The sequence below is a fragment of the Rhodanobacter sp. B05 genome, assembly GCF_002001085.1.
Lineage (GTDB): Bacteria > Pseudomonadota > Gammaproteobacteria > Xanthomonadales > Rhodanobacteraceae > Rhodanobacter.
In genome coordinates this window covers 56,717-114,387 of the sequence record NZ_MUNU01000015.1, presented here as the reverse complement: position 1 = coordinate 114,387, position 57,671 = coordinate 56,717, and the positions used below count along the sequence as shown (strand labels likewise).

Annotated in this window: 44 protein-coding genes and 2 pseudogenes (1 of these 46 cut by a window edge); 25 read left to right on the top strand and 21 right to left on the bottom strand. The window is 64.5% G+C overall.

Annotation, left to right across the window (positions count from 1 at the left end; translation table 11 throughout):
• Window positions 1-184: 184 nt before the first annotated feature.
• Both B0E47_RS09280 and B0E47_RS09275 read right to left on the bottom strand, forming a co-directional pair.
• The gene (locus B0E47_RS09280) at window positions 185-1,558 is read right to left on the bottom strand and encodes an ATP-binding protein (protein ID WP_077513977.1); all 1,374 of its coding nucleotides are present in this window, start codon (window positions 1,556-1,558) and stop codon (window positions 185-187) included.
• The gene (locus tag B0E47_RS09275; RefSeq protein ID WP_077513976.1) at window positions 1,555-2,214 is read right to left on the bottom strand and encodes a response regulator transcription factor; all 660 of its coding nucleotides are present in this window, start codon (window positions 2,212-2,214) and stop codon (window positions 1,555-1,557) included. Before B0E47_RS09275 ends, B0E47_RS09280 begins: the two co-directional genes overlap by 4 nt.
• 387 nt (window positions 2,215-2,601) lie before the next feature.
• Here B0E47_RS09275 and B0E47_RS09270 point away from each other — a divergent pair, with 387 nt between their 5' ends.
• From B0E47_RS09270 to B0E47_RS09255, 4 genes are all read left to right on the top strand, one after another.
• Window positions 2,602-4,443, top strand: coding sequence for a hypothetical protein (locus B0E47_RS09270; RefSeq protein WP_139351408.1), 1,842 nt, complete (start codon window positions 2,602-2,604; stop codon window positions 4,441-4,443).
• Between the two features lie 36 nt (window positions 4,444-4,479).
• Entirely contained in the window at window positions 4,480-4,875 is a 396-nt protein-coding gene (locus B0E47_RS09265; protein ID WP_077513974.1) for a hypothetical protein, read from the top strand.
• 357 nt (window positions 4,876-5,232) lie between these two features.
• On the top strand, window positions 5,233-8,268 hold the full coding sequence (locus tag B0E47_RS09260; protein WP_077513973.1) for a TonB-dependent receptor plug domain-containing protein: 3,036 nt from the start codon (window positions 5,233-5,235) through the stop codon (window positions 8,266-8,268).
• A 386-nt stretch (window positions 8,269-8,654) separates the two neighbouring features.
• Window positions 8,655-10,055 (top strand): MFS transporter, encoded by a 1,401-nt coding sequence (locus B0E47_RS09255; protein WP_217318911.1) that lies wholly within the window; start codon window positions 8,655-8,657, stop codon window positions 10,053-10,055.
• Between the two features lie 216 nt (window positions 10,056-10,271).
• Here the strand turns inward: B0E47_RS09255 and B0E47_RS17020 are convergent, their stop codons facing one another.
• A complete protein-coding gene (locus tag B0E47_RS17020) occupies window positions 10,272-10,547 on the bottom strand; it encodes a hypothetical protein (protein WP_168171039.1) in 276 nt (91 codons plus the stop codon).
• On the opposite strand from B0E47_RS17020, the gene B0E47_RS09250 reads away from it, so the two are divergent.
• The 11 genes from B0E47_RS09250 to B0E47_RS09200 all read left to right on the top strand — a co-directional run bounded on the left by B0E47_RS09250 (window position 10,516) and on the right by B0E47_RS09200 (window position 27,985).
• Window positions 10,516-12,618, top strand: a complete 2,103-nt coding sequence (locus B0E47_RS09250; protein ID WP_168171038.1) for a TonB-dependent receptor — start codon at window positions 10,516-10,518, stop codon at window positions 12,616-12,618. The genes B0E47_RS17020 and B0E47_RS09250 overlap by 32 nt on opposite strands.
• Window positions 12,619-12,623: 5 nt before the next feature.
• Complete coding sequence (locus tag B0E47_RS09245) at window positions 12,624-13,808, top strand: substrate-binding domain-containing protein (protein ID WP_077514233.1); 1,185 nt, start codon at window positions 12,624-12,626, stop codon at window positions 13,806-13,808.
• Complete coding sequence (locus B0E47_RS09240) at window positions 13,805-14,890, top strand: hypothetical protein (protein WP_139351407.1); 1,086 nt, start codon at window positions 13,805-13,807, stop codon at window positions 14,888-14,890. Before B0E47_RS09245 ends, B0E47_RS09240 begins: the two co-directional genes overlap by 4 nt.
• Window positions 14,887-16,395, top strand: coding sequence for a hypothetical protein (locus B0E47_RS09235; protein ID WP_077513924.1), 1,509 nt, complete (start codon window positions 14,887-14,889; stop codon window positions 16,393-16,395). The genes B0E47_RS09240 and B0E47_RS09235 overlap by 4 nt, the downstream gene beginning before the upstream one ends.
• 66 nt (window positions 16,396-16,461) lie before the next feature.
• Window positions 16,462-18,474 (top strand): substrate-binding domain-containing protein, encoded by a 2,013-nt coding sequence (locus B0E47_RS09230; RefSeq protein ID WP_077513923.1) that lies wholly within the window; start codon window positions 16,462-16,464, stop codon window positions 18,472-18,474.
• 440 nt (window positions 18,475-18,914) lie between these two features.
• The gene (locus B0E47_RS09225) at window positions 18,915-19,505 is read left to right on the top strand and encodes a cytochrome b (protein ID WP_077513921.1); all 591 of its coding nucleotides are present in this window, start codon (window positions 18,915-18,917) and stop codon (window positions 19,503-19,505) included.
• 474 nt (window positions 19,506-19,979) lie between these two features.
• Window positions 19,980-20,672 carry a hypothetical protein gene (locus B0E47_RS16830; protein ID WP_139351406.1) on the top strand — a complete coding sequence of 231 codons (693 nt, stop codon included), beginning with the start codon at window positions 19,980-19,982 and terminating at the stop codon, window positions 20,670-20,672.
• 678 nt (window positions 20,673-21,350) lie between these two features.
• Window positions 21,351-22,769 carry a TolC family protein gene (locus B0E47_RS09215; protein WP_139351431.1) on the top strand — a complete coding sequence of 473 codons (1,419 nt, stop codon included), beginning with the start codon at window positions 21,351-21,353 and terminating at the stop codon, window positions 22,767-22,769.
• Complete coding sequence (locus B0E47_RS09210) at window positions 22,766-23,827, top strand: efflux RND transporter periplasmic adaptor subunit (protein ID WP_077513916.1); 1,062 nt, start codon at window positions 22,766-22,768, stop codon at window positions 23,825-23,827. Before B0E47_RS09215 ends, B0E47_RS09210 begins: the two co-directional genes overlap by 4 nt.
• Entirely contained in the window at window positions 23,824-26,916 is a 3,093-nt protein-coding gene (locus B0E47_RS09205) for an efflux RND transporter permease subunit (RefSeq protein ID WP_077513914.1), read from the top strand. The genes B0E47_RS09210 and B0E47_RS09205 overlap by 4 nt, the downstream gene beginning before the upstream one ends.
• 31 nt (window positions 26,917-26,947) lie before the next feature.
• Entirely contained in the window at window positions 26,948-27,985 is a 1,038-nt protein-coding gene (locus B0E47_RS09200; RefSeq protein ID WP_077513912.1) for a YVTN family beta-propeller domain-containing protein, read from the top strand.
• Between the two features lie 106 nt (window positions 27,986-28,091).
• Here B0E47_RS09200 and B0E47_RS09195 read toward each other — a convergent pair whose 3' ends face one another.
• The 3 genes from B0E47_RS09195 to B0E47_RS09185 form a co-directional block, all read right to left on the bottom strand.
• Window positions 28,092-29,045, bottom strand: coding sequence for a glycosyltransferase family 9 protein (locus tag B0E47_RS09195; protein ID WP_254422876.1), 954 nt, complete (start codon window positions 29,043-29,045; stop codon window positions 28,092-28,094).
• A 284-nt stretch (window positions 29,046-29,329) separates the two neighbouring features.
• The gene (locus tag B0E47_RS09190) at window positions 29,330-30,418 is read right to left on the bottom strand and encodes a glycosyltransferase family 9 protein (RefSeq protein ID WP_077513909.1); all 1,089 of its coding nucleotides are present in this window, start codon (window positions 30,416-30,418) and stop codon (window positions 29,330-29,332) included.
• A 49-nt stretch (window positions 30,419-30,467) separates the two neighbouring features.
• On the bottom strand, window positions 30,468-31,109 hold the full coding sequence (locus tag B0E47_RS09185) for a phosphatase PAP2 family protein (protein ID WP_077513907.1): 642 nt from the start codon (window positions 31,107-31,109) through the stop codon (window positions 30,468-30,470).
• A 229-nt stretch (window positions 31,110-31,338) separates the two neighbouring features.
• Here B0E47_RS09185 and B0E47_RS09180 point away from each other — a divergent pair, with 229 nt between their 5' ends.
• From B0E47_RS09180 to B0E47_RS09170, 3 genes are all read left to right on the top strand, one after another.
• Window positions 31,339-34,266, top strand: coding sequence for a TonB-dependent receptor (locus B0E47_RS09180; RefSeq protein WP_077513905.1), 2,928 nt, complete (start codon window positions 31,339-31,341; stop codon window positions 34,264-34,266).
• A gap of 162 nt (window positions 34,267-34,428) precedes the next feature.
• The gene (locus tag B0E47_RS09175; RefSeq protein ID WP_254422875.1) at window positions 34,429-37,047 is read left to right on the top strand and encodes a glycoside hydrolase family 3 N-terminal domain-containing protein; all 2,619 of its coding nucleotides are present in this window, start codon (window positions 34,429-34,431) and stop codon (window positions 37,045-37,047) included.
• Between the two features lie 54 nt (window positions 37,048-37,101).
• Window positions 37,102-38,688 (top strand): glycoside hydrolase family 30 beta sandwich domain-containing protein, encoded by a 1,587-nt coding sequence (locus tag B0E47_RS09170; protein WP_077513903.1) that lies wholly within the window; start codon window positions 37,102-37,104, stop codon window positions 38,686-38,688.
• A gap of 53 nt (window positions 38,689-38,741) precedes the next feature.
• Here B0E47_RS09170 and B0E47_RS09165 read toward each other — a convergent pair whose 3' ends face one another.
• A complete protein-coding gene (locus B0E47_RS09165; RefSeq protein WP_077513901.1) occupies window positions 38,742-40,136 on the bottom strand; it encodes an ATP-binding protein in 1,395 nt (464 codons plus the stop codon).
• Window positions 40,133-40,798: a response regulator gene (locus tag B0E47_RS09160; RefSeq protein ID WP_077513899.1), complete on the bottom strand. Its 666-nt coding sequence runs from the start codon at window positions 40,796-40,798 to the stop codon at window positions 40,133-40,135. Before B0E47_RS09160 ends, B0E47_RS09165 begins: the two co-directional genes overlap by 4 nt.
• 274 nt (window positions 40,799-41,072) lie before the next feature.
• Between B0E47_RS09160 and B0E47_RS09155 the strand changes: the two genes are divergently transcribed.
• Together B0E47_RS09155 and B0E47_RS09150 are read left to right on the top strand one after the other, a co-directional pair.
• Complete coding sequence (locus tag B0E47_RS09155; protein ID WP_077513897.1) at window positions 41,073-41,873, top strand: MipA/OmpV family protein; 801 nt, start codon at window positions 41,073-41,075, stop codon at window positions 41,871-41,873.
• Between the two features lie 190 nt (window positions 41,874-42,063).
• Window positions 42,064-42,621 (top strand): cytochrome b, encoded by a 558-nt coding sequence (locus B0E47_RS09150; protein ID WP_168171037.1) that lies wholly within the window; start codon window positions 42,064-42,066, stop codon window positions 42,619-42,621.
• Window positions 42,622-42,702: 81 nt separating this feature from the next.
• Here B0E47_RS09150 and B0E47_RS17235 read toward each other — a convergent pair.
• Together B0E47_RS17235 and B0E47_RS16820 are read right to left on the bottom strand one after the other, a co-directional pair.
• A pseudogene (locus B0E47_RS17235) lies at window positions 42,703-42,904 on the bottom strand (Rieske 2Fe-2S domain-containing protein); the annotation flags it as partial.
• 19 nt (window positions 42,905-42,923) lie between these two features.
• Window positions 42,924-43,091, bottom strand: a pseudogene (locus B0E47_RS16820) (GNAT family N-acetyltransferase); the annotation flags it as partial.
• A 176-nt stretch (window positions 43,092-43,267) separates the two neighbouring features.
• On the opposite strand from B0E47_RS16820, the gene B0E47_RS09140 reads away from it, so the two are divergent.
• Window positions 43,268-43,882: a hypothetical protein gene (locus B0E47_RS09140; protein WP_077513892.1), complete on the top strand. Its 615-nt coding sequence runs from the start codon at window positions 43,268-43,270 to the stop codon at window positions 43,880-43,882.
• A 310-nt stretch (window positions 43,883-44,192) separates the two neighbouring features.
• Here the strand turns inward: B0E47_RS09140 and B0E47_RS09135 are convergent, their stop codons facing one another.
• The 10 genes from B0E47_RS09135 to B0E47_RS09090 all read right to left on the bottom strand — a co-directional run bounded on the left by B0E47_RS09135 (window position 44,193) and on the right by B0E47_RS09090 (window position 53,247).
• Window positions 44,193-44,486, bottom strand: a complete 294-nt coding sequence (locus tag B0E47_RS09135; protein WP_139351405.1) for a hypothetical protein — start codon at window positions 44,484-44,486, stop codon at window positions 44,193-44,195.
• Window positions 44,487-44,708: 222 nt separating this feature from the next.
• Complete coding sequence (locus B0E47_RS09130) at window positions 44,709-45,023, bottom strand: non-heme iron oxygenase ferredoxin subunit (RefSeq protein ID WP_077513889.1); 315 nt, start codon at window positions 45,021-45,023, stop codon at window positions 44,709-44,711.
• A 160-nt stretch (window positions 45,024-45,183) separates the two neighbouring features.
• Window positions 45,184-45,732, bottom strand: a complete 549-nt coding sequence (locus B0E47_RS09125) for a GNAT family N-acetyltransferase (RefSeq protein ID WP_077513888.1) — start codon at window positions 45,730-45,732, stop codon at window positions 45,184-45,186.
• A gap of 70 nt (window positions 45,733-45,802) precedes the next feature.
• On the bottom strand, window positions 45,803-46,732 hold the full coding sequence (panE, locus tag B0E47_RS09120) for a 2-dehydropantoate 2-reductase (protein WP_077513886.1): 930 nt from the start codon (window positions 46,730-46,732) through the stop codon (window positions 45,803-45,805).
• Window position 46,733: 1 nt separating this feature from the next.
• Window positions 46,734-47,648: an acyltransferase gene (locus B0E47_RS09115; protein ID WP_077513885.1), complete on the bottom strand. Its 915-nt coding sequence runs from the start codon at window positions 47,646-47,648 to the stop codon at window positions 46,734-46,736.
• Window positions 47,649-47,726: 78 nt separating this feature from the next.
• A complete protein-coding gene (locus B0E47_RS09110; protein WP_077513883.1) occupies window positions 47,727-48,971 on the bottom strand; it encodes a cysteine desulfurase in 1,245 nt (414 codons plus the stop codon).
• Window positions 48,972-49,104: 133 nt separating this feature from the next.
• Window positions 49,105-50,412, bottom strand: coding sequence for a Fe-S cluster assembly protein SufD (sufD, locus tag B0E47_RS09105; protein ID WP_077513882.1), 1,308 nt, complete (start codon window positions 50,410-50,412; stop codon window positions 49,105-49,107).
• Window positions 50,409-51,173: a Fe-S cluster assembly ATPase SufC gene (gene sufC, locus B0E47_RS09100; RefSeq protein ID WP_077513880.1), complete on the bottom strand. Its 765-nt coding sequence runs from the start codon at window positions 51,171-51,173 to the stop codon at window positions 50,409-50,411. The genes sufD and sufC overlap by 4 nt, the downstream gene beginning before the upstream one ends.
• A gap of 143 nt (window positions 51,174-51,316) precedes the next feature.
• Window positions 51,317-52,783 carry a Fe-S cluster assembly protein SufB gene (sufB, locus tag B0E47_RS09095; RefSeq protein WP_174566973.1) on the bottom strand — a complete coding sequence of 489 codons (1,467 nt, stop codon included), beginning with the start codon at window positions 52,781-52,783 and terminating at the stop codon, window positions 51,317-51,319.
• Between the two features lie 5 nt (window positions 52,784-52,788).
• Window positions 52,789-53,247 (bottom strand): SUF system Fe-S cluster assembly regulator, encoded by a 459-nt coding sequence (locus tag B0E47_RS09090; RefSeq protein WP_077513876.1) that lies wholly within the window; start codon window positions 53,245-53,247, stop codon window positions 52,789-52,791.
• Between the two features lie 226 nt (window positions 53,248-53,473).
• Here B0E47_RS09090 and B0E47_RS09085 point away from each other — a divergent pair, with 226 nt between their 5' ends.
• The 4 genes from B0E47_RS09085 (at window position 53,474) to murU (ending at window position 56,993) form a co-directional block, all read left to right on the top strand.
• Window positions 53,474-53,812, top strand: a complete 339-nt coding sequence (locus tag B0E47_RS09085) for a P-II family nitrogen regulator (protein WP_077514231.1) — start codon at window positions 53,474-53,476, stop codon at window positions 53,810-53,812.
• A gap of 61 nt (window positions 53,813-53,873) precedes the next feature.
• Window positions 53,874-55,172, top strand: coding sequence for an ammonium transporter (locus tag B0E47_RS09080; protein WP_305775352.1), 1,299 nt, complete (start codon window positions 53,874-53,876; stop codon window positions 55,170-55,172).
• 58 nt (window positions 55,173-55,230) lie between these two features.
• Window positions 55,231-56,274, top strand: a complete 1,044-nt coding sequence (locus B0E47_RS09075; RefSeq protein ID WP_077513872.1) for a phosphotransferase — start codon at window positions 55,231-55,233, stop codon at window positions 56,272-56,274.
• Window positions 56,271-56,993: an N-acetylmuramate alpha-1-phosphate uridylyltransferase MurU gene (gene murU, locus B0E47_RS09070; RefSeq protein ID WP_077513870.1), complete on the top strand. Its 723-nt coding sequence runs from the start codon at window positions 56,271-56,273 to the stop codon at window positions 56,991-56,993. The genes B0E47_RS09075 and murU overlap by 4 nt, the downstream gene beginning before the upstream one ends.
• A 54-nt stretch (window positions 56,994-57,047) precedes the next feature.
• Here murU and secF read toward each other — a convergent pair whose 3' ends face one another.
• A protein-coding gene (secF, locus tag B0E47_RS09065) for a protein translocase subunit SecF (protein WP_077513869.1) crosses the window boundary here: on the bottom strand, window positions 57,048-57,671 show its 3' portion. Its footprint extends 339 nt past the window's final position; 624 of the gene's 963 nt are visible here — the last part of the coding sequence; its start codon lies beyond the right edge, outside the window — the gene reads right to left on this strand; the stop codon is at window positions 57,048-57,050.

Genomic DNA, 57,671 nt, shown 5'->3' with positions numbered 1-57,671 from the left:
CGTCGCACGCGTCGTTACAGAGGCGGCGTCGCCAACGCGCCGCGCATAGTCGCCGTCAGGGTTCGGACGAATGGAAAACCCCCTGCCGCCGGCGCAACGGGCGAATCCCCCACGCGCAAGCAAACTTTTCCTGCCCCGCACCTCGCCAGGACGTATCGTCATTACCCGTGGACGCCTCGACGGATCAGTGCTGCGCAGGCGAATCGCTGACGGGGATCTCGAAGGTAACGCACAGGCCACGCCCGTTCGCGCCGGATTCCGCGTAGATGCGACCGTTATGCAGCTGGATGACACTGCGGCAGATGGCAAGTCCCAGCCCGCTGCCACGATCCTCGGTGGAGGACTGGTTGAAGCGGACGAAGCGCTCGAACGCCCGACCGCACTGTTCAGGGGTGAGTCCCGGCCCCTCATCCTCGACGCTGACCCGCCAGCAATGCGGCACAAACTCCGAATGCAGGGTGATCAGGCCCCCCGGCGGAGAGGCCCGCAACGCATTCGTGAGAATGTTGAGAACCACCTGCCGCAACCAGCGCTCCTCAAAGGCCACCCTGCCCTGGCCACGATGCGTGCATTGCAGACGACGCCCCTGGTGTTCGGTCAGCGCGCACACATCCTGCTCGAAGTTCTGCAGGAACGGATGCGGATCCTGCACGACCAGCTCCATACGGATGCCCTGTGCCTCGGCCCGCGACAAGAACAGCAATTCGTCCACCATCTGGTTGACGCGGGCCAGTTCCTCCAGCTGCACCAGCACCGCGTCCTCCTGCGGCTGGCTCAAGGTGCCATCGACAAGCAGTTTCTCGGCATGCAGCCGGACCAGCGACAACGGCGTCTTGAGCTCGTGCGATACCTCGGCGCTGAATTGACGCACCTGATTGAACGATGACTCGAGCCGATCGAACATCTGGTTGAGCAATCGGGCGAGGCCAGAGATCTCATCGTCCACCCCTGTCACGCTGATGCGCTCGGCGAGGTTGTCCGAACGGATGCGATTGGCCGTCTCGCCGATCAACCGCACCGGGCGCAGCATCAGACGGGAAAGGCCCAGCCCGATCGCAATGCTGGCCAGGATCATGCCCAGCAGCAGCGCCAGACTGACCTCGGTATAGGCCACCATGGCGCGCCGCACCTGGCCCATCGGCGTACCGATGCTGACGTCGAACGGCGACATCACGAACTCCGCGATGCGCAGTTCACCGATGCCCGCCATCGTGCCATTGAATACCCGCAGACCCTTCACGTCAGGCAACGGATTACCCGCAAGGTTCTTCGACCGGAACAGGTTGCCGTGGCCGTGCGAGTCGATGCTGATGTAGAACAGCACCGATGCATATTCGGTGGTCTGTCGGATACGTTCGTTGATGACGTCAGGGTTCAGCGACGCGTAGTCCGTACCGAGGCGCGCCTTGATCTGCTCGAACTCCGTGGCATTGAGCAGGTCAAGATCATGGATCACGTAATTCTGCAGCAACTGGTAGCCGGCAACGAACAGGCAGGCGAGCGTCAGCGTCGCACTCAGCGCATACCAGAACGTGATGCGCGTGCCGATCGACTTCATACCAGCTGGTAGCCGATACCTCGCAGGGTCTTGAACAGCGGCTCGCCTGGATCGGCCTCGAGCTTGGTACGCAGGCGACTCATATAGACGTCCAGCAGGTTGGTGTCGGCCAGCCCTGGCCAGATGCGCTCGGAAATATACGAACGCGTCAGGGTGCGTCCGGCGTTCTGCATGAAGATTTCCAGCAACGCGAATTCGCGGCTGGTCAGATCCACCGTCTGCTCCTTGAGCTTGACCGTGTGCCCGAGCAGGTCGAGTCGCACGCAGCGATGGGTGATCACTGTCTGCTTGACCGTCGACTGCCGGCGCAGCAGCGAGCGGACATGGGCGAGCAGTTCATCAAAACTGAAGGGCTTGGGCAGGTAGTCGTCGGCGCCAAGGTCCAGACCCTTGATGCGATCCTCCACCGTGTCGCGCGCACTGAGGATCAGCACAGCCTCGTTGAAGCCTGATCGACGCCACTCCGACAGCAGGTGCAAACCGTCGCCGTCGGGCAGGCTGAGGTCAAGAATGATCACGTCGTAATTCGTTTCCGCCAGTGCATCGCGCGCGTCTTCGCAGGTGCCAACCAGGCACACCGTGTAAGCACATTCGCTGAGCCCCTGCTTGAGAAACTGTCCGAGACGCTGTTGATCTTCAACGACGAGAATCTTCATGGCGCACCTGCCTGCCGACATTGCGCGGCGAGTGTAGGCCAGCATCGCGCCGAGTCGGTGACGCGATGCACAAATCATGGTGCCGGACAGGCCGGCGCCTCCAGGCAACGGCTTGAGTGGTCTTCCGTCAGCCACGCTTGTGTCGAAACGGATACCCGGAAGGCAAGTTCACGGCGCAGAAGTTCGCAGGCATGCCTGCCTGAAAGAATCTTAAGAATGGCTACAGGTATCCGTCAGGTCATTGCCCTAGGGTGCATGTCGGGCGGCGCAGGCGACCGCCGAACTGGACCGGGGACCGACGCTTTCGTCTTCATGGCCAAACCCGCTGGTTCGCCCCGTCGCATCCCCACTCCCATTTATCCGTGCCAATCGTCGAGGACAGAATCCATGGTTCGTTACGCAACGCTCTTGGCCACCGCCTTGATCGCATCACCGCTGCTGGCACAGACACCCGGGCAGAGTTATGCCCAGCATCTGGTGGATGAGACCCTGGCGACGCATCCGGACATCGCGATCATGGCGATGCACGTGACACCACCGAAACAGGCCGACAACGTCATCATCGCCTCCAACATCGGACGCATCGGCAAGAAGGCCGATTCCGACGACATGGGCGTCGTCAATACCGGCAAGCCGGTGCTGGAAGTGAACAAGGAAGGCGACCACTTCGAGGTCGAGCTGCCGCTGCAGGACGTTACCAGCGACACGGTGGGTGCGCTGAGCATTGTCTTTCCGTACAACGCCGGCGACGACAAGGCAGCACTGGCGAAACGCGCAGAGGTCGTGCGTGATGCGCTGCGGCGGAAGATATCCAACGTCGGCAACCTGACCCAGCCCTACCAGTTCGATCCGACCATCCCGACGCATACCTATGCGCAGCAGTTGGTCGATCAGACCATGGCCGCGCATCCGAAGCTGCTGATTCTGATGCTGCACATCGTGCCACCGGGCAAGTCGACCAACGTGGTCGTGGGCACGAGCATCGGGCGCTTCGGCAAGCCGGCCGACGACGATGACATGCGTGCGATCAATACCGGCATTCCCAACCTCGAGGTCAACGGTCGTCGCTTTGAGGTCGAGACGCGCCTGCTCGACGCCAGCGGGAAGACCCTCGGTGCGGTAGGCATCGTGTTTCCGTACAAACCCGGCGATGACAAGGAAGCGCTGAAGCGCGAGGGATTTGCGATCCGCGACGAGTTGCGCGCGAAGATCCCCACGTTGGCCAAGCTGATGGAGCCGGTAGCCCCGGTGGCTGTCACGGATCCCCACCCGACGGCCACGCTGATCGGGCGCAGCACCGATTGGCACCCCGGCTATTCCGGCGACTTCGACCACTTCGGTGTCGACGTCAAGGGCAACCGGCTGTTTCTGGCCGCAGAGGATCACGGCTCGGTGGAGCTGTTCAACCTCAAGACCGGCCAGCATGAGCGCACGCTCGACGGAATCGGCACCCAGACCCCGCATGCCTTTGTCTACCTGCCCAGGCACAACCGCCTGATCATCACTGACAGCGGCAAGAGCATGTCCAAGATCCTGGACGCCACCACCTTGAAGGTCGTGGGCCACATCAACCTGGCGCCCGGTGCCGACTCGGCTGAATACGATCCTTCGACCGGCCACCTATACATCGTCACCGGTGGCAAGGATGTCGGCATGAAGGACTGCTTCCTGAACGAGGTGGACCCGCTCACCGGTCACGTGTATGCGAAACTGAAATTCGACTCCGATCACGTCGAGGCCGTCAGGGCCGAGCAGCACGGTGATCGGCTGTTCGTGAACGTGGCCGACCAGAACTACGTAGCCGTGGTCGACAAGAAAACGCTCAAGGTGGTTGCGCGCTGGCCACTCAGCGGCGCCCGGACCAATCTGAGCATGGCACTGGACGAGGCCGACCACCGCCTGTTCGTCGGCACCCGTAACCCCAGCAAACTGTTCGTGCTCAATACCAACACCGGCGCCACCATGGCGATGCTGGACGCGCCGGCGACTTCGGACGGGCTGTTCTGGGACAGTGCTCGCAAACGTGTCTACGTACCCGGCGGCGACGGCCATCTCGGCGTGTTCCAGCAGGTCACCCCTGACCTCTATGCTGCGCGGCCGTGGATTGGCAGCGCCATCGGCGCCAAGTCGGGCATCGTCGTGCCACAGCTGAATCGCCTGTATCTCGCCGCTTCGCCCGGCGAACACGGCAAAGGCGGCGAAATCCTCTGGTTCGCGCTGGGCAAGTAGGAGCGAATGATGCGCCCGGATCGAAAGCGAAACGTGATGCCGTCGCGCAATCGACTGGCTGCACCGCCCGCGATGCTCTGCCTCGCCCTGCTGCCGATGCCGGGTCACGCCACGAGTTTCTGCCATCTCGGCTCCACAGCGACACTGCCGGGCAAGGCGCCGGCATGGGACTACCCGACCTGCGATGCCGCGCGGTCGCGCCAGTCCATCGGTCGACGGCACGATGGCGGCGACGTGTTCGACGCGACCACGCTCACGCTGGTTGCCACGACTGCCGGCCCCGAAGGGGCGAACAAGGTGATCCAGGTTCCTCAGCTCGATCGCCGATTCAGCGTGAACGGCGATAGCACAGGCACCGAGAGTGAATACCGCGATGGCGCCGTTCTACCCGAGCTTCCATTCGACCGGACGTTCACCATGTTGACCCACTAGAAAAACTGAAGTCGTTGATTTGCGCGCATTTGCAAATCTTGTCGCGTTGATGTGGATGGACAAGTCCGGGAGGGATTCCCAATGGCGTTTCCCTTGCAAACCCGAGCATGAATTTTCGCTTATTTGATTTTCAGCGTCAGTAGAGCTTCACCACCCAAGTTCGTCATACCTTCAAGTGCCTGGGGAGTGGCGTCCAGCGGGGAAGGCGGACCGAACGCAAATCTGCATCGAGGTAGTGGTATCACGACGATCGATTCATGCAAGCGTGAGCCGCCAATCCCGGATGCCTCCAATCAATCGATGAATCCACGCCGCCGGACGTAGAGAATACGCAGGCAGCTTCCCGGGGAGGGAATCATGGCTCAGCAAAAGTTGCCCGCACTATCCTGCATCGCTGTCGCGCTGACCGCCTGCCTGGCTGCACCATCAGCATTTTCCACCACGGCGAACACCAGCAGCGGTACCCCGTCAGCGCAAGACTCCTCCGGACCGAATCATGAGAGCCCGGACAAGCAAGCTGCCGCTTCCACCGCCAAGCCGCCGTCGACCAAGACCACGCAACTCCAGCGAGTCGTTGTCACCGGAACCCTGGTAACGACCAACCCCGATGATGCAGCCGTTCCTGTCACTACCCTCGATGCGGACGACCTGAATCAGACCGGCGTCTCCAGCGACATGCTCAGCACACTGAGCAAATCCATTCCCGCTTTCGCCGGCCGCAGCAATGCCGGCGCCAGCAATGCGCAGAACCATAACCAGTTCACCGCCGGCGGCTCCCAGATCGAGCTGCGCAATCTGCCGACGCTGGTACTGGTGGACGGCCAGCGCATGGCGCTGGACGGTGTCGCCGGCCTGAGTGGCAGCAAGAACTTCGTCGACATCAGCCAGATTCCGGCCGTCGCGCTGGAGCGCGTCGATGTGCTCACCGACGGCGCCTCCTCGCTCTATGGCGCCGATGCCGTCGGCGGTGTGGTGAATTTTGTTCTCAAGCACGACTACCACGGCGTGACGATCGGCACTCATTACGGAGTAGCCGACGGCGGTTACCACGATCGTTCCGCATTTGTGACGGTGGGTGGAGACGTTGGCCCGGTGAATGTCACCGCCACCGTGAGCGACTCCAAGACCAGCCCGCTCTTTCAGAGCGCTCGCGCGTTCACCAGCCCGCAATACGGTGTCACCCCGGGCACCGGCTTGCCCGGCGTCGTCGGCGCGGGCAGCTATGTGCTGGGGCCAGGGCTGCTCTCGCCCCCCGTTCCGACCGGTACCGCCGCCACTGCCGGCAGCTACGCGGATCTTTCTCCCGGTGTCTACAACGCCACCAGTGCCCCGCAGCTGTCCAACCGATTCGACTATTCGAAGTACGCCATGCTGCTGCAGCAGCAGGAGCACAAGAGCTTTGTCGCGACGATCACCTCGCAACCATTTTTCGATGGTCGGGTGACCGCCTTCGGCGACATCGTGCTATCGCAGAACAAGGTTCAGTCGACCGCGTGGCAGGCGGGGGGTCAGCCCTTCTCTTTCGCCTCGCTCAACGTTCCGGCCGGCTCGCCCTACAACCCGCTGACCACCAACGCGGCGGGCGTGACATTTGCCGACATGTCCCGACCCAAGGGAGTGTTCGATACCACCGACGCGAGTCGCTTCTCCGCCGGACTCAAGGGCAAGCTTTCCGATTCGTGGACCTGGCAGACAACCGTCGATTACAGCGACAGCAGACTGGAAGAGCGCGATACGAATTTGCTGTTCAAGCCCAATCTGGCGTCTGCCGTCGCCGGTGGTTATGACGCCAATGGCAACGCTGTTGCTGGAGGTACCTACAGCAAGGTGTTCGGCGGCTACTCGATCAACAATGCGATGGTGCTGCAGCCGGCACTCGACCCGTTCGCCATCACGGGCAACTCGGCGGCCGCGCTGGCCAACGTCTTCGGTACCGAGGTGTTGAACGGTGACAGCAAGCTGTATTCCTGGGACGCACATGTCGCCGGCGATGCCTTCGCTCTGCCCGCGGGCCATGTGAGCGTCGCGGTCGGCGTGGGCTTTCGACGTGAATCCGTATCCGGCTACGCCGATCCGAACGGCCGCGTCACCGATCCGGTCACCGGTTCCACCGCGGGTAATGCCCAGAATTGGGCCAATGGCCTGTACACCGATCCATTCGGTCACGGCCGGAACGTCAGCGCCGCATACGCTGAAGCACTGATTCCGATCGCATCGAGCAGCATGAACGTGCCGGGCCTGCACCAGCTCGACCTCACCCTGGCAGGTCGATTCGAACACTACAGCGATGCCGGCAACGGCACCTCGCCGAAGGTCGGTTTCCGCTGGGAACCCTTCGACAACCAGTTCGTGGTGCATGCCACCTACACCAAATCGTTCGCCGCACCCCCGCTTTATCAGGCCTACGGACCGTTCGACACTCGCCCGGTCACCGACAACCTCATCGGTATCGTGTTCGGCAAGCCGTATGCCGTGGGCAATACGTTCAATGGCGAAGACGGCGTCAATCCTTCGCTCAAGCCTTCCACGGCGAAGTCGAGTTCGATCGGCTTTGCCTTCCATCCGAACTTCATCAGCGGCCTCACACTGACCGCGGATTACTCTTCGATCACCGTCAGCGGTTTCCCGGGTGGCGCGGACTTCACCCGCATCCTGCAATCGGTCAACGACTCGGGTTCGGCGTCCCCGTATTTCGACAGCGTGAGCACGGGCAACTTCACCAATCTCGGCGGCACCAGCCCCTTTGGAACCCCTGGATCGCTGAAGGCATTCCTGACAAACCCGGTCACCGGTCAGCCCGATCCAGGCAAATACTCCCAGCTCTACGTCATTGACCGATTCCGCAACCAGAGCAAGCTGGTCGAGCACTCTTGGCTGTTGGGGCTGGACTACATTCTGCCCTGGAGCGAGCACGGATCCTGGGAGCTGTCGAGCAAGGGCGCCGTCTTCGATTCGTTCAAGTTCCAGCGTCGTCCGGGCGATTCGTACCAGCAGTACGCGGGCGCTGCCAGCAATATCGGCGTCTTCGCCGGCACCCTGCCGAGGTACCGTTTCTACTCGACGCTCAATTGGTCGCTTCAAAATCTGAATATTACCCTGGCGAATACCTACATTTCCTCAGTCGAGGATGAAGGAGCCGCTGGCACATCGCCAGGCATTCGGGTACCGAGTTACAGCGTGTGGGACTTGCGCGGTTCATACGGATGGACGCTCGGGGCGGGCGGTGGCGACGACGGCAACCAGCTCACGGTCGCGCTAGGCGTGAACAACCTCGACAACAAGATGCCACCGATCTTCCCCCGTTCCTTCACCAACCAGTTCACCACCAGCGATATCGGCACCTATTCACCTGTCGGCCGGCTCGTTTACGGCGAGGTGAAGATGACTTTCTGAGTCCAATTCGTTTGAGTCAGCGCAGACGCGCACCGATCGCGGATACGGCTTTTTCGCCGGCAGCAAGACGAAAAGGCCGCTACGGCGGACAACTGCATCACAAAAGCTGTACAGGTCAGGCAAAGCGAGTGGATGAAGCCCGGACCGGCCATGACTGGCCGGCCCGGGCCTGACACCGGATCTTCAACCGTGAGGCGACGCTTGCCATGGGGCGGTCCGCGACATCCACACGGGTGCGGCCAGCTGCTCGCCGATCGCGCGGCAGGTCACGCCTGCGGCGATCATTCCGCGATGAGGAAGCACGCGACGGCGTTATGCAAGCTGCCGGACTCGTCCCCGATCACGACAAATACCAGCTGTGTCATTCAAACCGGAGATAGCCGCCCGTGTCACACATCGAATCAGCCCGTATCGCCGCCAGGTTGGACCGGTTACCGCCGTCCCGCACCGTGTGGACCATCGTCGTCCTGATTTCGCTGGGCGGCGTATTTGAATTCTATGACCTGTTTTTCACGGGTTACGTAGCACCCGGCATGATCAAGTCGGGATTGTTCAGCCCACAATCGCTGGGCTTCTTCGCCAGCCTCGACAGCATCAAGGTGGCGGGATTCGGCAGCTTCGTGTTCAGCACGTTTGCCGGACTGTGGTTCGGTGTGGTGCTGCTGGGCCACCTGCCGGACCGCTACGGGCGCCGCCCGGTATTCACCTGGTCGTTGATCTGGTACGTGCTGTGCACTGCCATCATGGCGTTTCAGCAAACCGGTGAACTGTTGAACGTGTGGCGCTTCATCGCCGGCGTCGGCTTCGCCGTGCAATTGGTCACCATTGACACCTACATCTCGGAGCTGATCCCCAGTGCCGAGCGCGGGCGTGCGTTCGCCATCAATCAGTTCATCACCTTCTGCGTGGTACCGGTGGTCGCCCTGCTTGCCTGGCTGCTGGTGCCGATCGCACCGCTGGGGCTCGACGGCTGGCGCTGGGTCGTATTGATCGGCTCGATCGGCGCCGGAGCAGTGTGGTTGTTGATTCGGCGGATCCCGGAGAGCCCGCGCTGGCTTGCCCAGAAGGGTCGCTTCGATGAAGCCGAGGCCATCGTCTCGATGATCGAGCGCAAGGTCCGTGCGGAGACCGGGTGTGAGTTGCCGCGGCCCCGGCAAGAGTCGACCGAGGAGAGCGGCCACGGCGGATTTCGGGAGCTATTCTCCGCGCCCTACGCTCGCCGCACCGTGATGCTGTCGGTATTCAACATCGCACAAGTGATCGGCTTCTACGGATTTGCCGCATGGGTCCCCAGTCTGCTGATCGCCCGCGGGATCACCTTGACCCACAGTCTGGAATATTCGTTCATCATCGCCATCGCCAATCCGATCGGCCCGCTGCTGGGTACGCTGTTTGCCGACCGCGTGGAGCGCAAGCGGCAGATCATGCTGGGGCTGACGATCATGGGCGTGGCCATGCTGGCGTTCTCGCAAGCCAGCAGCCCCACCATCCTGATTGCGCTGGGCGTGCTGTTCACCCTCGCCGCCAACGTCATGTCCTACGCTTACCACAATTATCAGGCTGAACTTTACCCCACCCGCATCCGCGCCCGCGCCATCGGCTTTGTGTACTCGTGGAGCCGCATTGCCGCCGCCTTTGCCGGCCTGGCTATCGGCTATTTGCTCGGTGCGGGAGGCGTTCCTGCGGTGGCCATCTTCATCGCCATCGCGATGGTGGTGGGTATCGTCGTGATCGGCGTATTCGGGCCGGCAACCAAGGGTATTTCCCTGGAGAGAATCAATCATTGAGGTAGCACCACTGCAACGCTCGAGATCTCAGTCGAGTCAGCGAAGCACCCTATCGCACCATGGGATGTCTCGAACGGCGAAGCGTTCCTGAATCGATTTTAAGAAAGCTTTAAGGCTGCTTACAGGGTGCCGGCGTATGAGTGAGGCACGGCGCTTAACTAGGGGAATACGCCCGGCCCTGCCGGAAGCTGACCGTGGACCCGGAACCGACATTGGCTAAGAGCGCGGGCATCCGCGCTGGGGAGAAACGATGATGTTTGCTTCGAGCAAGAATGCGCTGGCATGTTCGATCCTGGCTGCGCTCTGTTTGGGCAGTCCTTCAGCATTGCTTGCCGCGACCGCGCCAAGCCAGCCGCTGGCCAGTGCTGCCGGGACCAGCGCAGTTGGACCGCAGAGCACGGCACCTGCGACGACGCCGCGCTCGAAGCAAGCCACGACGGCGGCACCCAAGGTGACGCAATTGAAATCCATCACGGTGACGTCGCCTTTCATTGCCAAAGCGGGCCACAGCGCACTGAAGATGGACGTGCAGGCGCGCGATACGCCGTTCTCGATTTCCACCTATACCGGCAGCTTCATCCACGCGATCGAGGCTGCGCAGGTCAACACGCTCTATCCCTACATGACCGGCGTCCAGGCCGCTGGCAACACCGGCGACGACCTGGTTTTCCGTGGTTTCACCAGCAGCGTCAACGACCAGAATTCGATTCTGGTCGATGGCCTGCCCGGATTGGCGACGCGCTTCGGATCTCCGGTCACGATCGGCATTTCGCGTATCGACGTGGTACGCGGGCCGGCTTCGGTACTCAACGGCGAGGAGCAGCCGGGCGGCTTCGTCAATCTGATCACCAAGAAACCCGAGGCCGATCCGCTGTACGAGTTCAGCGCCAGCGGCACCACCTACGATGGTTCCGGTATCGGCTTGACCGACAAACTCGGTGGCGACTTCGCCGCCGACCTCACTGGCCCGCTGGGCCACAGCGATCGGCTGCTGTACCGACTGGTCATGGACGACGCCAACGGCGACACGTTCCGCAACAACAGCTACTCCCACAGCATCTATTTCGCGCCCAGCCTGACCTGGAACGTCTCCAACAATACCAGCCTGACCGCGCAGTACGTGTTTCAACGCCTGAAGTACAGCTACGACACCGAACTGGTCGCGCCGAACAACAACATCGCCTTGGTCGCACCGATCATCACTCGCTATCAGCAGCCAAGCGATGAAGAGCACGAGTACGGCAGCGTGCTGACTCTGTTGTTCAACCACCAGTTCGCCAACGGCATCAGTTGGAGCCTGGACACGCGCAATGTCTGGCATACCGATGATGCCCACGGCTACGACGTCGCCTCGATCCTCAAGAACCTGCAGTACGTCGGACTGCGTGCCCGTGGACAGCTCAACAAGCGGCGTTACGATTACCTCGACACCAATCTGCATATTCCATTCAACACTTTCGGCATTCAGCACAACTTGGTGGTCGGGTTGACGGACGGGCGCGATGTGGCCGACTTGAACCGGACGCAATTTTACAATGCGCCAAGCACCGGGCCGAATGCGCTCACCATGAGCATTTACGATCCGGTCTACGGTCTTGCACCGGAGCTGTCGTCGCTGCCGCTGTATGCCCCCGGCAATGCCAGCGTGCTAACGCACCGCTTCACCACGACCTACAGCTACGGCACCTATTTCGCTGACATGATGACGCTGTCCAGTCATTGGAAAGCCACGCTGGGCCTGCGCTATTCGCATGACCGCCAGGCCATCGAGGAGCTGAGAGTCGCCGGCGTGCCATCGAGCAACAAGGCCAACAGCAAGGTATTGCCGATGGCCGGACTGATCTACCAACCGAATGAACACTGGAGCAACTACATAAGCTACAGCACTTCCTATGTGCCACCCTCTGCCAACGCGATCGACATCAATGGCGTCAACAACTTTGTGCCTACATCGGCCGATCAAGTCGAGGCGGGCAGCAAGGTCAATTTCCTGGACAACCACGTGTCGGCAACGCTGGCCGTGTTTCGCATCAACGAAAAAAATACCCTGAGCAGCTTCAAGTGCGCGGACTACGGCACCTGCTACACGCAGGTCGGCAAGGCGCGTTCGCAAGGGGCCGAATTGGAGGTGAACGCGCGTCCGTTGCCAAACTGGCAATTGACCGCCGGCTACGCCTTCACGGTCGCGCAAATTACTTCGTCGACGAATCCAGCGCAAGTCGATACGAGGCTGCCCAATGCACCTGAACACAGCGCGCACCTCTGGTCGCGTTATGACTTCCGCTCGTCGAGTTTGCAGGGTCTGGGTTTCGGCGTGGGCGTCATCCGCAGCGGCGAACGGGCCGGCCTCACGCCGACGGCGGTCAATCAACCGGTACTGCAACTTCCGGCCTACACCCGCGTGGATGCCGCGCTGTACTACAACCGCGACCAGTACGCACTGACACTGAAGGTGGAAAACCTGTTCAACAAGATCTACTACCAGAGTTCGTCTTCCAACCTCGCGGTATTGCCTGGAAACCCACGTCTCATCACCTTGTCCGCGAGGTTCTTCTTCGAATGAGCGCGATGAAAAAGTTCCCACGGCTCCGCCAGCGCCGTCCTTGCGTGAGCTTCTTCGCAGGCATGCTGGCTTGCGCGCTGATCAATTCAGCACAGGCTTCCACTCATCCGACCCAGATCGAACTGCTGCTGCCGCCGGCACCAAAACACGCCATTCAGACGCCCGAGCAGGACGCCGCTGGCGAGAAATCCGGGCGCCCCCTGCCGGCACCGGAGATTCTGCAACCGACTCTGGACCCCACGCTACCGGCTTTCAATCCGCACTACGGGCACACCCTCAAGGGTTCACTAAGCATGGCGTCCTCGGATGTTTTGCCAGGCCTCGTGGGTGCATGGATCGCCAGTTTCAAAAAGCTTTACCCCCATGTGCACGTGAACTTCGGTCCTCCTTATGAGGGCACCCATGCCGAGGCGGAGATGAACCACGGCAAGATCGACATCGCCTTCGTTTCGCGTGAGCTGAAGCCGACCGATATCGCCACATTCGTCACCGATCATGGCTATCCGCCACTCAGTGTGCCGGTGTCCGGCGGCTCTTACCGACATTTCGGATTTCTCGATGCCGTCAGCTTTTTCGTCAACCAGGCCAACCCGGTCGAGCACCTGAGCCTGGCCCAGCTTGACCAGATCCTGTCGAGCTCGCACTTGCGTGGCGGCAGCACAGCCAAGACGTGGGGGGATGTCGGTGTGACCGGCGACTGGGCCAGTCATCCGATCCACGTCTATGCAATCAAGCCCTGGAACGGGTTCGAGGAATTTGTCCGCCAGCGCGTGCTGGACGCCGATGGACAGCGTGGCCACTGGCGAAAGGATTTGCACTTCGACCATCTGGTGTTTCCGGTCGCCGATCGGGTGGCCGCCGACCCGGATGGCATCGGCTACGCGGGCCTTGCCTTCGTCGATGTGCCGGTAAAGTTGATTTCGATCGGCACGGAGGGTCAATTCGTGGCACCCGCCTACAGTAACGTCGCCGACGCCAGTTATCCGCTGAGTCGTTTGATCTACGCCAACGTGAATCGCAAGCCCGGGAGTGCCATGAATCCGGCGCTGCAGGAGTTTCTCCGGTTCGTGTTGAGCCAACAAGGCCAGCAGATAGTGCGCAACGAGGCCATTTTCCTGCCGTTACGGGAGTTCCAGTGCAAGGCGGCCAGATCGTTGCTTGGGCCGACGTCGCCGGGAGTACATCCATGATGGTACCGACCGCGTACGTTCGCCGCGGAGCAAGCCGTCGATGTGTCGGTGCGTGCGCGCTCCTGCTGGTCGGATCGATGGTCAGCGGGTCGCTCGGCGCGACCGAGCTGCCGCTTCGCGTCAGCCATCGGATAGCCGTTCCTTCAGCAGCGCCAGTCAGCGGAATCGGCTTTGACGCCACGGGTGCGCACGCCTACGTGGCCACCGGCGCCACGGTGGATGCGCTCGACGTCGCGTCGGCCCGCCAGACCGGTACCCTGCAGCTGCCCGCCGCGGCGGTGGCCATGGCCATCGATCCGCAGGACGGCAAGGGCTACGCGGCCATCGCCGCACCCTCGGAACTGGTGGTATTTCAGCTGCATCCACTGCACATCGAGTCGACGATTCCGTTGCGCGACGGCGTGCCCTCCGCACTGCTCTACGCGTCGTCTGAGCGCGCGCTGTACGTGTTGAGTCGCGCAAGCTCGACCATTGCACGCTGGGACGCCGCCAGCGGCAAGCGCACCGGACAGGTTCGTCTGTCCGGCAAACCGGGGCAGATGGCAACTAACGCTCGCGGCACCCTTTATGTCGCCAATACAACAGGCAATGCCATCGATGCGGTGGACGAGCACGGCATGAACAACCTCGGTGCGATTCCCACCAAGGACTGCGTCGGACCGACCGGGCTGGCGATGGACCCGATCGGCCGCCGACTGTTTGTCTCCTGTCAGGACGGCGCCCGCACGGTAATCGATACGGACCTAGGCTTCACCTTCGAGTCCTTTCCCGCGGGCACGCCGGGACCATCGCAGATGATCTTCGCCATGCATCCTTTCGGCGCTGGCGGTTGGAAGGGTGCGGCGTTCAATGCTGGCGACAATGGCGAGCTGGCGGCGCTGCGCATGAACGCCTTCGTAAACTACAGCGCGGGCGGCACCTACGCGCTGGACGGCAAGGTCCAGGCGATCGCTCTGAATGCTCCCGCTGGCCAGCTCTGGTTGGCGCTCGATCGGCCGCGGCCCACTACAACGGATGCCAATGCGCCGGCAGAGCATGCCGAGTTGCTGGTGTTGACCCCGAGCGAAGGATGCACCCCATGAATCGAGTGTTGCTCAGTTTCCTCGGATGCGTCGTGGCCTTTGGCTTCAGCCAACCCCCTCTGCAAGCCGCGCCACTGCCCTGGTCCGCGCTGAAGGGCAAGCCGGTGCTGTTCGTGACGGGCAAGACCGATCCCGGCGAGCCCAACGACGACGCCCTTGTGCGCCAGCATCTGGAACAAATCGGCTTCAAGGTCACCACGGCCGATGCATCGGTGTCGCCATCCGCGGTGAGCGGCATGAGCCTGATCGTGATTTCCTCCACCGCCGACGCCCACGAACTGCAAGCGAAGTTTGCGCAGACGCCGGTGCCGGTGTTCACCTGGAACACCTTCGACTATCCCAACCTCGGCATGACGGGTCCCCAACTGCATCGGGACTTCGGTGTGGTCGATCCGATCCAGCACTACGCGGAAAGTTTTTCGATCCTGTATGGCTATGGCGCCAACACCACATCAACCATCAGCCGGGCGGTCGGGCTCAGGCCACAACTGTTCGGCACGCTGTATCTGGAGCCCGGCTCGATCGGCTGGGCAAATCCAGGCCCTGGTGCCACCGTCATCGCGGACTTCGAAGGCAAGCCGCAACGGGCCGCCGTGTTCACCTATGAGCGCAAGGCAAGCCTGGCCGATGGCGCGACTGCGCCAGCTCGCCGGGTCGGCTTCTATCTCGCCGACGGCAATTTCCACCTGCTCACCGACGTGCACGGGCCGGCGGCAAACGATCCGCAGGTGCGTCAATGGGCGATCGGTCTGAAGCTGTTCGACGAGGCGATTCGCTGGGCGGCCAGCCCCCCGCAGGCAGTGGCGCCATACGACCCCGCCGCACTGGACGCGCGGATAAGGGGCGTGGCGCACGGCAAGAAGGTTCTATACGTCGAGCGGGTCGACGCTGGCGAGGGTCGTGAGGCCGACGAGCATACCGTTGCGCACCTGCGCAGCCTGGGCTTCGAGGTCACGATTGCTGACCAGACCGATCCACAGACCCGCGCCAACGGCGAGGACCTGATACTCATCTCATCCTCGTGCTCGAAATACAAGCTCGCCAACAAGTATGTAGACACCGCGGTGCCACTGATCACGCTGGAGGGGCTGTATGCCGACGCACTGCATCTGGCCGGCCGCGACCGCTATGCCGACTATGGGGAGCACGGCGAGGAGAAGGAGAGTGACGATCCGCCGGACAACTACCTCGACATCGTAGGCGCCTGGAATCCGATGGCGGCCGGCTTGCCGGCAGGACTGGTGAAGTTTACGGAGCATCCCGGCGTACTCAAGTGGGCTCGCCCGACGCCCGACGCAATCGTCATCGCCACCTTGCCAAATTCACCGAATGAACGCGCCATCTTCGGTTATCCCGAGCACGCCGTCATGGCAGACGGTTTTATCGCTCCGGCACGGCGCGCCCTGCTGCCACTGGACAACCCCAGCTTCGATGACCTGACGGCGCAGGGTCATGCGCTGTTCGATGCGGTCGTGCTGTGGACCGTCAGCGGGAAGCGCCCCTGACATGCCGGCCTGGCGGCGACTGGCGGAACAACGGGGTCGATACCTCGGCCGTCGGAATCGCCGCTGATGTTCGGTGTCGGGCACTCACACGGGCTGGCGCGGACGGCGTGGACCATAGCTGTCGCGCTGCTTGGTGTCAGCCCATGTGGCGCGGCAAGCGTGGTGGCCGCAACGAGCATCGCGGCGACGTCTGCAGCCACGACGGACAGCCTGTATTGCATCGGCGCCAGCACGATGCAGCCGCTGGTTGCGGCGTGGGCCAAGGCATTCACTGCGCGTCGGCCTGACGTGCCGATCCGGGTGGCGGACACCACCCACTTTTCTGCTGCCGGCGTGACGGCCATGCTTGCCGGTCACGTCAATTGCGTCACCTTCGCGCGCGAGCCCTTTCCTGCCGAATCGGCTGCGCTGCGCGTGGCGCAGAGTGGCACCCCGGTCCTGGTACCGGTGGCTGGCGGCAGCTACGCCGCGCCGCACGGCACCTTCGCCATCGCGGTGTACGTCAACCGCGCCAATCCGCTGCGCGGTTTGACCATGGCGCAGTTGGCCACCTTGTTTTCGGGCAGCAGCGACGGACGGCCGCTGCGAAGGTGGGGACAGCTGGGTCTGCGTGGTCCGTGGACGGCGCAGCCAATCCACCTGTACGGCATGACCCCGCGGCGCAGCAACGGCAACCCGCCGGGCATCGTGAACTTTCTGGATCGTCGCGTGCTGCAGGGCCGACCTTGGCGTACGGACCTGCGCGTGCAGACCGATACCCCCGGACAGAGCGCCCTGAGTGCCATCGTGCAGCGAGTGAGTCAGGACCCTGACGGTGTCGGTTACAGCGGCTTTGGCTATGCCGTTCCCGCCGTGCATCCTGTCGCGCTGGCAGCGACCATGGACGGGCACTATGTCGCCGGTAATCCAGCCACCGTGGCATCGGCGCGCTATCCGTTGTCCCGGCAGATCTACCTCGGGCTGGCGCGGACCGACCGCGGCTGGCTGTCACCGCAGACATGCGCGTTTCTCTCCTTCGTACTTGGTGCCGACGGTCAGCAGCAGATCGCACGCAACTCAATGCACTTCGAGCCGCTTACGGCGCGACAACTTCGCGTGTCCCGACAGGCGTTGCAGCACGGCGGCTGCAACCCAGTGCAGCCACCTCCCGTGCGTCCAGTCAGTGCGCTGCCCGGCGAAGCCTACGCTGAGCCCGACGGCGCCATCCGGGTAGTCGGTTACAACGATATGCGCTGGATGCTGGAAGCACTGGATCGACAGTTCGAGGTCACTCATCCCGGCGTTCGCTTCGATCTCGTGCTCAAGGGAACACGCACCGCACCTGCCGCGCTGGCAGCCGGCACCAGCTTGTTCGCTCCGATGGGAGCTGAGTTTTCCGCCGCCGAACTGGCTGACTATCGGAAGGCGACGGGAGCCGACCCGGTCAAGTTTCGCGTCGCCCACGCGGCGCTCAATCCACTTGCGCGTTCTTCACCGTTGGCAATCTACGTCCATCGCGGCAATCCACTCGCAGTCGTCAACTTGCAGCAGCTGCGTGAAGTCTTCGCTAGGCCCCAAAGTATCCGACAATGGTCGCAGCTTGGTCTGACCGGAGAATGGGCGACGCGGCCGATTCATCCCTGCGGGCCGGCGGCTTCGACGGCTCTGGGCGTCTATTTCAGGCGACACGCCCTTGATGGCCAGCCGTATGCGGTGGACTATCTCGGCTTCCGCGAGTCAACCTTGGCGCTCGATCAAGCCGCGACTGATAGCGATGCGCTGTGCGTGGGCGATCTGAATCAGGCAAACGATAAGGTCCGCGTAGTGAGCCTCGCCCTCCCCGGTGGCAGTGAGGTCTCGTTCGGCTCGCGCGACGACCTTGTCTCGGGTCGGTATCCACTTGACCGCTATCTCTACATCTACATCCGCGCATACAACGATCCGCGCTCTGCTGCACTGCTGTGCCAGTACCTGCGTGCGGCGTGGTCGCCTGTGGGGCAGTCACTGATCAGCGCCTCGGCACCCGGTTACCTGCCGCTGAGCCCTTCCCGGGTGGTATCGGAATTGCGCCGTCTCAACCACATGCACTGCGGATCATGAACGCGGTGCACCCAGCCATCATGCGCGCAGGCGATGCTCCAGGGTCCAGAACCTCATCATTCGAGCAAGTGTGTATGCGCAAAAACAGCGACAGCCCACTGCTCATGCGCTTCGGCGCGCACACGCTATGGAAAGGATCGCCGACCTTCACCTGCGCAGTTGAGCGGCGCCATACCGGTCTGTTGGCCATGGCCGCAGAACCGCCGACCTACCCCGCAGTGCGCGGGCTGGGTGCAGCGGGCAGCCGCGCTGCGGTGACTCATCAGATCCTCCATCACGGTCGCCACCACGGACAATACACTCGCGCCGCTTCGGGATCGCCGCCGCAGGAACCACCATGATCAGGTCGCTCGTCGTCCTGCTCGTCTTTCGGCCCTCCCTCTCATGACACTCAACTTCCAAATTTCCGCCATATTTGTGCCACGATTCCTGGAGTCACCATGAACACCTCGCACTATTCAACCTGGACTCGTCGGCTGCACTGGCTTGTTTTCATTCTTGTCACCGTCACCCTGATTCTGATCTACGCACATAATTGGTCACCCAAGGGATCGGTCATTCAAGCGCAATTCAAGTGGGCCCACATGCAATTCGGCATAGCGATCTTGCTGGTGATGTTGCCGCGGGTGATTATGCGTCGACGTGGTGGGCGCCCGCATATTTTTCCACCGTTGCCCACGTGGCAGGACTGGCTCGCCCAGCTGATGCAATTCGTGTTGTACGTATTGCTGCTTGCCCTGCCGCTGCTCGGCATCGCCAACCGATTGTGGTCGCCCGAAGCCTGGAATTTTCTCGGCATTGCTCTGCCGCATGCGCCGGTGCCTGACAAGGTCTTTTCAAAACAGCTTTTGCGTATCCACGAAACACTCGGAAACGCATTGATGTATCTGGCGGGTGCCCACGCCGCCATTGCGCTGGTGCATCACTTCATACTGCGCGACAGCACACTGTGCGGCATGTTGCCGATCTGGCGCCGAGCGACCGCCACACACATGGATTCAGGGATGAGCATGGATGCGCAGGACGAATGACTGCGAGCGCCCGGTAAAGACATCTTCCTCATCGCACTCATGGCCATTGCGACACAACCTTGCTTCCACAGGAACGAGACGAGCAAGAGCAAGGTGACGAATGTAGGCGTCCGGTCCCAGCAGGCTGATCATGCCTCTTTGGCATTGGCTCACGCGGGCAATCCACAACCCACACTGACCTTCAACTTGTCGCTGCAAGACCATCATCAATTGCAAATCACGCAGAGACGATCAATTTTCACCCGCGAGCGAAAGCTCAGTGCGAGACAAAGCGAAGCGATGGGTAAGAGGATGAGGATGAGGATGATGACTATGCATTGGCGATCACAGTACCCCCGTCACCGGCTTGGCCTTGTGCTTGTGCTTGTGCTTGTGCTTGTGCTTGTGCTTGTGCTTGGACTTGCATCCGGACTCGCCGCAGGGATGCCTGCCCCCACGCAGACGGCGCCAGACCAGGCGGCCGCAGCCAGGGCGATGGATCCAGTGCTGACCCTGGCGTTCAAGGTCAAGCCCGCTGACCGACCCGCGTTCCAAAAGCTTATGACCGACATCCAGGCAACGCGGCTGCGGAAATGGAAGGAACATGGACTGTTGGCCGGCTATCGGCTGTTGGCTTCCCGTTATGCGGATGATGGTCAATGGGACGTGATGGAAATTCTGGACTTCCGCGATGACGCCGCTCTCGCGCGGTGGAATTCGCTTGAAAGTAACTCGGTGGGCGGCCTTTCTGCGGGCGCGCTTGCGCTCGTTCAGTCCGTGACGACAACGCCAGTCGAGCGCGTTGATGCCGGTGGATCGCGCACTGCAAGCGATTCGGCGGTGTTGGTTGTGCCCTATGTCGCGCACGTGTCAGCGGACGAATATCAGAGCTATCTCGATGGCTACACCATTCCCCAATTCAAGGGATGGATCGCCCAGGGCATCCTCGACAGCTATGATGTCTTGACCAGCATCTATCCGGCCGGCCGGCCATGGACGACCTTGATCGTCCTCCGCTATCGCAACGATGCAGCGCTCGCACGCCGTGAACAGGTCAAGGCGAAGGTGCGCGCAGACCTGACCACCGATGCTGCGTGGATGGCTTTCAGCAAGAACAAGAAGAACATACGCGCCGAAGGGGTGGCCGCACTCGCCGACGAACTCGCCGCTTCCGAGGTTGCGCCGTGAAACTGCGCAAGTGGTTGCCAGACTTCGATCCCAATTTCAGGGGCGCGCTGAAAGCTGCAATGCATTGCGCTGCCTGGGTTACACCACGATCACTACGCCAAATTCATCCACACGTTTCCACGAAGACCCCTTTTTCATAAGGGGATCTCAAATCTGAATTTCTCTTCATCTGACTTTCAGCCTCGATTGAGCTTTGCGGCCTATGTTCGGGGCGTTATCGATTGCGCCGCCGACGAGCGCACGCGGGATAAAATCTGATCGCATGAGAATCGGCGGGGCGCGGCGGGAATTCCCAAGGGTGGAAGACAGGAGAAACCATGCGCCATCCGCACCAAGTACATCTGGTCAGAACCTGTGACACCAGCACCACAAGAGATCCGCTTCAAGCAGCAAGCTGCGAACTCCGCTGGAGTCCACGCCGGTCAAGCAGATCGTCGTCACCAGAACACTGATGTCGGTCGCCCGCAACACGGCGGGCATCGCCAGCAGAACCATCGATCCACACGAACTCGACCAGACTGCCTGCAGACGCGGGTTTTGCCCTGGTCCGACGGAGAATCCGGTCACGAATAAGCAAATCCAAAGCCGGCCCCGATAGCTTGGGCGGACATCTGACCGCTGCGCATGGTCGCAGCGAAATATCACAAGGGAGTCCGATTGGTGGGAAAGCTGTCAACAATCAGGGTGGCAGGCCGACAGACCGGGGCGCCAGTGTGGTCACGGGTCGGAGTACTCGTGAGTCTGATAGTCGCCACCGCGCCAACTCTATCCGGCTGCGCTAGCTACACGAGCCTGGCACTGAGCGATGGTCGCGGAGCAAACAGCGTGGCGCAGCTCACCGCACCCACGGCCGGCATGTCGATGCCAATCGCGTCGAGCCATCGGTTCGACCCGAGTGACGGACTGGACGTTACCGAGGTCGCGATGCTGGCCGTGGCCAACAGCCCCGAGCTGCGACTCAAGCGCGACGAGCTGGGCATCGCGCGGGCGCAGGCATTTGCCGCGGGCCTGCTGCCCGATCCGCAACTGGCCTTGTCGGCGGATTTCCCACGCCAGTCCGGTACCGGCCTCAGCACCGCCTACAGCCTTGGCCTCAGCGAGGACATCAGCGCGTTGCTGACGCGTTCCTCGCGCCGCGCGGCGGCGCGCAACCAGGTCAGCCAGGTCAACCTCGACCTGCTGTGGGCCGAGTGGCAGACGGTGGCGCAGGCGCGGCTGCTGTTCGACCAGGTATCGAACCTGCGCGCGCAGCAGGCACGGCTCGCACGCGAGCAGGACGCCCTGGCCACGGTCAGCGGCTATATCCACGCCGCGCTGCAGGCGGGCAACCTCACCTACGACAGCGCCAGCGCCGGCTTGAATGCCGCTGCCGATGTACACAAGCGGCTGGCCGATACGGCGATCGCGCTGCATCAGGCACAGAGCGATCTGCACCTGCTGCTGGGCCTGGCGCCGACGGCGCAGCTCGACCTGGTCGGCGCGCCCTATGCCAGCCGGCCCACGCCGGCGCAGGTGCAGACGGCGCTCGACGACCTGCCGCGGCGACGCCCGGATCTGCTGGCCTTGCAGGCCGGCTACCAGTCGCAGCAGGCCAGGGTGCGCAGCGCGATCCTGGCCCAGTTTCCTGCGCTGAACATCGGCTTCAACACCGCGCGGGATACCAGCGCGGTGTACACCAACGGCCTCAGCATCGGCATCACCCTGCCGCTGTTCGACCGCAACCGTGGCAACATCGCGATCGAACGGGCGACCCGCCAGCAACTGCATGACGACTACGCGGCGCGCGTGCTCGGCACGCGCAGCGACATGCAGCGGATCAGCCGCGACTTGGCCACGCTGGACGGCCAACTCGCCACGCTCACCGCACATTCGCGGCAACTCGACCAGGCCCGCGCATCCGCCGAACGCGCCTGGCAGGCCGGCACGCTGGACTGGCCGACCTATCTGGCGATCCGCAGCAACGCGCTCGGCGCCGATCTCGACCTGCTGGCTACGCAACAGCAGCGCGCCATGCAATCGATCGCGCTGGAAGCGCTGCTCGGCAACACCGACCTGGCCACCCACTCTCCCGTCTCCACGCAAGCATCCACGCCATGAATCGTCCCGCCACCCTGCCCGTGCTGTGCGTCGTCCTGTTGTGCGGCCTGTTGTCCGGTTGCGGCAAGGCGGCGCCGGATGACGACGAAGCCGCCGCAGGCGCGGTCGCGGTCACCACCACCGCACCGGTGCAGCAGACCTTCCACGACAGCATCGAAGCCTGGGGCAGCGCGGCCGGCGACCCGCAGCGTGCGCGTTCGATCAGCCTCGGTCATGGCGGCCAGGTCAGCGCACTGCAAGTGACGGCGGGGCAGAGTGTGAAGCGCGGCCAGCCGCTGCTGACGATCACTCCGGATCCGGTCGCGCGCAGCGCGTATCAGCAGGCGCAGACCGCGTTGAGCCTGGCCACCGGCGAGCTTGCGCGCACCGAACAACTGGCATCGCAGCGACTGGCCACCCAATCGCAATTGGCGACCGCGCGCAAGGCGTTGGCCGATGCGCAGTCGGCGCTCGCGGCACAGCGCGCACTCGGTGGCGACGCCGCCACCGAAACCATCGACGCACCAACCGATGGCGTGGTCACCGGCTTGCAGGTCGGGCTGGGCGAACGGGTCGCTGCGAATGCGCCCCTGCTCAGCTTCACCCCGACACACGCCCTGCTCGCCGTGCTCGGCGTGCAGCCGGAAGATGGCGCGCGGCTGCATCCGGGCCTGTCGGTGCAGTTGCAGCCGGTGTACGGCGCAAGGGAGACCTTTGCCGGCACGCTGCGCATGGTTGGCCAGTCGATCGATCCGCAGACCCATCTGCTCAACGCCCAGGTCGAGTTGCCGGCCACCGCCAGTGCCAGCCTGGTGGCAGGCGCGCCGCTGGATGCGCAGATCCGCACCGCGGACTTCAGCGCATGGTCGGTGCCGCGTGCCGCCGTGCTGCACGACGAGCACGGCGACTACCTGTTCCAGGTCGAACAAGGCCATGCCAAGCGAGTCAATGTGAAATTGCGCAGTGCGCAGGGCGACCCGGTTGGCGTGGACGGTCCGCTCGATGCGAAGGCGAAGATCATCGTGCTGGGCGTGTATGAGCTCAACGACGGTGACGCGGTGCGGGAGTCGGCCAAGTGAGCCTCACCGCATGGATGCAACTGCATCGTCGCTCGCTGCTGTTCCTGGCCCTGATGCTGGCGCTCGGCGGCATCGCCAGCGCGTTCCTGATGCCGGTGGCGCTGTTTCCCAACGTGTCGTTCCCGCGGGTGCAGCTGAGCCTGGATGCGGGCGACCGGCCGGCCGACCAGATGGCGATCGCGGTGACCACGCCGGTGGAGGAAGCGGTGCGCCGGGTGCGCGGCGTACGCGACGTGCGTTCCACCACCAGCCGCGGCAGTGCGGATATCGCGATCACCTTCGACTGGGGCGCAGACATGGCCGCCGCGCTGCAGGAGGTCAACGGCGCGGCAAGCCAGGTATTGCCGCAACTGCCGCCCGATACCCGGCTGTCGACCCGCCGCATGGATCCGACCACCTTTCCCGTGCTGGCCTACAGCCTGCGCTCGCACACGCTGTCGCCGAGCGCGCTGCACGACCTCGCCGAGTACCAGTTGCGCCCGCTGCTGAGCGGCATCGACGGCGTCGCCCAGGTCCAGGTGCAGGGCGGCGAGGTGGCCGAGTTCCATGCCGACGTCGACCCGGGCAAGCTGCGCGCGCTGAACCTGAGCCTGGCCGAGGTATCGGCCGCGGTCAGCCATGCCGCCACGATCCAGGCGATGGGCCGGGTCTCCGACCACTACAAGCTCTACCTGCTGCTGGCCGACAACCAGCCGAAGACCGTCGCCACGCTGCGCGGCATCGTGTTGCGCGCCGGCCCCGGCGGCGTGGTGCGACTGGGCGACGTCGCGCGCGTCAGCCTGAGCCACGTGCCGCAGTGGATCCGGGTCAACGCTGACGGCCAGGATGCGGTGCTGCTGCAGGTCTACCAGCAGCCGGCCGGCAACAGCGTGCAGATCGCCAAGGACGTGAAGCAGCGCCTCGCCGATTTCGCGCCGCAGATGCCGGCAGGCGTGAAGGTGGCCAACTGGTACGACCAGACCCAGCTGGTCACCGGCGCGGCCAGCAGCGTGCGCGACGCGATCCTGATCGGCATCGTGCTCGCCGGCCTGGTGCTGTTCGTGTTCCTGCGCAACACGCGGGTGATCCTGATCGCGCTGATCGTGGTGCCGGCGGTGCTGGCGATCACCGTGCTGCTGCTGCGCGTGCTCGGCATGAGCTTCAACATGATGACGCTGGGCGGCATGGCCGCAGCGGTCGGCTTGATCATCGACGACGTGATCGTGATGCTCGAGCACATCATGCGCCGGCTCAACCAGGGCGAAGGCCACGTGCATGAACGCATCGCCGCGGCGGCGTGGGAGTTCACCCGCCCGCTGACCGGCTCCAGCGCCGCCACCGTGGTGATCTTCCTGCCGCTGGCGTTTCTGACCGGCGTCACCGGCGCGTTCTTCAAGGCGCTGTCGCTGACCATGGCCAGCGCGCTGATCATTTCCTACCTGCTGACCTGGGTCGCCGTGCCGCTGCTGGGCGAGCGCTTCCTCGATCGACGCCACCTCGCCGAGCATCCGCCGTCGCGCTTCACCACGCGCATGATGGACGGCTATCAGCGCGTACTGGATCGCTGGCTGAAACGGCCCGTGCTGGTGTTGCTGCTGGTGCTGCCGCTGTTGCTGGTCGGCGGCTTTGCCTATACCCGGGTAAACACCGGCTTCATGCCGAAAATGGACGAGGGCGGTTTCATCCTCGACTACCTGTCCAAACCCGGCACTTCGCTGGAGGAAACCAATCGCCTGCTCAACCAGGTCGAGACGATCATCCGCGCCAACCCCTACGTGGACACTTACTCGCGGCGCACCGGCCTGCAACTGGGCGGCGGCCTCACCGAGGCGAACCAGGGTGATTTCTTCGTGCGCCTGAAGAGCGGCTCGCGGCCGTCCACCGAGGAGGTGATGACCCAGGTGCGCACGGCGGTGGAGCAACAGGTGCCGGGACTGGATATCGATCTGGCGCAGCTGATGGAGGACCTGATCGGCGACCTGGTGGCGGTGCCGCAACCGATCGAGGTGCAACTCTACGGCGACGACCCGGACCAGCTCAACACCACCGCCGGCAAGGTCGCGGCGGCGATCGGCAAGATCAACGGCGTGGTCGGCGTGCTCGATGGCATCAACCCCGCGGGCGATGCGCTGACCGTGCAGGTCGACCCGGCCAAGGCGGCACTGCAGGGGCTGGACCCGGTCGCCGTCACCGACCAGGTTGCCGCCGCGATCGATGGCACCGTCGCGGCGCAGCTGCCGGTCGCGGGCAGGCTGGTCGGTGTACGCGTGCGCCTGCCGGACGGCGCGCACCAGCGGCTCGACCAGGTCGCGGCGCTGCCGATCCGCGCCGCGGACGGCCATCTGTTTCCGCTTTCGCAGGTCGCCACGTTGCAGCAGGTGCAGGGCCAGCCGGAAATCACTCGCGACAATCTCAAGCGCATGGTGGCGGTGACCGGGCGCATCAGCGGGCGCAGCCTCGGCGCGGTGATCGTCGACGTCAAGCACGCGCTGGCGCAACCCGGCCTGTTGCCGAAGGGCATGTACTTCCAGCTCGGTGGCGTCTATCAGCAGCAGCAGCAGGCCTTTCGCGGCCTCACCATCGTGATGCTGGCCGCGATCGCGCTGGTGTTCACCCTGCTGCTGTTCCTCTACGAAAGCTTCCGCGTGGCGCTCGCGATCATGGCGATGCCGCTGCTGGCATTGCCCGGGGTATTCACCGGGCTGTGGCTGACCGGCATCGAGCTGAACATCTCCTCGATGATGGGCATGACGATGATCGTCGGCATCGTCACCGAGGTGGCGATCTTCTACTTCTCGGAATTCCAGCAAGCCGAATCGGAGCCGGCCGGGCGCAACCTCACCCTGGACGGAGCCCTGCACGAGGCCGGCAAGCACCGCACCCGACCGATCCTGATGTCCACCCTGGCCGCGATCCTGACCCTGCTGCCGCTGGCGCTGGCGCTCGGCCAGGGCTCGCAGATGCAGCAGCCGCTGGCGGTGGCGATCATCTCCGGCATGTTGTTGCAGTTGCCGCTGGTGCTGCTGGTGATGCCGGTGCTGTACGCGCTGCTGCGTCGTCGCGACAAGGCGGCGAATCAAAGTTCAACCGGACCTGCACTGCCAGGCTGATTCTCCCTGCCATCCACCCAAGGTAGCTGCCATGAAAAGACTGCTCTGCTCCCTCCTGCCGGCCTCGTTGTTGCTGCTGGCCATCCCCGTGGCCGGTCACGCCGCGTCGCCCTCCCCCGCTCCTGCGCCGCGACTGCTGTCGACCCTGCCACTGGGCGGCGCGGGCGGCTGGGACTACCTCAGCTTCGACGCGCCGCATCGGCACCTGTTCGTCAGCCATGGCGATCGCGTGCTGGTGATCGATGTCGATCAGCACAAGCAGATCGGCACCATCGCGAATACCCCCGGCGTCCACGGCATCGCGCTGGCTCCCGACCTCGGGCGCGGCTTCATCAGCAACGGCAAGGGCGCCTCAGTCACCGAGTTCGACCTGAATACGCTGAAGACGGTGGCGACCATCGCAGGCACCGGCCAGAACCCCGATGCGATCGTCTACGACCGCCCCTCGCATCACGTGCTGACGTTCAACGGTCACAGCGACAACGCCAGCGTGATCGACCCGGCGAAGGGCGCGGTGATTGCCACGATCGCGCTGCCCGGCAAGCCCGAATTCGCGGTGTCCGATGGCGCCGGCCATATCTACGACAACATCGAGGACAAGTCCGAGCTGGTCGAGATCGACACGGCCAGCAACAAGGTAACCCACGTGTGGTCGCTGGCCCCCTGCCAGTCACCCAGCGGCCTGGCCATGGATATTCGTCATCATCGGCTGTTCTCGGTCTGCGACAACCAGCTGATGGCCGTCACCGATGCGCTCGATGGTCACCAGGTCGCCAGCGTGCCGATCGGCGATGGCCCCGACGCGGTGGTGTTCGACGACGCCGACGCGACGATCTACAGCTCCAACGGCGAAAGCGGCACCATCACCGCGGTACATCAGGACGATCCGGACCATTACCGCGTCAGCGCCACCATCCCCACCCAGGTCAGCGCCCGCACCGAGACGCTGGACCCGAAGCTGCATCGGCTTTACCTCTCCGCGGCGCGCTTCGGCGCCACCCGCCAGCCGAATGGCCGGCACACGATCGTGCCGGGCAGCTTCAGTGTCCTCATGGTGGGCCGCCCCTGATGAACGCCACCGCCGCTCAGGCTGACTGATCCCGATCAATGCCGGCAGGCCATGGAACCCCACTCACGTCACCCGTGAGATGGGGCCATGGCCTTGCAAGCTGAGCCTATGCTGCCGGATCGAGCGAGGTCGAAACCATCTCGGCACTCGCTCGCACCGACAACAGCCTGCTGCACCATTGCGCGGCGGCGGTCGCAACCGCTGCCGCATCCATCCCATGCGTATCCAGCGCCGCGTTGGCTCCGCCATAAGGCGTGTACTTGGCTGGATCGGTGACCGAGAACAGCCCCAGTGTGGGCGTACCACTGGCCGCGGCCAGGTGCATGACGCCACAGTCGGCGCTGATGACGCCATCCATGCAAGCCATCATCGCGGCCATCCGACGCAGGTTACGCGAATAGAACGGGGGCAATCGCGAGCCCAGTTGCGAGCGCCCATGCGCCGCCAGCAGGTCGACCAGGCGCACCTGCGGGCACAGCGACTGGAAGGTCTCCACGAAGCTCCGCCACCAGTCGTCGCTGTAGCACTTGGCACCCGTCGCGTTGGGAAATATCGCCACGGTCGCGCCGCACTGTTCACGCACGCCACCGCACAGCGTTGCCATGACGCTGGATGCTGCCCGCTTTTCCTCGAGCGTCAGATCGAGATTGAGCGGCGGATAATCCGGCTGCTTCGCCACTCCGTAAGCCTGACGCAGCAAAAACACGCTGCGATGCGCCAGGTGATCGGGCCACGCCAAGGCATGCCACGCCGATGCGGGATTCAGTTTCGGGTCGGGAAATCCCAGCTTGTACCTGGCCTGTGCCAGGGCCAGCACGATGCGCCCGGACTGGGATCCATTGCAGGCATCGATGGCCAGATCGTAGCGACCTCGCCGCAAGGCACGCAGCACGCCTGCCGACTGCCACAGATGCCGCGCGATCTTTGGTGGCAACACGAACACGGTGTGGACGCTGAAACGACTTGCATACAGGCATTCGGTCGCATGGCTTCCCACTATGTCGATCTCGGCGCCCGGATAAAGCGCCTCGATTTCCGCAATCAGCGGACTGATCAGCACGCTGTTGCCAAGCCGGTGGTTTGGCCGACACACCAGTACCCGGTGAATGCCGGCTTTCGGCAACCCCCCGGGTTCGCACAGTGAACGACCGACCCGACGGAACATCCGGCGCAGGACCGAGGCCGCCCACGCACGCCCCCGCGCATCCCATGAAGCCGGGCGTCTTCGGGAGTCGGCGGCCGGGACTGGCGGCGCAACGAGAGAACGGATGGTATGGCGTACGGTCATGGCAAGAGCATGAAGCGCCTGGCTTTCAGCACGCTTATCGACCCGTGAGAATCAGGTTAATCGGTTGGCAGCAAACACCCGGACTCATCCTCAGCACGACAAAGCGGCAATCGACACCACGCCTGGGCCACCTGCTCGACCTCGATCTGATCCACCCGCTGGATGTCCGGCAACCCGCCGATCACGGATACCGCACTGCCGCGTCCGCTGCGCGGTGCCCATGTGCGCGGGGAGCGCCCCCCGAAAAGTACCACCAGGGGGCAGCCCAGCGCGGCCGCCAGATGGGCCGGCCCGGTATCCACCGAGATCATGCTGTGGGCAGTCTCCAGCAATGCCTTGAGGCACCCCAGCGGCAACGCCGCCACCCCGATGTCGGGCGTCCCGACGCGAACCACGGCCTGCAACGCCCGCAGATAGCCGGCTTCCGCGGGCGAACCGCACAGCAGCAGCCGCGCCTGCGGCATCCGCTGCCTGATCGCCCGGGCGACCGCAGCCCAGCGCTCGGCCGGCCAGGACTTGACGTCATCAGCTGCCGCACGTACGCCGTTCCAGCGCATGGTGCGCTTGTTGGCCGGCTGCAGCAGCACCAGCGGACGCTGCGCCAGCCCACGCGCCCGCAGCCAGCGCTCGCCATCGGCCCGCTCCGCCGCGGTCACGTTCAGTTCGGGCGCGCCGCAAGGCCCGGCTGGCCCGAGCTCCCAACGTTCGCGAAACGCCATCGGCGTCGTGTCGCTGAAGCGCGCCAGCCAGTCGAGCCAGTGCTCGTCCTCGCACGCCGGCAAATCTTCGATGAACTGGCAGTGCTCCGGCGGTATGCCCGCCAACTTCAGCATCGGTCGCAACTTCGTGCGCGTGCGAAAGGCCGGTTCGGCAATATAGAAAGGGCAGTCGCGCAGACGACTGAGCGCGAGAACCGCCCGCCAGCGACCAGGGCGCATCCACAATGGCCCGTACTGGGTCGCCAGCGGAATGAAGCCTCCCACTTCCGGCTGGGCCGAAAACAGCACGGGCGGCCCGTCACCCAGCGCCAGCAGGTGGCACGGTTGGCCATAGCGCAACGACAATTTCTGCAACAGTGGCTGCAACAGCACCGTGTCGCCGAGGCGACCGAACCGAGCCACCACCGGGCTGCAAGTCATTTTCATCTGGCTCCCAACCGGAGCGCACCGACGCTCCGTACCCGAGCCAAAACGATTACGGCTTGAAATGGTGCACGTAACCCACGCTGAAACCACCGGGAAGCCAGCCCACCAGCAGCGACGACTTGCGCCGCGCCGTCCAGATGCCGATGCCGGTGCCGATCGCGGCACCAACCAGCACGTCACTCTGCCAATGGCCGCGCGTCTTCATGCGGGCGACGGCGTCGTAGGCCGGCAGCAAGGCAAGCGCGTACACCGCGGGGTGCTCACCGCCGTAGTTGACGATAAACGGGGTGACCGCAGCCGACATCGCAGCCACCTCGCCGCTGGGGAAACTCTGCGCATGACTGCCCTGGAAGAACAGGTTGGGATCGCTGGTCTGCGAGGGGCGTTCGCGCTGGAACGTGTACTTCATGGCAGTGGTGGCCACGCCGGTAACCACCAGCGCATCGACGGAACGCCAGAACGTGTCGCCCAACTTGCTTTGGTCGCCCAGGGCGATCGCGCCGATGCCCACCGTGGCGATGGCACCATAGACCAGGGTGGTCTGGTTGCTGCGTTTCCAGATGCCGCTGTTGTCGTAGTGCAGGCGATGATCGATACCCAGCAAGCCGCCGCCGGCACGAGCCGGCTGCACGGGCAGCGTTGTCAGGATGACGATCAGAGCGAATACGGCCAGCGAACTCGAACTGCGCATGTCTGTTCTCCTTGCGGGTAACGAGCGGAGTCCAGGAGCCGCATTTCACGCCAGTTGCCTTTCAATTTGCTGATGTTCTCCGCCGGACGTGAACGCGTATGGCAGCGTCCCGGCGCGATACGCAAGATATTGCGAGACAAGACGGATGACATGACTACTTGCGCGGATGCACCATGGGCTCAGGGCCGTCGACAGACGGCTCCACCATCGAACCCCGAGGAGAGTGCCCATGAAGCATCGTTGTTCGCCGTCGACGTTTTTCGCGCATGCCGCTTCGCCTCGCCCGCGCATGCTGGTCACTGCCTGCAGCGCAGCCTTGCTGTTCGCCGCCGCCGTCCCGCACGCGGCGGCGCAACAGGCGTCCGACCAGGGCACGACAGCAACCCCGCCAGCCGAACAGGCAACAACGAAGGAAAGCACGAAGACGACGGCGCCGACCCGCAAGAAACCCGGGCCGCCAATCACGGAACTGAGCAAGGTCGTGGTGACCGGCATCAGCGGCAGCATCCAGAGCGCGCTGAAGGCGAAGGAGAACTCCAACGATATCGTCGAGGTGATCGCCCCCGAGGACCTGGGCAAGCTGCCGGATGTGAGCATTGCCGACAGCCTGTCCCGACTGCCAGGCCTGGCCACGCAGCGCGTGGATGGTGAGGCCAGCGCGATCTCGATTCGCGGCACGTCGCCGGATTTTGTCGGAACCACGCTCGACGGGCGCGAGCAGGCCACGATCGGCGAGAACCGTGGCGTCCAATACGATCAGTACCCGGCCGAACTGATCAATGGCGTGACGGTGTACAAGACACCCGATGCCAGCGTGATCGGCCAGGGCCTCTCCGGCACGGTGGACCTGCACACCATCAACCCGCTGGATCTGCCCGGACGCGCCATGGTGTTCAACCTGCGCGGCGAGCACGACAGCAACGGCAATCTCAACCCCGGCACCGGCATCGGGGACAACGGGCACCGGGCCAGCTTCTCCTACGTCGATCAGTTCTTCGATCACAAGCTGGGCGTGGCGATCGGGCTCGCCCAGCTCGACCAGCCGATCCAGGAAAAGCAATACCAGGCCTGGTGGTGGAGCGTCGACAACGGCACGGCAGGCATCGACCAGAACTGGGGTGGCCCGCACACGCCGGGCATGCCGGACAACGTGATCTCGCAGGAAGGCATGCAGTTGCGCGCGCAATCGCAGGACCAGAAGCGCAACGGCCTGATGGCCGTGCTCGAATGGGCGCCCAACGAGACGTACTACTCGAAGCTGGACCTGTACTACTCGACGTTCAACAAGAAGAAGTTCACCAACGGCGCGCAGTGGTCCAGCAGTCCCTACGACAACGTCTCCTACGACAACGTGGTAACCACGCCCGCACAGCCCTATCCGATCGTCACCTCGGGCACCGTCAACGGCCTCGCACCGATCCTGCAGAACGAATACACCAAGGAGCACGACAAGCTGTATTCGATCGGCTGGAAAAACGTGTTCTATCTCGGCGACTGGACCGCCATGGCCGACCTGTCCTCCTCCAGCGCCACCGTGCATCTGCACGATGCCTACCTGTTCAGCGGCCTGGCCAATGGCGCCTTCACCAGCGCCAACTTCAACACGCCGGCCGGTTATGGCTATCCGGACTTCACGCCGGCCGTCGACCTGGGCAACCCCGCCACCGTGGTTTTCACCGATCCGGACAACTACGGCTACAACGGCCGCGAGGAATTCGACCAGCAGGACGACAAGATCCACGCCCTGCACCTGCAGGTAAGCCACCCGCTGGGCTGGATCTTCAGCAGCATGGATCTGGGTCTCGACTATTCGGATCGCACCAAGACCAAGCACGCCGACGTCAACTTCGCCTGGCTGGACGGCAACGGTTCCACCCAGGACACCTACCAGAATCACTTCAGCACGCCGATCAATCCGGCCCTGCTCTACAACCCGACAGCGCTGGGCTATGGCGGTATCCCCGGCATCCTCAACTACAACGTGCTGGGCGCGCTGTACAGCCAGTTCTACCTGACCCCGGAAAACGGTCAGGGCGACTGGAGCCGCAACTACACGGTGGAGGAAAAGGTCCCGCTCGCCTACGTCAGGTTCAATATCGAAACGACGCTGTGGGGCATCCCCCTGCGCGGCAACGCCGGCGTGCAGTTCGTGCACACGAATCAATCGTCCACCGCGCTGCAGACCGATGGCAACACCCTGGTGGGCCAGATCAAGGACGGCTCGTCGTACAACAACGTGCTGCCCAGCCTGAACCTGGTGGCCAAGATCGGCGATCGCCAGTACCTGCGCTTCGGCCTGGCCAAGACCATGGCGCGCGGCCGCATCGACGACGAGAAGGTGTCCACTTCCGCCTATGTGTCGCAAATAAAAGACGGCCCGGCGGCCGGGCAGGTGCTCTGGTCCGGCAGCGGCGGCAATCCGCACTTGAAACCTTACGTTGCCGTGGGTACCGACCTTTCGTGGGAGAAGTACTTCGGCAAGGCGAGCTACGTGTCGGTGGGAGTGTTCGAAAAGAACCTGCTGAACTACATCTACAACCAGACCGTGCTCGACTACGACTTCTCGCATTACACCAACGACACGCCGACGCTGGTGCCCACCAGCAACATCGGCTCGTTCACCACGCCCGAAAACGGCACCGGCGGCAAGATGGACGGCCTGGAGCTGGCGGGCTCGCTGGAAGGGGGGCTGGTGGCGGATGCACTGGAAGGTTTTGGCGTGCAGGCGAACTACTCGCTGACCAACAGCCGCATCCCCACCAGCTCGATTTCTTCCATCCCCGGTGGGCCGCAGACACTGCCGGGCCTGTCGCACAAGGTGGGCAACCTGACGCTGTACTACGAGCGCTACGGCTTCTCGATCCGCGTCGCCGAACGCTACCGGTCGTCGTACACCGGCGAGGCCGTGGCGCTGTTCGATCAGCTCGGCTACACCAAGATCCTGGCCAACCGGCAAACCGATCTGCAGGTGGGTTACGCCTTCTCCGACGGCCGCTGGAACGGGCTCTCGATCCTGCTGCAGGTCAACAACCTGGGCAATTCTCCGGACGTAACGGCACAGATTTCCGGTCTGCCCAACAATGTCCAGGTAACCCGTCCGCTGGAATACGACACCTGGGGACGCAGCGTACTGCTCGGCTTCAACTACAAGCTCTAGGAGCCTGTCGGGCTCCTGGAAGCGCGAGAGGCGCCACACCACGGCGCCTCTCCGGTTGAGCCGTGTGTCACGAAAGCGGCAGGCCGTGCCCAGCGCCTGCCGCCGCGAAAATCCCGCGCCTGTAAGATGTCAGGCGAACGCCCCCGACCGACAAGGCTTCCCATGGCCCACTCCCGATGCTTGTGGATGCTGCACGCCACCATGATCGTGCTGGCTGGCGCCGGCAGCGCACATGCCACCGACGCGACGAAAGCAACAGCTCCCGATAGCGCGACGTCACGATCCGTCGATCATCGCGTGCCGGCGTCGACGCACTACACCGACTGGCCGGCGATCAAGAGCAGCCTGCCTGCCGATCCGGCGCTGGAAGCGCGGGTGAAAAAGATCGTGGCCAGCATGACGCTCGCCCAGAAAGTCGGGCAGATGACCCAGGCCGAGATCAAGTCGATCACGCCGGCTGAGGTGACCCGGTACTACATCGGTTCGGTCCTCAACGGCGGCGGCTCCTGGCCCGGCATGAACAAGCACGCCGCCATCCAGGACTGGCTGAGCCTGGCGGACCGTTACTACGACGCATCGATGGCGACCGACGCGGCGATCAAGGTGCCGATCATCTGGGGCACCGATGCCGTGCATGGCGACAACAACGTGCTCGGCGCCACGTTGTTCCCGCACAACATCGGCCTGGGCGCGGCGCACGACCCGGCACTGATCGAAGCGATCGGCGCGGCTACCGCCAGGGCCGTGCGCGCCACCGGTATCGAATGGGCGTTCGCGCCGACCCTGGCCGTGGCCCAGGACGTGCGCTGGGGACGCAGCTACGAGAGTTTTTCCAGCGAGGGTCCACTGGTACGCGAGTACGCGCGTGCCTATGTGCGCGGGCTGCAGGGGGATTTCGGCGACCACAACGTGATGGCGACAGCCAAGCATTTCATAGGCGACGGCGCGACCCACAACGGCACCGACCAGGGCGAGGCCAGGGTCGGCCGCAGCGACATGATCAACGTGCACGGCTCGGGTTACTTCGGCGCGATCCAAGCCGGGGTGCTGAGCGTGATGGCGTCCTACAACAGCTGGGATGACGTGGCCGACGGCATCAACTACGGCAAGATGTCGGGCGCAAAAGCGCTGCTGACCGGCGCGCTGAAGCAGAAAATGGGTTTCCAGGGCTTCATCGTTTCCGACTGGAACGCGATCGGCCAACTGCCGGGCTGCAGCAATGCCAGCTGCCCGCAGGCGATCAATGCCGGCATCGACATGGTGATGGTGCCCGACGACTGGAAGGCCTTCATCGCCAATACCATGCGCCAGGTCGAGAGCGGCCAGATCCCGCTGGCGCGGATCGACGATGCCGTGAGCCGGATCGTGCGCGCCAAGTTGCGCATGGGCCTGTTCGGCAAGCGGCCTTCGCAACGCGCCGGCGCGGGCGACGAAAAATTGCTGCAAAGCCCCGAGCTGGCGCGGCGGGCGGTGCGCGAGTCGCTGGTGCTGCTGAAGAACAACGGCAACGTGTTGCCGCTGAAGCCCGGCGCCAACATCCTGGTCGTCGGCAAGAGCGCCGACAGCCTGCCCAACCAGACCGGCGGCTGGTCGCTCACCTGGCAGGGCACCGACAACAGCAACGCCGACTTCCCCCAGGGCGAGACGATCCTGGCCGGCCTGCGCGCCGCCGATGGCGCCGCCCATGTCACCTACAGCGAAACCGCGCAGGGCATCGACCTGCAGCGCTTCGATGCCATCGTGGCGGTGATCGGGGAGACGCCCTATGCGGAGACGATGGGCGACATCGTGCCATCGGCAACCCTGCGCCACAGCGACCGCTACCCGGAAGACCTGGCGGTACTCAAAACGGTGGCCAAGGCGCACAAGCCGGTGGTGACGGTGTTCGTGGCGGGGCGCCCGCTCTACGTCAACAACTTGCTCAACCTCTCCGATGCGTTCGTGGCGGCATGGCTGCCCGGCAGCGAAGGCGGCGGCGTGGCCGACGTGCTGTTCGCCGCGCCCGGCGGTTCGGGTCGCTACAACTTCAGCGGCACGCTGGCGCGGCCGTGGCCGGGCATGCCCTGCCCCCATGCCGGTACCGACGGCACCGGTGCGGCGCGCCGGGCGTTCGCGCCGGGCTACGGCCTGCACTATCCCGACAGGCACGAATTGCCCGCCTTGCCGACCTTTCCCGGCGTGGATGCCTGTGCCAATACCGCGGGCCTGTCGGTGTTCCACACGCTGGCCGTGCCGCCATTCGCGCTGTACCTGGGCGATGACAGGCCCGCACACCATCCACTTGCCGTCGGCGCCGACCTGAACTCGCAGATCGAGTGGCCGGCCAGCCATCCCGTGCTGCGACTGCGCACGGTGCAGGTCAACACCCAGCAGGACGCCAAGTCCGTCACCTGGCTTGGCACCGGCCGCTTCTACGCGAAGAGTGCCCAGCCACGCGACCTGATGCCGCTGGCATCCGCCCATGCGGCGCTGCAGTTCGACGTGGTGATCGACACGCCCGCCACGGCGCCCGTCCAGGTCTACATGGGCTGCGGCCAGGGCTGCATGAGAACGGTCGAGCTTGCCCGCACCTTCGCCGGCTACGCGAAGGGTTCGCGCCACACCGTGTCGATTCCGCTGCAGTGTTTCATGCGCAAGGGCGCCGACCTATCGCACATCGACGTGCCGTTCGGCGTGCAGGCATCGCCACCCTTTTCCGCCGCCTTCGCCGACGTGAGAATCGTGGAGGATGCCTCGGCCGGCCGCACCGACCTGCCCTGCGCAAGCCTGGGGTCGCCGTGATCGCGGGGTTGTCCCACGTTCGCCGCGGCGAGGGTAATCCGCTGTGCGTGCGCCATGGGTGAGCGCGGGAATCCCCCACGCTGGACGACCGTCTCGTCTTTTGTCCTGATCAGCGTGCTGGCCCTGGCGGCGCTCTATCTGCCGCGGCGCACCGTCCCGGCGCCACCGCCCCAGATCGTTCCCGCGATGCGACCGCTGGGGCCGGCGGTCGAATTGTGGGTGAGTACGCAGGATCGGAAATTGCGCCTGGCGCAGCAACCTGACATCGACGTCAGCGCAGACGACGGAGCGCCGGCGGATGTCGTGGTCGACACCAGCAAGACCTACCAGTCCATCATGGGTTTCGGTGCCGCACTGACGGATTCGTCGGCGTGGTTGATCCAGAACCGGATGAACGCGCTGCAGCGCGATGACTTGCTGCACGAACTGTTCGGGCCGCCACCCGGCCTCAATCTGAACATGATGCGCCTGACCATCGGCGCCTCCGATTTTTCCTTGCAGCAGTACACCCTGGATGACCTGCCGTTCGGCCAGGTCGATCCCGAGCTGCAGCATTTCAATACCGCAGCCAACTTGCGCGATCTGATCCCGGCCGTGCACGAGGTGCTGGCCGTCAATCCCGGGCTGCACATCGTCGCCTCGCCGTGGAGCGCGCCGGCGTGGATGAAGACCAGCGCCAACCTGATCGGCGGCACCCTGCTCGAACCCTACGAAAGCACGTACGCGCAGTACCTCGTCAAGTACATCGATACCTACCGCAGTTACGGCATCCCGATCTTCGCCCTGACCTTGCAGAACGAACCCGGCTTCGTGCCGGTGACCTATCCGGGCATGGAGCTGTCCGCCGAGCAGCGGGCGCGCATCATCGCGCAATATCTCGGTCCCGCCCTGGCGAGCCGCAAGCCGAAGACACGCATCCTCGGCTGGGACCACAACTGGGATCAGCCCGCGCAGCCGTCGAGCGTGCTGGCCGACCCCGACGCTTCGCCTTACGTCGATGGCATTGCCTGGCATTGCTATCAGGGCAATCCCAGTGCGCAGACCGAGGTGCACCGGGCCTATCCCAAAAAGGATGCCTACATCACGGAATGTTCCGGCGGCGACTGGGAATCGAGCAGGAACGGCGAACTGATCTGGTTTGCGCGGGACCTGTTGCTTGCCGGGCTGCGGAACTGGGCGCGCGGCGTCATCTACTGGAACCTGGCGCTCGACGAAGACCATGGCCCCCACTTCGGCGGCTGCGACACCTGCAAGGGCATGGTGACGATCGACTCGCAGACCGGCGCGGTGAGTCGCAACGACTACTACTACGCGTTCGCGCATTTCAGTCGGTTCGTCCTGCCCGGCGCGGTGCGGGTGAACTCCAGCACCACGATCAAGGGACTCGCCAACGTGGCGTTCCGGAATGCGGACGATGGCTCGATCGTGCTGGTGCTGGTGAACGGCAAGACCGACACGCAGCATGTCTCCGTCGTGCAGGACAAGACACGCTTCCAGTACACGCTGCCGCCGGAGAGCGTGGCGACCTTCGTCTGGGGCGGCAAGCACGGCGAAAATGTGTGGCGGCGGCTGTACCAGCGCTTCTTCGAGCGGACACCGGTGCCACCCGCGCCGGACAAGGGCACGACGGGCCGCCGCTAGCCGCGAGCTGGCAGGCCATCGCATCACGCGATGCACCCGGATGGCGTGGCGTGTCACGCGTCGTGCGGCAGCACGACATGCACCCGCAAGCCGTGGCCGAACGGCGAATCGAGCAGATCGATGGTCGCGCCGTGCAGTTCGGCAGCCCGCTGCACGATCGACAGGCCGAGGCCGTAGCCGTCGCCGCGACTGCCGGATTCGCGATGGAAGCGGGCGAACACCGCCGCCCGCCGCTCGCGCGGAATGCCGGGGCCGTCGTCCGACACGTCGATCGTGGTGGCCGACTCGCCCTTGGCAAGCGACAGTTGGACCTGGCCGCCTGCCGGCACGTGGCGCATGGCATTTTCGACGAGATTGCGCAGCAGCGCGGCCAGCGCGGCCTCATGTCCGCGCACCAGCATCGGCCCCTCGTCATGGCTGAAACCCAGCTCGGCACCACTCTCGGCAATCACCGGGGTCAGTTCCTCGATCACGTCGATCGCGACGCCCACCAGGTCGATCGAACGACGCTGTTCCGAGGCCATGCCCGACTCCAGTCGCGCCAGCGCCAGCAATTGCTCGACGCGGCGCGCCAGCGCGGCGACATTGTGCTGGGCGCCGGCCAGGCTCGCGCCGGCCTCGGCGGGGTCGCGAGTGGCAGTGGCGCTTTCGATGTTCAGCATGATCGAGGCCAGCGGGGTGCGCAGCTCGTGCGCCACGTCGGCGCTGAAGCGATGCTCGCGTTCCAGTGCATCGGCGAGGCGCTGCAGCTGGCCGTTGAGCGCATCCAGCACCGGCTGCAGTTCCCGTGGCGTCTGCTCGAGCACGATGGGCTCGCGGCTGCCCAGCGCGCGCGAACCCAGCGCACGGGTCAGCGATTCCAGCGGACGCAACCCCCGCTTGACCGCCCAGCCAACCAGCAGGCCCAGCAACGGCAGCCCGATCAGCAACGGCAGCGCGTGGTCAAACCACAGCGCACGCAGGATGTCGTGCCGGCTGTCGTAGCGCTCGCCGGTGCGGATCACCACGCCATCGGACTTGTCGCTGAGGGTGAACAGACGCCAGCGATAACCGCCGGCGCGGATGTCGCGGTACTCGCCATCGCCGGGCTGCGGTGGCGGCAGCGCGGCAAGATTGGTGGTGGCCAGAATCAGTCGCCCGGACGCATCGAACACCTGGAAACCGACCTCGGATTCGAAGGTATGGCCGTGCTTCCTGATCGCTTGCGCCGGTGGCGCCTCGATCGGCACCAGGCGGTTGCCACCCTGGCGACCACGCAGCGCATCCGGGCCATTCTGCTCGACGATGACCTCCAGCGTGCGTGCCGATTGCGCCAGCCTGCCGTCGGACAGTTCGTTGACCTCCCGCAGCGTGCGCCGGAAGCTGAGCACCGCCAGCGGCAACAGCACCGCGATCATCACCAGGATGATCAGCCAGCGCAGCCGCCCGCGCAGGCTCGGCGCGCTCATGCCGGATCCCGCGGAATCATGTAGCCGAAGCCGCGCACGGTACGCACGGTGTCGTAACTGAGTTTCCGGCGCAGGGTATGGATCAGCACCTCCAGCGCGTTGTTGCCGACCACGTTGTCCAGGCCATACAGCGAGTTGATCAGGCTTTCGCGGCGCACCAGGCGACCGGCGCGCTCCATCAGGATTTGCAGCAGGGCAAATTCGCGTCGGGTCAGCTCGACCGGTTCGTCGCGGAACATCACCTGCGACGTCCCCATGTCCAGCGCCAGCGCGCCGACCTCGATGCGATTGGCGGCCAGGCCCTGGCTGCGGCGACCGAGCGAGCGGATCCGTGCACCCAGTTCATCCAGGTGGAACGGCTTGATCAGATAGTCGTCCGCCCCGGCATCCAGCCCATGCACGCGCGCCTGCACGCCGTCGCGCGCGGTCATCACGATCACCGGCGTCTTCACATGCGCACGGCGCACCTCCACCAGCACGTCCAGGCCATCCATGCCCGGCAGGCCCAGATCGAGCAACACCAGGTCGGCCGTCTCGTCACGCAGCGCGATCAAGGCCTCGCGGCCATTGCGCAGCCAGCTCACCGTGTAGGCAAGGCGTTCCAGCGCGCGCTGGATCGCCGCACCCAGTTGCGGGTCGTCCTCCACCAGGATGATATGCATGCAACCTCCTCCACCTCGCGACCCGGCCGCTGGCCAACCAGCGCTCGCCCGATCCTCGTCGTCACGATCGCGCAACTGGCTTGCGAAACGCTTAGGTCTGCCGCGCAGGGCGGTACCAGCGTACTGCATGGCCGAGCCTTCCAGATTTGCGCGATGCGAGGTCGCCTTCGAGCATGGCGAGCCGCGATTGCCGGGTATCGACCGAACGGTGGCTGAGCGTCACTCCACCGCCCTATCCTGATTCGGCGTGACAGCCCCTATGCTTGCACGTCCCATGAACCACACGCGCCGCCCAGCGTTCTCATTTCCCCGGGTCCTGCTCTGTTCCGGACTGCTGGCCGGCTTGCCGTGGGCGCAGGTTTGTCTTGCCGATGGCGCCGACCAGCCGACCGTCGCGGTCGGCATCGGCATGCAACACCTGCCGCGCTGGACCGGCGCCCGTGCCTCGCGCTACCAGCCGATTCCCTACGTCGATATCGAGATCCCCCACCGCCTCAGCCTGTCCACCCAGGATGGCCTGCAGCTCGACCTGGTCGGCGGCTCGGTGCTGCATGCTGGCCTCTACGGCGATTACCAGTGGGGTCGCGACAGCGATGACCTCGGCGTGCTGCGCGGCAAGATCGCCCCGCTGTCACCGCGACTCACCCTGGGCGGTTACCTCGAATGGCAACTCGACAAACAGATCGATGTGGGCGCCAATCTCAGCCACGACATCCAGGGCGCCGGCGCTTACTTCAAGGTCTACACGGAGTGGGACCTGCCGCCGCTCTGGTTGTTGCAACACTCGCTGCAGCTGAACTGGCAGGCCATGAACGGGGCGGCGATGAACCGCTTCTTCGGCGTCAGCCCGGCCCAGGCTGGCGCCTTGCAGATCCAACCCTGGCAACCCGGCGCCGGCAGCCAGCTCGCCTCGCTGGAGTACGACCTGTTCGTACCCACCAGCAAGCACACCGGCTTCGCGCTCGCCGTGGTCTACGGGCAGTTGCTGGGTGACGCCGGCGATAGCCCGCTGGTCGCGCGCTTCGGCTCCCGCGGCCAATGGAGCGAGTCGCTCGCGTTTGTCTACCACGATTGAGCGCGCGACAAGCCGACTGCCTGCTGTCGTCGAGCCCCTGGGCCGCCGCGTGGATGCAGCAACCATGTTTCTCCCCCGGCTGATCAGCAGTGCCTCATGACATCAGCTACCGCCATGCAAAGCGCGGGTCCGCCCGATCGCTTGAATGGGCACTCCCCTTGTCTACCCCAAACGATATACGCTGCCAACCATGTCCAGTGTGGCGACAACATCGGTCTCCCCGCGTTACGGGTCGACAGCCAAATGGCTGCACTGGTCGATCGCGGGTCTGGTCGTGCTGCAGTTCGGCATCGCCTTGCTGATGCCGGATATCGGCCCGCATACCGTAGCGAGCACACTGATTAACCTGCACTTTTCGTTCGGGGTTCTCATCCTCGTCCTGATGGCCGTTCGTTTCGGCAACCGGCTGCGCCATCCCGTGCCGCTGGACATGCCGGGTTCGCCCGCATGGGAGCGCCGTGCCGCGCATGTGACGCAGCTCGCGTTCTATTTCATCTTGCTGGTCGGCCCCTTCCTCGGCTGGGCGTCCGCCTCTGCGCACAAGCTGTCAGTCGACGTGTTCGGCCTCGTCACGTTGCCGGCGATCGCCGCACCGCGAGCGCATTGGGCGTTGACCGCGGGAGACATCCACATCTATCTGATGTGGATACTGGCGGCACTGATCGCGCTCCATGTTGCAGCAGCCCTGTACCATCACTTTTTGCGGCACGACGGCGTGCTGCGGCGCATGTTGCCCACCGGCGAATGACGTAGCCGTCGCTGGTCGGCCGATCGATACCTGGTCGCTGTTCGACGCATCCCTGCCTGCGGCCACCATCCAGCGACCTCCTCACCGATCGTCGCGCGTCCAGATCGCACCATCCCCCTCGCGCGCCGGAAAGCTCGCGATCGGTATGTAGGCTGGCGGTTTGGTCACCGCGTCGGTTCGCAAGTCGAAGCGCGTCCCCGTGCCGCGGGCATTCGTCCTCGAAGCCGAACACTTCGCCGCCAGCCAGGTCGCTGCTGTCGTGGGTGCAGGCGTCCTCCACTGCTCATGTTGATTGCGCGGCACCGCCATTCGTCGCGGGCAATGCGCTCGGCTTCGGCCAGCACCTGCTCGCCGATACCGCGGCCCTGCTCGCCGGGGTCGACAGCGAACATGCCTAAGTAACCGGCTTTCCCGCGGCGCTCGATATGGCGAGTGGCCTTGAGCCGGCCGTCGCGTTCAGCCATGAGCACCCGCTGCGTTGGCACGCGACGATGGCGAGGACATCGGCGGCGCCAGCCGAGCGAAATGCGAGGTGGGCTAATGGGTCAGTCATCGGCAGCATGTCGGCGACGGCAGCAAAAGCCCGCCGGCGATCGTCGCGGGCGATACACTCGCGTCGAATCCACGATGTACGCCAGGAGCCGACATGACCAGGTTGCTTGCTGCACTGTCCGCCGCATTGGCGCTCACCGCCGGCATCGCCAGCGCCCACGCCGAGCAGACCATCGTGTTCCTGCGCCACGGCGAAAAACCGCCGCTGGGCCTGGGCCAGCTCGACTGCCAGGGCCTCAACCGCGCACTGGCGCTGCCGCAAGTGTTGCAGGCGAAGTTCGGCACACCCACCGCGATCTATGCGCCCGATCCGGGATCCATGGCGAAGGACAAGGGCGTCGAATACAACTACGTCCGCCCGCTGGCCACCATCGAGCCGACCGCGATCCGCCTGGGCCTGCCGGTCAACACGGCATTCGGACTCACCCAGATCAGGCAGCTCGAACATGACCTGCTCAAGCCCGCCTACAGTTCAGCGACGATCTATGTGGCGTGGGAACACAACCTGGCGCAGCAGGCGGTGCAACAGCTGGTTTCAACTGTCGGGGGCAAGGCACAGCAGGTACCGCACTGGGCCGACGACGACTACGACTCGCTCTACGTCCTGCGCGTCAAGTGGCAGAACGGCAAGCCGGTTTCGGTCCGTTTCGAGAAGGAGGCTGAAGGACTGAACCATCAGTCGGCCGAATGCCCCGGCATACGCCCCTGAGCAAAGCAAAGTGCAACAACATATTTCGTGGCTAGAAATATCCCTGCCCACTTCCTCGCCAAGAATGACTGCCATCGACCCATGTCTGTCGGTCGGCGCGACTGTCCAGCCTGCAGATCTTTCAAGGGCGTGTGTGTGCCGGCATGGTGGAACCCCATCCGGATCGCACAAAAATTCTGCGCACCCTTCGAGCTTCTGAAGTCGCAAGAAGCAAACTCATGACTTGGAATGTGTAACCAGGCATGAAGTCCACACGCCGTACTTGCGGAAATTTTCCGAATGAGTACGCAAGGCTTCGGAGGAACCTTCCTCAACTGATTGGCTTGTGAATGCGCTTCCCTATGGCTTGCGCTTGCGACTTGCTGACAACCACCGCCTGCACATGTCGGGTGAGTTCAATCACGCTCATGGGAGGCCCGAAAACAAGCGGGCGCCAAGATCCAGACCCGGACAAGACCACATACATTGTCCCTTGTCCGACCGGAAGCTTGAAGTCAAAGGGCTTATCACCGTTGATGGTTATCAAGATATCGTCGATGCCAACGGGTGCATTTACTTCCACATAGTCATCATCAGCCATTGTTGCAAGCTGTGTTCCGTTCACTATCAGCTGCGCTTCTCGTCTGAATGGAGGGAAGTGATCTCGAATGACGTAAAGCACAGCTCGGCCGTGCCCGGGCGGCTGTGGCGACTTAAACTCCCGGGTGGTGGCGCATCCGGTTAGTACAGCAACGCAAGCAAACAAGATGTGCAACCGTGTAAGAACTTCGCATTTCTTAATCAAGTTGCGCCCCTAATTGATGTGCAGACATCTGAGTACACGCTCTTACCGATCATCCCGCGTCCAGATCGCCCCATCCTCCTCGCGCACCGGAAAACTCGCGATCGGTTCGTAAGCCGGCGGCTTCGTCACCGCCCCCGTGCGCAAGTCGAAGCGCGCACCATGCCGCGGACATTCCACCTCGAAACCGAACACCTCGCCACCGGCCAGGTCGCCGCCGTCATGCGTGCAGGTGTCCTCCACCGCATACAGCGCACCGTCGATGTTGTAGACCGCGATCGGAGTGTCGCCGTCCCACACCACCTTGAACTCGCCCGGCAGGAAGTCGCTGCGTGTGCCGACTTTCACCCAGTCGTTCATGCCGCCGCCCCGGCTGGAGCCTGTTCATGGCCTCCGAGTGCCCCGCGCCGGGAGGTGTTTGCGCGCAAGGCAAGGAAGATCGAGGGAGTGTATGTCGGTACACGACGGAATGATGACGCAGTCATGCGTGCAAACAGACCCGGCGCGTGGTGCCTGGAGATCATGAGCAGGCTCCCAGATCCTTGACCAGCATCTCGAAGCGCAGGTCGTCGCGACGGGGAATGCCGAAGCGCTCGTCGCCATAGGGGAACGGCTTGTACTCGCCGGTGCGCCGGTAGCCGCGGCGCTCGTACCAGGCGATCAGTTCCTCGCGTTGCACGATCACCGTCATGCGCATCACCGGCAGTTTCCATTCGTCGCGCACGATGCGTTCGGCTTCGCTCAGCACGGCCCTGCCCAGACCGCCGCCCTGCCGATCCGGGCGCACGCTGAACATGCCGAAATATCCGCCGCCATCCTGTTCGCAGATGTGCGCACAGGCCAGCCACTGGCCTTCGCGTTCGGCGATGAGAACGCGGCTGCGTGGGCGTTCGATGTCCTGGCGCAGCACTTCCGGATCGATGCGATTGCCGTCGAGGATGTCGGCTTCGGTGGTCCAGCCCTGGCGGCTGGAATCGCCGCGATACGCGGAGGTCACCAGGTCGACCAGGGCCGGGATGTCGCCGAGGGTGGCGGCGCGAAAGACGAGGGCTGCGGATGGGCTGTTCATCGGCGAATGATAAGACGGTTCCGTCGCGCCTGACATGACCTGCGGCAGGCAGAGGGCGATGGCGCGCGGCTCAGGCCTGTCTCGCCACCCGGCCGGCCTCGTGGATTTTCAGGTGTGCGTAGGCGATCGACAGCAGCGAGCCGGCGGCATGCGTGGGGTCCGCACGCGCCAGCATGTCGCCGATCACATGATCGGCCTCGGTCGGGTGACCTTGCTGCAGATCACGCAGCATCGATGCGGCCAGCGGTGAACCGGCCTCGGTGAGCATGGCGCGGGCGCGCTGCAAGACGCGCTCGGCCGGCGCGTGACCGGCCGCAGCTGCCGCCGCATGACATTCCTCCAGCAGGGCGAGCGCCGCCTCGCGCCCGCCTGCGGCGACGATCTCGCCGATCGAGCCACGCAGCAGGCAGGTGATGCCGGCCAGCGTGGCGAGGAACACCCACTTGTCCCACATGTCCTGCACGACGGTGTGGCTGGGCCGCGAATCGAAGCCCGCGTCGGCGAAAGCCTCGGTGATCGCCTGCATCCGCGGCGACGCGCTGCCGTCGCGCTCGCCAAAGGTGATGCTGTGCAACTGGTTCAAGTGCTGCACCACGCCGCGCGCATCGAGCGTGGCGGAAATCACGCACTGGCCGCCCAGCACATGCTGCGCGCCGAATGCCTCGTCCAGCAGATCCAGTTGCCGCATGCCGTTGAGCAGCGGCAGGATCGCCGTATGCGCTCCGACTGCCGGCGCAATATCGCGGATCGCCTGCTCCAGCCCGTAGGCCTTGCAGCTGAGCACGATCAGGTCGAACGGCTCGCGCAGCTCGCTGGCCAGCAGGGTCGACGGTGCGCTCAGGTCGGCGTCGCCGGTAGTGCTGCGGATGACCAGACCATGTCGGGCCAGTTGTTGCGCGCGTTTTTCGCGCACCAGGAAGGTCACATCGCGCCCGTGCTGCAGCAGGCGCCCGCCGAAATAGCCGCCGGTGGCGCCGGCACCCACCATCAGAATGCGCATCTCAGTCTCCTGCGTTCGTGGTGTCGACGGTCAGCTGCATGCGCGCCGCCTGGGCGTCCTTGTCGCGCCACAAGGTATTCATCCACGCCTTGACCCGGCCGCGGAACGCGGTGTCCTCGTCGTAGCTGCCGATCAGCCCGGCATCGATCGGACGTTCGCGCACGTGCACGCGGATGTCGTGCACGCGCCCGGCGATCAGGTCCATCAGCGTGCAAGGCCCTTCGGGGTAGACGATGGTGACATCGAGGATGGCGTGCAGCGCCTCGCCCATGGCGTCGAGCACGAAGGCCACGCCGCCGGCCTTGGGTCGCAGCAGATGACGGAACGGCGAGGACTGCGCATCATGCTTGGCTTGGGTGAAGCGCGTGCCCTCGGCAAAGTTCATCACCGAGACCGGCATGTGCCGGAATTTTTCGCAGGCGCGCCGGGTCGCCTCGCGATCCTTGCCCTGCAACTCCGGATGACGCAGCAGGGTCTGCCGCGAATAGCGCTTCATGAACGGGAAATCCAGCGCCCACCACGCCGGCCCCAGCAACGGCACCCAGATCAGTTGCTGCTTGAGGAAGAAACGCAGGAACGGAATGCGCCGGTTGAAGATTTTCTGCAGCACCGGGATGTCCACCCAGCTCTGGTGGTTGCACAGCACCAGGTAGCTGCCATCCCGGCGCAGGCCTTCCAGACCCTCGACCTGCCAGCGGATACGGGTGAACAGCTCGAACAGCAGATTGTTGACGCCGATCCAGCTTTCAGCGATCGCCACCAGCACCCGCGAACAGGCGTGCCGGATCGAACGAATCGGGAGTACCAGCTTGAACAGGGTGAACACGAAAATGCACGTGACGTGCAGCAGGATGTTGAGCGTGAGCGCCAGCAGCGCCAGCGGCACGCGAATGAACGAGGGAAACGTCGCGAACATGGGGATGATCGATGGGGATTCCGGCCAGCATAATGCCCCGCCGTGGCCGCAGGAACCCCGCGATCGGTCGATGCCGGCTCAGCGCAGCAGCTGGCGTACCTTGAGCAGGGCGGCGATGAACGCGTCGATTTCCTCGCGCGTGTTGTAGAACGCCAGCGAGGCGCGCAGCGTGGAAGGCACGCCGTAGAACTGCATCAACGGGTGCGCGCAGTGGTGACCAGAGCGCACGGCAACGCCTTCCAGGTCGAGCAGGGTCGCCAGGTCGGTCGCCTGCGCGCCGTCGATCAGGAACGAGATCACCGGCTCCTTCTCGGCCGCCTCGCCGACGATGCGCAAGCCGGGGATCTCGCGCAGGCGTTCGGTGGCATACGCCAGCAGTTGCTGCTCCCACGCATGGATCGCCTCGAAACCCAGCGACTGGTAATAGTCGATCGCCGCCGCCATGCCCACGAAACCGGCGATATTCGGCGTGCCGGCCTCGAACTTGTGCGGTGGCGCCGCGAACGTGGTGCCGCTGAAACGCACCTCGCGGATCATCTCGCCACCGCCGAAGAACGGCGGCATCGCCTCAAGGTGCTCGCGCCGGGCCCACAGCGCGCCGGTGCCGGTCGGCGCCAGCATCTTGTGGCCGGTGAACGCGTAGAAATCGCAACCCAGCGCCTGCACGTCGACTGGCCGGTGCGGCACGGCCTGCGAGCCGTCCACCAGCAGCGGAATACCACGCCTGCGGCACTCCTTCGCGATTTCGCGCACCGGGTTGACGGTGCCGAGCACATTGGAGACATGGGTGACGCAGGCCAGCTTCACTTCCGGCGTCAGCATGTCGAGGTATTTTTCGACGATCAACTCGCCGCGCTCGCTGATCGGCGCGGCCTTCACCGTGGCTCCGCCGCGCGCGGCCACCAGCTGCCACGGCACGATGTTGGCGTGGTGCTCCATCACCGTGGTCAGGATCGCATCGCCGGGCTTCAGCCGCGGCAAGGCATAGCTGTAGGCCACCAGGTTGGTGGCCTGGGTGGTGCCCGAGGTGAGGATCAACTCGTTGCGCGACGGCGCGTTGATGAAACGCGCCAGCTTGTCGCGCGTGCCTTCATACGCGGCCGTAGCCTCCTCGCCGAGCTGGTGCACGGCGCGCGACACGTTCGCGTTGTGTTCGCGGTAATGCGTGTTCATCGCCTCGATCACCGCCAGCGGCTTCTGGCTGGTGTTGGCATTGTCCAGGTACACCAGCGGCTTGCCGTGCACGCTGCGCGCGAGCAGCGGGAAATCCGCGCGGACGCGCTGGACGTCGAAGGTGGCGGGCATGCTGGTGGCTGAGGTCATGGTGGTGTGGTCGGGTTGATGTGGTGCAGTTCGCGTTTCGATAGGGCTGTGCGTCGGCGTGGCCCCTCACCCTGCCCTCTCCCCGCAGGGGAGAGGGTTTTCCGGGTTTCGATGTGCTCTTTGGCTACGTGGATCAGGTGTCGGGCAATTGGTTGACCAGCAGGGTGGACAGGTGATCACGCAAGGCTTCATTGGGCAGATCAGCCAGCACGGCGCGACAGAATGCCGCCGTGAGCAAGGCGCGAGCTTCGGCCAGCGGGATGCCGCGCGAGCGCAGATAGAACAGCGAACGCTCGTCGAGCTGGCCGACGGTGGCTCCGTGGGCGGCCTTCACTTCGTCGGCATAGATTTCAAGCTCAGGCTTGGTGTCGATCTCGGCACCCGGCGACAGCAGCAGGTTCTTGTTGCTGAGGCTGGCATCGCTGCCGTCGGCACCTGGCGCGACCACGATCGCACCGCGGAACACGCCACGCGCGCGATCGTTGGCGACGCCGCGCCAGGTCGACTCGGAAGTGGTGTTCAGTGCCTGGTGGCGAATCGCCAGCTGGGTGTCGATGTGCTGGCGACCGTGCGGCATGAACACGCCGCGGGTATGCAACTGCGCCCCGTCGCCGACCAGCTCGGCCTGGAGGTCATGGCGCACCAGCGCGCCGCCCAGTTCCAGCACATGCAAGGTGGCCTGGGCTTGCGCCTGCAGACGCAGCGCGGTGCGCCGGATCAGATGGGTGCTGGCCGATGCGTTCTGCAGCACGGTGTACTGCAGTCGCGCGCCTTCGCGCAGTTCGATGTCGCTGACCAGGGTGGCCAGCTGGGTCGGCTCGCCGCTGGCCAGGTGATGTTCGACCAGGTTCAGCCCGGCGCCCTGGCCCAGTTCGATCACGTTGCGTGCGTGCCAGGCGAGATCCAGCCCCGCCGCCGCGGCAACGAAGACCAGCTGCACCGGCTCCCCGATTTCCGCGTGGTCCGCCACCCGCAACACCACGCCATCCTGTGCGCGCGCCGCATTGATCCGGGCAAACGCATCGCCCGGCTCGCGATAGTGCCTGGAAAGCGAAAACCGCAGCGGCTCCGCATCGCCCGCGAGCGCCTGTGACAGCGGCTGCAAGCTCAGGCCTGCAGGCATGTTCCCGAGCTGCGACAGATCGGCCCGGAACACACCGTTGACGAACACCAGGCGCGGTCCGTCGACACCGGGCAAGACCAGGCTGGCCGCGTCCACCGCGACGGCAGGCGCCGCCATGTCGCGTGTGGCGAAACGGCGCTGACCAAGCGCGCGCAACGCCGTGTACTTCCATGCTTCCACGCGTGTATCTGGCAGGCCGCTGGTAGCGAACGCCTCGAGGTTTTCTTGTCGCGCGACGTCCAGCCAGGCGAGACCGCTGGGCGGCAGCGGCGCATCCAGCAGGGATTCCACCAGCGGCAGCGAAGCCGGCTGGCTCATGCCACGGCTCCGGCGGGTTGACGCCCGGCGAGGCCGGCGTAGCCGTGCTCCTCCAGCTTCAATGCCAGCGACTTGTCGCCGCTTTCGACAATGCGGCCGTCAGCCAGCACATGCACGAAATCCGGCACCACATAGTCGAGCAGGCGTTGGTAGTGGGTGATCATCAGGAACGCGCGATCGGGCGAACGCAGCGTGTTGACGCCCTGCGCCACCTGTTTCAGCGCGTCGATGTCCAGCCCGGAATCGGTTTCGTCGAGGATCGCCAGCTTCGGCTCCAGCACGGCCATCTGGAAGATCTCGTTGCGCTTCTTCTCGCCGCCCGAGAAACCTTCGTTGACCGCGCGATGCAGCAACTCGTCGGAGATCTGCATCACTTTCAGCTTCTCGCGCACCAGCTTGAGGAACTGCATCGAATCCAGCTCCTGCTCGCCGCGGGTCTTGCGCTGCGCATTGAGCGCCGCGCGCAGGAAGTAGGTGTTGTTGACGCCGGGAATCTCCACCGGGTACTGGAACGCCAGGAACACACCGGTCGCGGCACGCGCCTCCGGCGCCATGGTCAGCAGGTCCATGCCGTTGTAGCTGACCGTGCCCCGAGTCACTTCATAACCTTCGCGACCGCACAGCACGTTGCCCAGCGTCGACTTGCCGGCGCCATTCGGACCCATGATCGCGTGCACTTCGCCCGCGTTCACGGTGAGGCTGAGCCCCTTGAGGATTTCCTTGCCCTCGACGCGGGCGTGCAGGTTTTCGATTTTCAGCATTTCTGTTCCTGATTTTTAGCCCCTCTCCCACCGGGAGAGGGGTTGGGGTGAGGGTTCGGGGGCGGGCCGCGATATCACGCTCCGCCCGTACCCTCATCCGCCCTTCGGGCACCTTCTCCCAAGGGGAGAAGGAAATTCTTCATTCAACCCACCGCGCCTTCCAGGCTCACCTCAAGCAGCTTCTTCGCCTCCACCGCGAACTCCATCGGCAGTTCGCGAAAGACCTGCTTGCAGAAACCGTCGACGATCATCGACACGGCGTCTTCCTCGCTGATCCCGCGCGCGCGGCAGTAGAACATCTGGTCGTCGGAGATCTTCGAGGTGGTGGCCTCGTGCTCGACGATCGCGGTGGGATTCTTCACTTCCATGTACGGAAAGGTATGCGCGCCGCACTTCTTGCCGATCAGCAGCGAATCGCACTGGGTGTAGTTGCGCGCACCCTCGGCGCCCTTCTCCATCTTCACCAGGCCGCGATAGCTGTTGGAGCTGCGGCCGGCGCTGATGCCCTTGGAGACGATCTTCGACTTGGTGTACTTGCCAAGGTGGATCATCTTGGTGCCGGTGTCGGCCTGCTGGTAGTGATGGGTCAGCGCCACCGAATAGAACTCGCCCACCGAGCGGTCGCCGCGCAGCACCACGCTGGGATATTTCCAGGTGATCGCCGAGCCGGTCTCGACCTGGGTCCAGCTGATCTTGGCATCGTCGCCGCGGCAGTCGCCGCGCTTGGTCACGAAGTTGTAGATGCCGCCCACGCCGTTCTCGTCGCCGGGATACCAGTTCTGCACCGTGGAGTACTTGATCTGCGCCTTCTCCAGCGCCACCAGCTCGACCACCGCCGCATGCAGCTGGTTTTCGTCGCGCTTCGGCGCGGTGCAACCTTCGAGGTAGGACACGTGGGCGCCTTCCTCGGCCACGATCAGGGTGCGCTCGAACTGGCCGGTGTTCTGCGCGTTGATGCGGAAGTAGGTGGACAGCTCCATCGGGCAGCGCACGCCCTTCGGGATGAACACGAAGCTGCCGTCGGAGAACACTGCCGAGTTCAGCGCGGCGAAGAAGTTGTCGCCGGTGGGCACCACGCTGCCGAGGTACTTGCGCACGATCTCCGGATACTCGCGGATCGCCTCGCTCATCGAGCAGAACAGCACGCCGGCATCGGCCAGCTGCTTGCGGAAGGTGGTGCCGACCGAGACCGAATCGAACACGGCGTCCACCGCCACGCCGGCCAGCGCGGCGCGCTCGTGCAGCGGCACGCCCAGCTTCTCGTAGGTCTCCAGCAGGGCCGGATCCACTTCAGCCAGTGACTTCGGCGCCACCTTGGGTGCGGCGTAGTAACTGATCGCCTGGTAGTCGATCGGGTCGATCTTGAGCTTGGCCCAGTCGGGCTTGGGCATGGTCAGCCAGTGGCGATAGGCCTCCAGCCTCCACTCGGTCATCCACTCGGGTTCGTGCTTGATCGCGGAGATTGCGCGAACCGTGCCCTCGTCCAACCCCGGCGGCAGGCCGGTCATCTCGATCTGGGTGATGAAGCCGGCCGAATAGGTGCGGCCGAGTACCTCGGCCACGTCGGCGTTGTCGCGCAAGGTGGCCGCGCTGCTGCTTTCGTCGATCATGCTGTTCATTCGGTGATGGCCTCGCCGGTTTTCACGATGACGGCGATTTTTCGCTTCGACGGCACCGGCTTGAGCATGTCGGCCAGGGTGATTCCGCGCAGGGTCTGGTCCAGCACGCTGTTGATGCGCTGCCAGCTGCCGCGCACGCCGCATTGCGATTCGCGATCGCACTGGCCCTCGGCCACGCTGCACTCGGTCATGCCGATCGGACCCTCCAGCGCCTCGACGATCTCGGCCAGCGAGATCGCGCTGGCCGGACGGGCCAGCCGGTAGCCGCCATTGACGCCGCGAAAGGATTCGACCAGTTCGGCGTGACCGAGCGCCTTCAGCAGCTTGCTGACGGTGGGCAGTTCGAGATGCGTTTCCTCGGCAATCTGCGCGGTGCTCAATACGTCGACGGGATGCGCGGCGATGCAGGTCATCACCACGGTCGCGTAATCGGTGAGTCGGCTGACGCGGAGCATGGGCGCTCGGGCTCGGCAGGGTTGAATCGGGACTAAAATGGTACTGATTCGAGGCCGCCGGGTCAATCTCGGCGAACGCACCAGAAGTGGGCAACGGGCCATCCCGTTTGCCCACGTTCCGTGCATGCCGGCGCCCGGACGCCGCGCAGACCGGCCTCCGGCGTACCGGCAAGTGCTGGCACGCATCGTGCTGCACCGCCACAAGACTCAAGCACGGGAGCACGCCATGAAGTGGATCACGGCCGTCATCAAGCCGTTTACCCTGGACGACGTGCGTGCGGCGCTGACCGAGGTCGGCGTCGAGGGCATGACCGTGACCGAGGTCAAGGGCTTCGGGCGACAGCACGGCCATACCGAGCTGTATCGCGGGGCCGAGTACGTGGTCGACTTCCTGCCCAAGCTGAAGATCGAGCTGGCGGTCGACGATGACCGCGCCGAGCACGCGATCGAGGCGATCGCCAGCGCCGCCCGCACCGGCAAGATCGGCGACGGCAAGATCTTCGTCGCCGAGCTGGAACAGGTCATCCGCATCCGCACGCAGGAGGTCGACGCCGATGCGCTTTGAGAGGCCGGGAATCGGGAATCGGGAATCGGAAACATCCACCGCGCGATGGAGGTGGGGATCTTTGGCGCTGATCGCCGGGCTGCTCGCTTCCGCTCCTGCCGCAGCGCAGACCCAGGCGACACCGAACAGCGGCGACACCGCCTGGATGATCGTCGCCAGCATGCTGGTGCTGATGATGACAATACCGGGCGCCGCCCTGTTCTACGGCGGCATGGTGCGCGCCAAGAACCTGCTCTCGGTGTTGATGCAGTGCTTCGCGCTCACCGCCCTGGTGAGCGTGCTGTGGATGTTCTACGGCTACTCGCTGGCCTTCAGTACCGAAGGCATGCACGCCGGCGTGGTCAACCTGCATTCGTTCATCGGCGGCCTCGACCGCGCGATGCTGTCCGGGCTGAAGCCCGGCTCGATGTTCCAGACCGTGCCGGAAAGCGTGTTCGTGATGTTCCAGATGACCTTCGCCATCATCACCCCGGTGCTGATCATCGGCGCCTTCGCCGAGCGCATGAAATTCAGCGCGATGCTGTTGTTCAGCGGCCTGTGGCTGACCTTCGTCTACCTGCCGATGGCGCACATGGTGTGGGGTGGCCCGGGCTCGCTGCTCGGCGACATGGGTGTGATCGACTTCGCCGGCGGCACCGTGGTGCATATCAACGCCGGCATCGCCGGCCTGGTCGCCTGCCTGGTGATCGGCAAGCGGCGCGGCTGGCCATCCACCCACATGCCGCCGCACAACCTCGGCTACACCGTGGTCGGCGGCAGCCTGCTATGGCTGGGCTGGTTCGGCTTCAACGCCGGCTCGGCGCTGGCCGCCAATGGCAGCGCGGGCATGGCGATGCTGACCACGCAGATCGCCACCGCGGCCGCCGCGATCGGCTGGATCGGTGTGGAGTGGCTGATCCACCGGCGCGCCAGCGTGCTCGGCATCGTCTCCGGCGCCGTTGCGGGTCTGGTCGCGGTGACTCCGGCTGCCGGCACGGTCGGCCCGGGCGGCTCGCTGGTGCTGGGCCTGCTCGCCGGCGCGGTGTGCTATTTCACCGCTACCCGACTCAAGCACAAGCTCGGCTACGACGACACGCTCGACGTGTTCGGCGTGCATGCCGTCGCTGGCGTCGTCGGTGCCCTGCTCACGGGTCCGCTGGCCTCGTCCAGGCTCGGCGGCTTTGGCAACGTGGTCAGTCTGGGCGGGCAACTGTGGATCCAGGCCAAGGGCGTCGGCTTCACCGTGATCTGGAGCGGTCTGCTGAGCTGGCTGATCCTGAAACTGGTCGACTGGACGATCGGCCTGCGCGTCACCGACGAGCAGGAGCAGATGGGGCTGGACCTGGCGCTGCACGAGGAGCGGGCCTACAACCTGAGCTGAGCGACGGGTGGCGCGGACAGCCTGATAAGCTGTCGGCGTTTTGTCAGCGACCCACTTCATGGACAGTCTCCAAGATCGCGCCACCGCCCGCCTCGAGTGGCTTCGCAACGCGCTGGGCAATCCCATGGCCTCGCTGGCACCGGCTTCGGCCGATGCCAGTTTCCGCAGCTACTGGCGCACGTCGCAGGGCGGCCGGAGCTGGATCCTGATGGACTCGCCTCCGGCGCAGGAGGATCCCGTGCCGTGGCTGGCGATCGGCTCACGCCTCGCCGCCGCGGGACTGCATGTGCCCACCGTACATGCGCAGGATCTGCAACAGGGCTTCCTGCTGATCGAAGATCTCGGCGATCGGCTTTATCTCCCCGCACTGAACGACCAGGCCGCCGATGCGCTCTATGGCGAAGCCATGGACGCACTGCTGCGCATGCAGACCCGGGTGGACTGCAGCGGGCTGCCGCTGTTCGACCATGCCGTGCTGGCGAGCGGGCTGAAGGTAATGCCGGAATGGTTTCTGCAACGCCACCTGGGCCATAGCCCCGATTGCGATGAGTGGGACGAGCTGGAAGCGGCCTTTGGCGTGATCATTCGCAACGCGCTCGAGCAGCCACGCTGTTTCGTGCACCGCGATTTCCACAGCCGCAACCTGCTGATCGTCGAGCACGCCAACCCGGGCATCGCCGAGCTCGGACTCTTGAGTCCCGGAATCATCGACTTCCAGGGCGCGCTGGCAGGGCCCATCACTTACGATCTCGCCTCGTTGCTGCGCGACGCCTATATCGCGTGGCCACGCGAACGCGTGGAAGGCTGGGTGGAGTCCTATCGCAGGCGGTTGCGCGAGGCCGGCCTGATCGGAGACGACATCGATCGCGAACGATTCCTGCGCTGGTTCGACCTGACCGGCCTGCACCGCCATATCCGCGTACTCGGGCAGTTCTACCGCCTGTGGTACCGCGACGGCAAACCTGGCTACCTCGCCGACGTGCCGCGGGTCTACGACTACGTGATCTCGGTGGCCCGTGGTTACGCCGAACTGGCCGACTTCGCCGCCCTGCTGGAACGCCATGTGCAGGGTCGCGACCTGACCCGGGTGATGGAGGCATGAGACACGCCCTGATCTTCGCCGCCGGGCTGGGCGAGCGCATGCGTCCGTTGACCGACCACACGCCCAAGCCGCTGCTGCCGGCGGGCGGCAAGCCGCTGATCGTCTGGCATCTGGAAAAACTCGCCGCCGCGGGCGTGCATTACGTGGTGATCAACACCTCGCACCTGGCCGCACAGTTTCCCGACACGCTGGGCGACGGTTCGCGCTGGGGCCTGCGCATCCGCTATGCGTACGAAGGCCCGACGCCACTGGAAACCGGCGGTGGCATGCTGAATGCGCTGCCGTTGCTGGGGACCGAACCGTTCCTCGCGATCAGTGGCGATATCTGGTGCGACGCCGACCTTGCCAGCTTGCCGAGCGAGCCTGCCGGATTGGCGCATCTGCTGATGGTCGACAATCCTGCCCATCATCCCGAGGGCGATTTCGCGCTGGATGCGCACGGCCTCCTGCACGATTCGGGCGCACCGAAACTCACGTTCAGCGGCATCGGCGTGTTCCGCCGCGACCTGCTGCTGGGCTGGCGTGAGGTGGTCGGCGACGAAACCGCTGCGCAGATCACGCCAGCGCGATTCAAACTGGTTTCGCTGCTGCGTGCGGCGATGGCGAGAGGCGCGATCCACGGCAGCCGCCATGCCGGCGCGTGGACCGACGTGGGCACCCCGCAACGGCTGGCCCAACTGGATGAGACGTTGCGCGAACGAGACATTCGCCCTGCGTGAAAAACGAACGGCCCGGCAAAGGCCGGGCCGCTCATCAGCAACGGATCGGGTGGCTCAGGGACGCCGTGCCAGTTCCGGATTGTCGCGGGTCACCGGCATCAGGTCCTTCTTCGACACGCCCAGCCACAGCAGGATCGGGCTGGCCACGAAGATCGAGGACAACGTGCCGACGAGGATGCCGATCAGCATGGTGATGGCGAAGCCGTGCACCGCCGGGCCGCCGATGAACCACATCGCCGCCATGGTGATGCCGGTGAACAGCGAGGTGATGATGGTTCGCGACAGCGTGTTGTTGATCGAGCGGTTGAGGATTTCCTCCGGCTCGGCCTTGCGCGCCAGCCGGAACAGCTCGCGGATGCGGTCGAACACCACGACCTTGTCGTTGATCGAATAGCCGATCACGGCGAGCACCGAGGCCAGCACGGTCATGTCGAATTCGCGCTGCACCAGCGCAATGATGCCCAGCGTGACCAGCACGTCGTGGATTTCCGTGGCCACGGCGGCAATCGCGAAGCGGCGCTCGAAGCGGATCCACAGGTAGGCCATGATGCCCAGGATCACGAACAGCGCAGCCCAGGTACCGTCGGTCTTCAGCTCGGCGCCGACTTCCGCACTGACGAAGTCGCGACTCTTCAGCTTCGCGTCCGCCCGCGCCGCCTGCAATTCCTTCATCACGTC

Bases quoted from the DNA above. Each gene is read 5' to 3' on its own strand.
- B0E47_RS09210 (WP_077513916.1), top strand. From the start codon at position 22,766: ATGAATCGTCCCGCCACCCTGCCCGTGCTGTGCGTCGTCCTGTTGTGC.
- sufD (WP_077513882.1), bottom strand. From the start codon at position 50,412: ATGAGCCAGCCGGCTTCGCTGCCGCTGGTGGAATCCCTGCTGGATGCG.
- B0E47_RS09265 (WP_077513974.1), top strand. From the start codon at position 4,480: ATGCCGTCGCGCAATCGACTGGCTGCACCGCCCGCGATGCTCTGCCTC.
- B0E47_RS09175 (WP_254422875.1), top strand. From the start codon at position 34,429: ATGGCCCACTCCCGATGCTTGTGGATGCTGCACGCCACCATGATCGTG.
- B0E47_RS09200 (WP_077513912.1), top strand. From the start codon at position 26,948: ATGAAAAGACTGCTCTGCTCCCTCCTGCCGGCCTCGTTGTTGCTGCTG.
- B0E47_RS09180 (WP_077513905.1), top strand. From the start codon at position 31,339: ATGAAGCATCGTTGTTCGCCGTCGACGTTTTTCGCGCATGCCGCTTCG.
- B0E47_RS09245 (WP_077514233.1), top strand. From the start codon at position 12,624: ATGAAAAAGTTCCCACGGCTCCGCCAGCGCCGTCCTTGCGTGAGCTTC.
- B0E47_RS09190 (WP_077513909.1), bottom strand. From the start codon at position 30,418: ATGAAAATGACTTGCAGCCCGGTGGTGGCTCGGTTCGGTCGCCTCGGC.
- B0E47_RS09260 (WP_077513973.1), top strand. From the start codon at position 5,233: ATGGCTCAGCAAAAGTTGCCCGCACTATCCTGCATCGCTGTCGCGCTG.
- murU (WP_077513870.1), top strand. From the start codon at position 56,271: ATGAGACACGCCCTGATCTTCGCCGCCGGGCTGGGCGAGCGCATGCGT.
- B0E47_RS09275 (WP_077513976.1), bottom strand. From the start codon at position 2,214: ATGAAGATTCTCGTCGTTGAAGATCAACAGCGTCTCGGACAGTTTCTC.
- B0E47_RS09160 (WP_077513899.1), bottom strand. From the start codon at position 40,798: ATGCATATCATCCTGGTGGAGGACGACCCGCAACTGGGTGCGGCGATC.
- B0E47_RS09110 (WP_077513883.1), bottom strand. From the start codon at position 48,971: ATGACCTCAGCCACCAGCATGCCCGCCACCTTCGACGTCCAGCGCGTC.
- B0E47_RS16830 (WP_139351406.1), top strand. From the start codon at position 19,980: ATGGATCCAGTGCTGACCCTGGCGTTCAAGGTCAAGCCCGCTGACCGA.
- B0E47_RS09115 (WP_077513885.1), bottom strand. From the start codon at position 47,648: ATGTTCGCGACGTTTCCCTCGTTCATTCGCGTGCCGCTGGCGCTGCTG.
- B0E47_RS09185 (WP_077513907.1), bottom strand. From the start codon at position 31,109: ATGCGCAGTTCGAGTTCGCTGGCCGTATTCGCTCTGATCGTCATCCTG.
- panE (WP_077513886.1), bottom strand. From the start codon at position 46,732: ATGCGCATTCTGATGGTGGGTGCCGGCGCCACCGGCGGCTATTTCGGC.
- B0E47_RS09170 (WP_077513903.1), top strand. From the start codon at position 37,102: ATGGGTGAGCGCGGGAATCCCCCACGCTGGACGACCGTCTCGTCTTTT.
- B0E47_RS09130 (WP_077513889.1), bottom strand. From the start codon at position 45,023: ATGAACGACTGGGTGAAAGTCGGCACACGCAGCGACTTCCTGCCGGGC.
- B0E47_RS09075 (WP_077513872.1), top strand. From the start codon at position 55,231: ATGGACAGTCTCCAAGATCGCGCCACCGCCCGCCTCGAGTGGCTTCGC.
- B0E47_RS09155 (WP_077513897.1), top strand. From the start codon at position 41,073: ATGAACCACACGCGCCGCCCAGCGTTCTCATTTCCCCGGGTCCTGCTC.
- B0E47_RS09165 (WP_077513901.1), bottom strand. From the start codon at position 40,136: ATGAGCGCGCCGAGCCTGCGCGGGCGGCTGCGCTGGCTGATCATCCTG.
- B0E47_RS09140 (WP_077513892.1), top strand. From the start codon at position 43,268: ATGACCAGGTTGCTTGCTGCACTGTCCGCCGCATTGGCGCTCACCGCC.
- B0E47_RS09150 (WP_168171037.1), top strand. From the start codon at position 42,064: ATGTCCAGTGTGGCGACAACATCGGTCTCCCCGCGTTACGGGTCGACA.
- B0E47_RS09090 (WP_077513876.1), bottom strand. From the start codon at position 53,247: ATGCTCCGCGTCAGCCGACTCACCGATTACGCGACCGTGGTGATGACC.
- sufC (WP_077513880.1), bottom strand. From the start codon at position 51,173: ATGCTGAAAATCGAAAACCTGCACGCCCGCGTCGAGGGCAAGGAAATC.
- B0E47_RS09085 (WP_077514231.1), top strand. From the start codon at position 53,474: ATGAAGTGGATCACGGCCGTCATCAAGCCGTTTACCCTGGACGACGTG.
- B0E47_RS17020 (WP_168171039.1), bottom strand. From the start codon at position 10,547: ATGAAAGGCGACGTCACCGTGATGGATTTCAATTGCGTCACCTTGGGT.
- B0E47_RS09240 (WP_139351407.1), top strand. From the start codon at position 13,805: ATGATGGTACCGACCGCGTACGTTCGCCGCGGAGCAAGCCGTCGATGT.
- B0E47_RS09125 (WP_077513888.1), bottom strand. From the start codon at position 45,732: ATGAACAGCCCATCCGCAGCCCTCGTCTTTCGCGCCGCCACCCTCGGC.
- sufB (WP_174566973.1), bottom strand. From the start codon at position 52,783: ATGATCGACGAAAGCAGCAGCGCGGCCACCTTGCGCGACAACGCCGAC.
- B0E47_RS09230 (WP_077513923.1), top strand. From the start codon at position 16,462: ATGTTCGGTGTCGGGCACTCACACGGGCTGGCGCGGACGGCGTGGACC.
- B0E47_RS09225 (WP_077513921.1), top strand. From the start codon at position 18,915: ATGAACACCTCGCACTATTCAACCTGGACTCGTCGGCTGCACTGGCTT.
- B0E47_RS09280 (WP_077513977.1), bottom strand. From the start codon at position 1,558: ATGAAGTCGATCGGCACGCGCATCACGTTCTGGTATGCGCTGAGTGCG.
- B0E47_RS09270 (WP_139351408.1), top strand. From the start codon at position 2,602: ATGGTTCGTTACGCAACGCTCTTGGCCACCGCCTTGATCGCATCACCG.
- B0E47_RS09235 (WP_077513924.1), top strand. From the start codon at position 14,887: ATGAATCGAGTGTTGCTCAGTTTCCTCGGATGCGTCGTGGCCTTTGGC.